The following is a 55,556-nucleotide window of genomic DNA, read 5'->3' on the forward strand; positions in this document are numbered from 1 at the left end:
ACGCCAGCCTCGGATACCTGCCCCCGATCAGCAGAGCGCCGCTTCCACTGAACAACGTGCTGGGTTTACACAGCTAGGCCTGCTAGGCCTGCTGCAGCGCGGCGTTAAGGGCATCTTCCAGTTCGCTCTTGTAGCGCAGGTAATGCACCGTTTGCGCCTGCTGCCCGGCCAGCACGGCGGACAGGTCGAGGTCGGTGATGTAGCAGGGATAGCGCTCGCCACCCGAGCGCTGGGCCAGGATGTGCTGCGCCACCGAGCGATAGAGGTCGCGACCGTACTCCAGCTCGGAAAATTCGCGGTGGTTGCAGTACAGGGTGACGTGACGCTGGCGGCCGTCACCCGGCTCGACGATGGCCTGCACGTCGTAGAACGGGTGGCTGATGGGCGCCTGCGGTGGCACCCGCCGCTCTACGCTCTGGGCGCGCAGCGGCGCATCGGGCAGCAGTTGGTAATAGAGCACCTCCAGCGGCATGTCGCTGCTGCTGAAATCGTCCAGCGGTAATTGAGCGTTGCGCCGGTACAGCAGTGATTGCAGGAAACGCTGCAGCGGGGTGAGCAGGCTCTGCTCGTCACGGTAGGGCAGGCGCCTACGCCAGAGCGCGTTGTGCTCGTCGAGGACGGTCAGCTCGGCCTCGCCGCTTTGCTCGTTCACGCGGTAGAACACCTGGATGGTCTGGGGCCGGCCCAGTGGCAGGATCAGCGCCAGATCCGTGCCTTCCAGCGCGTAGCGGTCGAGGTTCAGCGGGCTGTACAGCGCCTGTTCGGAACCGAGATGGTCGAGCAGTGCCGGCAGGTCGCCGAGGGCGGTGTGGCGCACCTGGCCGGGGGCCAGTTGCAGCACGTGATAATGCTGGCGCACCTGCACCAGATAGCGCGAGACCGTCCCGCCGGCATAGCTGTCGAGCAGGTCGCGCAGCAGTTCCTCGACTCGGCTGGCGATGGCCGGAGCGCGGTTGCGGCAATAGCAGCGCACCTGGATCTCCGGGCGCGGGCCGTCTGGCGGCAGGCTGTTGAGCAGGTCGCTGAGGCAGTCGAGCAGGGCGTCTTCACCGTCGTAGCGGGCCACCTGCAGCTCGTTCCAGCTGTTGAGGCTGATCTGGTCGAGGGTCAACACCAGGTTTTCCCGTACGCCCGAGTAACCCAGGGCATCGATGCGCCCGGTGGTCATGTGCACATTCATCTGGCTGTGCTGCTTGAGCGGGTCGACACCGACATTGACCAGCAACAGCACCCGGTTCGGCACGCTGGCGCGCAGCAGCTCGGCTTCCTCCACCATTGGCAGCGGTAGCGGGAAACCCTGCTGCAGGCTGCTGATCAGATTGGCCAGCTCGAAGTCGCTGAGGTCGCTGGTGCCAGGATGCAGCGACAGGCGCGTACTGGCGTCGATCACGCCGTTGCGGTGGCACCAGGCGAGCAGTTCGCTCAGTTCGCGGGCGCGCTTGATCGGGGCGAAGTCCGGCCATTCCTGTGCGCTCAAGCTGCCGCTGTAGAGCGCCCACTGGTAATCGGCGGGGGTTTCCGGGTTGGGCTGCTGCACCAGGGTCAGGGTGTCTTCGGCCAGGTCCGGGGCGATGCCCGGGTTGATGAACTCGACCTTGCCGGCCTTGCGTTCGAAGGCGGCGTACAGGCGTCGGCCAAGCACGTTGAGGTCGCGTGTGTTCAGCGAACTGCCGGCCTGGGCGTTGCGGGCGAACTGCGAGAGGAAGCGGTAGCTGTAGGTCAGCTCGTTGACCAGCACGCGGCGTTCGGCGGCCACCTGGCGCACCTTCCACTGGCTGCGGCTGTCGAGCACGGCGAGCTGGCGAGGATCCCAACCCCATTCGCCCGTCAGGCGTTCGAGCAGCAGGCGTTGCCAGCTCTTGCTGCGACCGCGAGCGGGCGGACGGCTGATGCGTTTGTTTACCTTCAGGTACAGGCAGCGCCGTACCAGTTCCAGGCGTTCGCGGTCGTTGCGCCCGAGCAGGTATTCCTCCAGGCGGCGGTAAACCACGATGTAGGGGTCGAGTTCGTCCAGGTCCAGGCGTCCCTGGAATACGGCCTGCTTGAAGCGCAGGGCCAGGCATTCGACCTTGGGATGTTCGCTGGCGTAGACCTCGGTCAGCAGCAGCTTGAGCGCCGATTTGTAGGGAGATTCGATGCCTTTGTACAACTGCCACATGCCGGCGCCGACAAACTCTTGCGCGGGAATCTGCGCCAGGTGGCCGAGGTCGAGGACGTCGTCTTCACGCACGAAGCGTTTGCTCAGCAGGGTGCGGCAGTAATCTTCGTAGCGCGTTTCCTCGTAGACCGGCACCAGCCACCAGATCGGCGTGCGCCCGCCGAGCCAGATGGCCGTGCGGTAGAACTCGTCGAGCAGCAGGTAGTGCTGGGTGGTGCCGCAGTCATCGGAGGTCAGTTGCGCTTCGCGGGCGCCCTGGGTGAAACGTTGCGGGTCGACCAGAAAGACGTGCACCTCGGCGCCCTGGGTGGCGGCCCAGCTTTCCAGCTGATCGCACTTTCTGCGCAGTTCCTGCAACTGCTGGGCATCCAGGTTCGAGGCATGGCACAGCCACAGATCCATGTCGCTCTGTTCGGCCTGTGCCACGGTGCCCAGGCTGCCCATCAGAAACAGGCCGTGCAGTGGGGCCGCGCCCTGGCCGCGACGCGGCTTGTAGGCGAAGGAGCGCGCCAGGCGCTGGACTTCGGCCAGGCTGGCGTCATCCGGCTCGAAGCCGCTGAGGCCGGCCGGAGTGCTGGCGGAGACGTAGCCGGGAAGCAATGGGTGGTTGACGTGCAACAGCAGCGGCAACAGCTTGAGCACCAGTTGCTGGCGCGTCGACAGGGCCTCAGTCGCCCGCTGCAGGCGGCCCTGGTTGATCTGCAGGAAGCGTGCGCGCAGTTGAGCGAGAACCTTGCGGTCGATGCCGTCGTCGATGTCCGGACGGATTTCGTGAATGCGCGTCATGCTCGAACTCTGCTGGGAATGAGGCAAGCCTATCAGCGGCGTGCTCGTCAGTGCAGTGCCTGTGACGCTATATCGCCCGCCGAACCTGCCTCTTGAGGGCGGCCGGCGGGCGCCAGGACTTAAGCCGCCGTGGTGCGCCGGCTGGCCAGAATGGTGAGCAGGGCTTGGGCGTGTTCGGCTGCATCGATGCCGAGGCTGGTCAGATAGCCGCCATCAGCCTGGCTGACCAGTCCTTTCTCGTAGAGGCGGGTGATGGCGCCCTGTGCCTTGAAGGACGCGTTGTTGTGCACCTTGAGCCCTTCCTGATGATTGTCCAGGTTGTACAGGGCGAGAATTTCCAGTTCATCGATCATTTCGGCGGTAAAGGACTTCATGGTGACTCCGTCTTGTTGTTGTGACGTTCCTGCAGTGTATAGCCCAGCGCGGAGGTCTGCCCGGTGCGCAACTGCCAATGTTCGAGAATGTGCTGGTAAGTGCCGTCGTGCCTGATCTTGCGCATGCCGGTATCGAACTGGTGCATGAGCGCCTCTGCCTGTGGATGCTGGCGGGAGAAGGTCAGGTACAGCTGTGGGCGATGCACGGTCGCCAGCGGTGAAAACTGGCCAGCCAGCTCGGGGTGTTCGCGCAGCAGAGCCTCGGTGGTGCCGCGAAAGGCGATCACATAATCCACGCGCTCGCGCTGCAGCATCAGAAAACCGTTGAGGTCGCGGCGTACGGGCACGCGCAGGATGTCCGGGTAGTTGTCGAAATACTCGCCGTAGGTGTAACCGATGGTCACGGCCACGCGCCTGCCGGCGATCTCGTCCAGATCATCCACCAGAGCGCTGCCTGCACGCCCCCAGAGCAGGATCTCGTCGCTGAACAGCATCTGCTCGGGCAGCAGGAACTGTGCACGAATGGAGTGATCGGGTGTGGTGTTGAAGCAGGCTGCCAGGCTGCCGATACGCGCCAGTTCCATGCAGCGCGAATAGGGATAGGGCGCCAGCTCGACGCTCGCCCCGCTGGCGTTGAACGCCGCACGCACGATATCCACCGACATGCCCTCTACACGGCCTTCGCGCAGGGCCGTGTAGGGGAACCAATCGTCTTCCGCGCCGACCCGCACCGAATCGGCCTTGGCACTGCCGACCAGCGCCAGGGAGAGCGCCAGCGCCTGCAGGAGTCGGTGGAGCATCGACTGGGAGTCCTTGTCGTCCGGATACGACGTTGACCCTAGCAATCTATCGGCCAGTACGGCCAGTGGCGTGGATCAATTACCCGTCAGTCTTCTGCTGGCAGTTCGGGCAGGGCGCGCAGGGCCTGCTCGTACCAGGCGCCGTCGAAGGGGCGGTCGTCACGCAGCATGGCATCGACCTCATGGGCCAGCACCAGGGCCATGAGTTCGAGAATTTCCTCGCGCTCGTAGCCCACCAGGGTCAGCTTGTTGTAGACCGCCGTGGCCGCAGCCGGCTCGCCGCTTTCCAGCTGATTTTCGATGGCCTGCACCAGGGTCGCTTCGGCGAAGGCTTCGTCGTCAGGGGTATTGTCTTGATCGCTCATGGTTCACTCCTCGCGTGGGCCGGCAGCGAAGTCGAGCAATGCCTGGCCAGTCAGTCGATAGGTCGTCCACTCGCTCTGCGGGCGGGCGCCGAAGGATTCGTAGAAGTCGATCGCTGGGGTGTTCCAGTCCAGTACCGACCATTCGAAGCGGCCACAGCCACGGGCCACTGCCAATTGTGCCAGGTGACGCAGCAACGCCTTGCCAGCGCCGATGCCACGCGCCTGCGGGCTGACGTAGAGGTCTTCCAGGTACAGGCCGTGTTTGCCCAGCCAGGTGGAGTAGTTGAAGAAGTACACCGCATAGCCGATGGGCTGGCCGTCGTTCTCGCAGATCAGGCCGTGGGCGGTGCTGCCCTCGGCGAACAGGCTGTCGCGGATGCCGGCGGCATCGGTTTTCACTTCATGCTCGGCCTTCTCGTAGATGGCCAACTCGGTGATGAAGCGCAGGATCAGCTCGGCGTCGTCAGGGGTGGCGGGACGGATGGTCAGGGACATTGGCGTATCTCGTAAATGGTCAGCCGTAGGTCAGGGTCAGCCACGTCAGTGGCAAACCCACCAGGCAGAAGAAACCGAACGCTGCGACCCAGGCCGTGCGCGAACCCATTGGGTCGTCCACGCGTAGCGGCAGGTTTGGGTAGCGGCCCAGCGTCATTAGCCGCAGGGCCAGCCAGCCGGTTCTGTACAGAATGTAGCCAACCACGACCTCGAGTACGAACTCGGCGAGTAACGCCAGGCCGTGCAGCAATAATTCGAGCATGGGAATTCCTTTTCCCTGATGGTGCCTGCCGGCGTTCAGCGAGTCGCCAGCAATTCGCGGCCACGCAGCACCGCAGCACGCACCTGATTCGGAGCGGTGCCACCGATATGGTCGCGGGCATTCACCGAGCCTTCCAGGGTCAGCACGGCGAACACGTCCTGCTCGATCTGGTCGCTGAACTGGCGCAGTTCGTCCAGGCTCATTTCGGCCAGATCCTTGCCGCTCTGCACGCCGTACTTCACCGCGTGGCCGACGATCTCGTGGCAGTCACGGAACGGCAGGCCCTTGCGTACCAGGTAGTCGGCCAGGTCGGTGGCGGTGGAGAAACCGCGCAGCGCCGCTTCACGCATGATCTCGCGCTTGGGCTTGATCGCCGGCACCATGTCGGCGAAGGCGCGCAGGCTGTCGCGCAGGGTGTCGGCGGCGTCGAACAGCGGTTCCTTGTCTTCCTGGTTGTCCTTGTTGTAGGCCAGTGGCTGGCCTTTCATCAGGGTCAGCAGGCCGGTCAGGGCGCCGAATACGCGGCCACTCTTGCCGCGTACCAACTCGGGCACGTCCGGGTTCTTCTTCTGCGGCATGATCGAGGAGCCGGTGCAGAAACGATCCGGCAGATCGATGAACTGGAACTGCGCGCTGGTCCACAGCACCAGCTCTTCGGAGAAGCGCGACAGGTGCATCATCGCCAGGGAGGCGGCGGCGCAGAATTCGATGGCGAAGTCGCGATCCGACACGCCGTCCAGCGAGTTGCCGCCCACGGCGTCGAAACCCAGCAGTTCGGCGGTGATTTCGCGAGCGATCGGGTAGGTGGTGCCGGCCAGCGCCGCCGAGCCCAGCGGCATGCGGTTGGTGCGCTTGCGGCAGTCGACCAGGCGCTCGTAATCACGCGACAGCATCTCGAACCAGGCCAGCAGGTGATGGCCGAAGGTCACCGGCTGCGCGGTCTGCAGGTGGGTGAAGCCGGGCATGATGGTGTCTGCTTCGGCTTCGGCCAGGCCCAGCAGGCCCTGCTGCAGGCGGGTGATTTCGGCCAGGATCAGGTCGATCTCGTCACGCAGCCACAGGCGGATGTCGGTGGCTACCTGGTCGTTGCGCGAGCGGCCGGTGTGCAGCTTCTTGCCGGTGACGCCGATGCGGTCGGTCAGGCGAGCTTCGATGTTCATGTGCACGTCTTCCAGGTCGACGCGCCAGTCGAACTGGCCGGCTTCGATCTCGCCCTGAATCTGCTTCAGGCCGTCGATGATGGCGTCACGCTCGGCATCGCTCAGCACGCCGACCTTGGCCAGCATGGTGGCATGGGCCATGGAGCCCATGATGTCGTGGCGGTACAGGCGCTTATCGAATTCGACCGAGGCGGTGAAGCGGGCTACGAAGGCGTCGACGGGCTCGCTGAAGCGGCCGCCCCAAGATTGGTTGGTTTTTTCGCTGCTCATGATTTGGGCTCTGGATCGGGCAAGCCGCATCGGCGGCCAGCATGGCGGACAAAGTGTGCCGATAATAACAGGGTCTGGCTCGCTGCCGATCAGAGAAGGCGTCATGAGGTTTGCTGGCGCGAGCAGATGCCGATAACGAGGGCGTCGATGAATTTGTCGTCTGGTCGGCATTTTGGTGCTTTATTTTGCTTGGCTGGCACCGTCTGGCTTGCTGCCGCCCGAAGCGACACGGAAACTGCTGTGATGCCTAGCCGAACTGCTGTGAACCCTGCGAAGACGACTGCGGTCGATGATTTCTTCGTGCCCGAACTGTGCCAGCCCGAAGCGCTGCTGAGCATGGTGCTGCTGGCCGAGCTGTTGGTGCTGGTACTGGTGCTCGCCGAGCCCATGTTGCCGACGTTCGATTGGGTGCGCCTGGCGCTGACGTCCCTGTTCGTGCAGTGGATCGTGCTCCTTTCCGCCGCGCTGTTGTGCCGGCTGCGGCCGCTGCTGGCGCGGCTGCGTCCGGCATTGGCCGGTGTGCTGTGTTGCCTGTTGGTGGTGCTGCTGACCCTGTGTTGCACGGCGGTGGCGGATTACTACGACCTTGGCGGGCCGTTGCCACGCAATGGCGAGACGCGGCTTTATCTGCGCCACGCGTTGATAAGCCTGATCATGTCTGCGCTGCTGCTACGCTATTTCTATCTGCAGAGCCAATGGCGTCGGCAGGAGCAGGCCGAACTGCGCGCACGCATCGAATCGTTGCAGGCGCGTATCCGTCCGCACTTCCTGTTCAATAGCCTGAACAGCATTGCCAGCCTGGTCGCGATCGATCCCGTCAAGGCGGAGCAGGCAGTGCTCGATCTGTCCGACCTGTTCCGGGCGAGCCTGGCCAGGCCCGGCTCGCTGGTCTCGTGGGGAGAGGAGATGGAGTTGGCAAAACGATATCTGTCCATCGAGCACTATCGGCTCGGTGAGCGACTACAGTTGCAGTGGGAGGTCGAAGGTGTGCCGGAGGATCTGCCGATTCCCCAGCTGACCCTGCAACCCTTGTTGGAAAACGCGTTGATCTACGGCATCCAGCCACGTATCGAAGGTGGCCTGGTGCGGATCGACGCGGATTACCAGGACGGTGTGTTCAGTTTGTGTGTAAGCAATCCGTATGAAGAGCGTGGCGAGCAGACGCCATCACGGGGTACGCACCAGGCACTGGGTAATATCGATGCGCGGTTGACGGCACTTTTCGGCCCGCGTGCGAGTCTCAGCGTGGAGCGCCGTGACGGCCGTCACTACAGCTGTCTACGCTATCCTTGTGCGAGACTCACGCAGGAAGCCAGAGCAATATGAATGTCCTGATCGTCGATGACGAACCCCTCGCCCGCGAGCGCCTCAGCCGCATGGTCGGCGAACTCGAGGGTTACCGAGTCCTGGAGCCTGCCGCCAGCAATGGCGAGGAGGCGCTGACCCTGATCGACAGCCTGAAACCGGATGTCGTCCTGCTGGATATCCGCATGCCCGGGCTGGACGGGCTGCAGGTCGCGGCCAAGCTCTGCGAGCGTGAAGCGCCGCCGGCGGTGATCTTCTGCACCGCGCATGACGAATTCGCCCTGGAGGCCTTCCAGGTCAGCGCCGTCGGCTATCTGGTCAAGCCGGTGCGCCCGGAAAACCTCAGCGAAGCACTTAAGAAGGCCGAGCGCCCCAATCGTGTGCAACTGGCGGCACTGACGCGCCCAGCGGCGGAAACCGGCAGTGGCCCGCGTACCCACATCAGTGCGCGCACCCGCAAAGGTATCGAGCTGATCCCGCTGGATCAGGTGATCTACTTCATCGCCGACCACAAATACGTGACCCTGCGCCACGAGGGCGGCGAAGTGCTGCTGGACGAGCCGCTCAAGGCCCTCGAGGATGAGTTCGGCGACCGCTTCGTGCGTATCCACCGCAACGCACTGGTCGCCCGCGAGCGCATCGAGCGCCTGCAGCGCACGCCGCTGGGGCATTTCCAGCTTTTCCTCAAGGGGCTCGGCGGCGACGCTCTGGTGGTGAGTCGGCGTCATGTCGCCGGTGTGCGCAAGCTGATGCAGAACCTCTGACGCGGCCTGCCAGGCCGAATGATCGCTGCCTGGCATGTCGCGCCCTGACATCCTGCGACCATCGCGCCGGGGCGCTCGATGTCCCGAGCTTGCTATGATGGCGGCAGTTCGTTCTCTGGAATTGCCCCATGTCCCGCGAAATCCGCATCGCCACCCGCAAGAGTGCACTGGCCCTTTGGCAGGCCGAATACGTCAAAGCCCGTCTGGAACAGGCGCATCCTGGCCTCAAGGTCAGCCTGGTGCCCATGGTCAGCCGTGGCGACAAGCTGCTCGACGCGCCGCTGGCGAAGATTGGCGGCAAGGGCTTGTTCGTCAAGGAACTGGAAACCGCGCTGCTGGAGAACGAAGCCGACATCGCCGTGCATTCGATGAAGGACGTGCCCATGGATTTCCCCGAGGGCCTGGGTCTGTACTGCATCTGCGAGCGTGAAGACCCGCGCGATGCCTTCGTCTCCAACACCTTCGACAGCCTTGACGCGCTGCCGTCTGGCAGCGTGGTCGGCACCTCCAGCCTGCGCCGTCAGGCCCAGTTGCTGGCGCGCCGGCCCGATCTGAAGATCCAGTTCCTGCGCGGCAACGTCAACACGCGCCTGGCCAAGCTCGATGCAGGCGAATATGACGCCATCATCCTCGCCGCTGCCGGGCTGATTCGCCTGGGCTTCGAGGCGCGCATTCGCAGTTCGATCAGCGCCGAGGACAGCCTGCCGGCCGGGGGGCAGGGCGCCGTGGGTATCGAGTGCCGCAGCGCCGACACTGACGTGCATGCCTTGCTGGCGCCGCTGCACCACCGCGAAACCGCCCTGCGTGTCACCGCCGAACGTGCTCTGAACAAACGCCTGAATGGCGGCTGCCAGGTACCCATTGCCTGCTACGCCCTGCTCGAAGATGACCAGCTGTGGCTGCGTGGCCTGGTCGGCCAACCGGACGGTGGCTTGCTGCTGCGCGCCGAGGAGCGTGCTGCCAGTGGCGATGCCGAGGCGCTGGGCGTGCGGGTCGCCGAGGCGCTGCTGGCGCAGGGCGCCGATGACATCCTCAAGGCGGTCTATGGTGAGGCCGGTCACCCGTGAACAGCTGGCGCCTGCTGCTGACCCGTCCTGCGGAGGATTGTGCGGCGCTGGCGCAGACACTGGCGGCGCAGGGTATCGCCAGCCACTGCATGCCGCTGCTGGCTATTGAGGCACTGGCCGAGACGGACGCACAGCGCAGCACCTTCGCCGACCTGCAGCGCTATTGCGCGGTGATCGTGGTCAGCAAACCAGCGGCGCGGATCGGCTTGCAGTTGCTCGCCCAGTTGCGGGCGTCGCTGCCCAGCATGCCCTGGTTCAGCGTCGGCGCCGCCACGGCTGCGGTGCTGGCCGAGCGTGGCCTGCAGGTGCACTACCCCGAGACCGGTGATGACAGCGAGGCGCTGCTGGCGTTGCCGGCCCTGCAGCAGGCCATCGCCGGGGCGTCGTCGCCGCGCGTGTTGATCCTGCGCGGTGAGGGTGGCCGAGAATTTCTGGCCGAGCGCTTGCGCGGCCAAGGCGTCACGGTCGACTATCTGCCACTTTACCGGCGCACGCTGCCTGCCTACCCGGCTGGGGAGTTGTCGCGCTGCGTGCGAGCGGAACGCTTGAACGGCCTGGTGGTCAGCAGTGGACAGGGGCTTGAGCACCTGCAGCAACTGGCAGGCGATGACTGGCCGGCGCTGGCTCGGCTACCCTTGTTCGTACCCAGCCCGCGTGTGGCGGATCAGGCGCGCCTTGCTGGCGCCGAAATCGTTGTGGACTGTCGCGGTGCGAGTGCCGCGGCCTTGCTGGCAGCCCTGGAGCAGTTTCCGGCTGCCGCCCTCTAAAAGGACGGATACGTGAGCGAAGCAGCCACCCCGAAAACACAAGAAGAAAACCCGACCCTCGAGGTGCCAACGCCTCCCACTCCGCCCGCCAAGGCGCCACGTTCAGCGGCTGGTGCGTTTGCTGCGCTCGCCTTGCTGGTCGGTCTGGGCGGCGCTGCTGCCGGCGGCTGGAGTCTCTGGCAATTGCAGCAGTTGCAGGGGCAGCAGCAACAACAGACGCAGGCCATGCAGCGCATGAACGACGCCAGTGCCACGAAAGTGGACGAGCTGGCTCAGCGCCTGGATTCACGTCTGGCCGCGCTGCCCAGTGCCGCCGAGCTGGACGAGCGTCGCCGTCTGTTGGCCAGCCTGCAAGGCGATCAGCAGCGTCTGAGCCAGCGTCTGGAGTCCGTACTCGACGGCTCGCGCCAGGACTGGCGCCTGGACGAAGCTGAGCACCTGCTGCGTCTGGCCACCCTGCGCCTGAATGCGCTGCAGGACGTCACCAGTGCCGAGGCTCTGGTGCAGGCAGCCGATGACATTCTTCGTCAGCAGGACGACCCTGCCGCCTACGCCGCCCGCGAACAATTGAGCCGCAGTCTGGAAGCCCTGCGTACCACGCAGCGCCCGGATCGTGTCGGGCTGTTCCTGCAGCTCGGCGCCCTGCGCGAGCAGGCTGCTAGCCTCAACCCGCTGGCGCCGACCTTCGAAGGCCAGGGCGACGTGCTCTCCGATCTGGCTGCGGAAGGTGATGGCAGTGCCTGGTGGAGCGACTGGCTGAAAACCCTGTCGCAGTATTTCCGCATCGAGTTCGACGCTGATCGCAACGTGCGCCCGCTGCTGTCCGGGCAGAGCCTGTCGCAAGTCCGTCTGAGCCTGTCGCTGGCGCTGGAGCAGGCCCAGTGGGCCGCGCTGCATGGGCAGGCTGGTGTGTACAAACAGTCGTTGAAACAGGCCGAGGAGATTCTCGATGCCCACTTCAATCTGGACAACCCGGACAGCCGTGCGCTGCGCCAACGCTTCGGCGAGTTGGCTGATGCGAGCGTCGAGGTCAAGGTGCCGGATCTGAGCGAATCGCTCGATGCGTTGCAGGCCTATCTGAAACGCAAGCATGACCAGCGTCGGCAGGGGGCCGCAGCGGCCGAGGAGGTGCAATGAAGCGCCTGCTCTGGCTGCTCGTATTGCTGGCCATCGGTGCCGGCATCTACCTGCTGAGTCTCGCCATCGAAGCCGATCATGGCTATGTCCTGTTCGCCTACAAGGGCTTCCGTTACCAGTCCGGGCTGTGGGCATTCCTCGCCCTGGTCATTGTGCTGGTGGCGCTCTATTACCTGACCAAGGCACTGTTGTGTCTGTTGCTCAGCTCTACCCGACTGGCCAACCCCTGGTCGCGCCTGCATCGCAATCGGCGCGCACGCCAGGCATCCGAGCAAGGGTTGCTGGATCTGGCCGAAGGGCGCTGGGCCCGCGCGCTGCGCCAGTTGTCACGCGCCGCTGAGGTCGATAGCCAGCCGCTGATGTATTACCTCGGCGCTGCCCGCGCCGCGAACAAGCTGGGGCAGCATGAGCAGAGCGATGCCTTGCTCGAGCGTGCGCTGCAGCAGCAACCCCAGGCTGAATTGGCCATTGCCCTGACTCACGCGCAATTGCAGGTCGAACGTGGCCAGAGCGATGCCGCACTGGACACCCTGCAGGCCATGCGTGAGCGTCATCCCAGCCATCACCAGGTATTGCGGCGTCTGCAGCAGCTTTACCAGCAGCGCCAGGACTGGTCTGCATTGCTGGGTCTGCTGCCCGAGCTGCGCAAGGAAAAGGCTCTACCGGCTGCCGAGCTGGATGAGCTGGAGCGACAAGTCTGGCGGGGACGTCTGGCTGATCTCGGTGAGCAAGGACTGAGCGAGGGTGAAACGGCTCTGCAGCCACTGACACAGGCCTGGAACCAGCTGTCTTCCGCCCTGCGCCAAGAGCCCGAGCTGATTGCCGCCTACGTCGAGCAATTGCGTCGGCTGGGCGCGCAGGAAGAGGCTGAGCAGGTATTGCGCACGGCACTCAAACGCAGCTATGACAGCCGTCTGGCACGTTTCTATGGGGTGTTGCGTGGTAGCGATCCGGCGCGCCAGCTGGACACTGCCGAGGGTTGGCTGAAGCAGCATCCCGATGACCCGGCGCTGCAGCTGACCCTGGGGCGGCTATGCCTGCAGAATCAGTTGTGGGGCAAGGCTCGCGATTACTTCGAGAGCAGCCTGCGCCTTGAGCGCCACCCGGAAACCTGTGCCGAGCTGGCACGTCTGCTGGCTCAGCTGGGCGAGCTGGAACGCAGCAATCAGTTGCTGTTGGAGAGCCACAATCTGCTTCATCAGCGCTTGCCGAACCTGCCGCAACCCCAGGCCGCAAGCGCCTGAATGGACAAAGGGGCGTTTCGTTTGGATGAACAGCCCCTGATCGAACGCGAGGCGCCTTGAAAGGCGCCCTCGCTTTCCTCTACCGTACTGCCCTCGATTCCCCTCCCGGAGCCATCATGCAATTGGCCAGCCCGCGTCCCCTGTTCTTCCTGGCATTCCTCGGCTGCGTTCTGCTCATGGCAGTGGCTCTGTATCTGGAGCATGTGGTGGGGCTCGAACCCTGCCCGCTGTGCATCGTCCAGCGTATCTGCGTGATCGGCTTCGGTCTGGTCTGCCTGGTGGCGGCCATTCATGGCCCGGCGCGTGGCGGTCAGCGCGTCTATGCGGTGCTGGCACTGCTGTTCGCCCTCGGTGGAGCAGCAACCGCTGGCCGGCAGATCTGGCTGCAAAGCGTGCCGCCTGAGCAACTGGAGGCTTGCCTGCCTGGTCTCGAATACATGATCGAGGCATTCCCGCTTCAGGAAATCGTCAGCAAGGTCTTCCGCGGCACGGCGGATTGCGCCGAGGTCAATTGGACCCTGTTCGGCATGAGCATTCCCGAGTGGAGTCTGCTGGGCTTCATCGGCATGCTGGGCTTCGCTTTCTATCAGTTGCTGCGTCGCCGTTGAGCCGCTTCGGCTGTGATTTGCCGATTAAACGCTCGTATGAACTTTTCTGTTCGGATACCTTGAAGGGTACTGTCCGTGGGCATAATCTGGCCCCCACGCGACGTCGGAAATACGCCGTATGCCTGTTGCTTCTTCGAGGTTTGGCTCTGTTCGACAGAAAAATGTCGCGAGCGGCTTGTCTGCCAGGCGCCAGATCCCGAGTGAGCGTATTGGCTGACGAAAAGCCACAAGAACGTCTCGGAATGGACAGATAACAGGCATTACCGAGAAGGGAAGTGAGGTTCATCATGCTCGAGAGTTGTCGCAACGCCCAAGAGCGCTGGGGAGGCGTGCACCAGTTGATCGATCGCTGGTTGCACGAGCGCCATGAACTGGTCACCGCCTACAAAGGGCTTGTCGATGTGCCGCAGGTGCCGAGCACCAGCAGTGAGGCCCTGCAGGGCTTCTGCCAATTGATGGTCGATTACGTATCGGCCGGGCATTTCGAGGTCTATGAACAGTTGACCAATGAAGCCAAGGCCTTCAACGATCAGCGCGGGCTGGAACTGGCCAAGCAGATCTATCCTCGCCTCGAAGCCATCACGGCGGTGGCGCTGGCCTTCAATGACCGCTGTGACAACGGTGATTGCCGCGATGACGTGTCGTTGTCGGAGCAACTGCATCACCTGGGGCAACTGCTGCATGAGCGCTTCGAGCTGGAAGACTGCCTGATCGAAGTGTTGCACAACGCCCATCAGGAGCAGGCTGCCGCGCTGGTTTGAGACGGGCGGGAGTGGCCTGCGCCACTCCCTTCGTCAGTTGCTCACATCCACCAGCTCCAGGTCGAAGATCAGGGGCGAGAAGGGTGGAATCAGGTCGCCCGCACCTTCCTCTCCGTATGCCTGCGCCGATGGCACGACCAGGCGCCAGTGCGCGCCTGTCGGCATCTGCAGCAGGGCGCTACGCCAGCCAGCGATCAGGCTGTCGAGCCTGAACCACTGCGGTGTTAGGCTCTCGTCGAACAAACTGCCGTCTGCCAACTGGCCGCTATAGCGAACCTGCACGCGACTGCGGGCGCTGGGTTTGGCGCCGTCGCCGGCGCGTAGTTCGGTAATCAATACGCCATTTTCAAGAGCCCGCACTCCCGGCTTGCGGCGTTCCTCGGCGAGAAAGCGTTCTTCATCCTGGCGAGCCTGGGCGTGATGCTGCGGGTTTTGCTCCATCCGCGCTTCGTGCTCTTCGAGCAACTGGTCGATGCGTGCTTCGTCCAGGCGCAGTGGCTGGCCGCTGTAGGCCTGGCGCAAGCCCTCGATCAGCACGGGCAGTGGCAGTTCCGGTACTTCACTGCGCAGGCGCTCCCCCAGGCGTGCACCGAGGCTGTAGGCGAGATCATCCTGCGCAGGCGCGGACCACAACGGGGTGGCGGCGAAGCTCAGGGTGAGGGCAAGGGCGCGGCGCATGACGAAGTCTCCAGGCGAGTTGCCGGCGATTATGCCAGCGCTTGGCGTGGGTTGCCGTGCGGCGTCATCCACGGGCCTATGGCGGGGCATGACGCGCGCGACTAGTATGGTACATCCACATCCGCCTGGAGGCGCGCCATGTCGGCCAAGAAGAAGTCCGTCAGTACCCCGTTGCATCTGTTGCATCAACTCGCCGGTAGCCTGCTCGAGCATCTCGAGAACGCCTGCTCGCAAGCGCTGGTCGATGCCGAAAAACTGCTCGCCAAGCTGGAAAAGCAGCGTGGCAAGGCTCAGGAAAAACTGCACAAGGCCCGCGGCAAGCTGCAGGATGCCGCCGTTGCCGGTAAGGCGAAGGCGCAAGCCAAGGCCAAGGACGCGGTCGCCGAGCTGGAAGAACTGCTCGATACTCTGAAAAATCGCCAGAGCGAGACCCGCACCTACATCGCCCAGCTCAAGCGTGATGCTCAGGAGAGCCTGAAGCTGGCCCAGGGTGTGGGCAAAGTAAAGGAAGCGACTTCCAAGGCGCTCGATGCACGTGAGGCCAAAGCGGCCGCCCCGGTCGCCAAGCCTGCGGTGGAGAAAAAGCCCGCCGCTAGCAAGGCTCCGGTGAAAAAGGCGCCAGCCAAACCTGCTGCCGCTAAACCGGTGAGCAAGCCGGCTGCCAAACCCGCTGCCAGCAAGGCCGTTGCCGCCAAGCCGGTTGCGCCAAAAGCTGCGGCCAAGCCTGCAGTTGCCAAAGCACCTGCCAAGCCAGCAGCGGTCAAACCGGTAGCAGCCAAGGCGCCGGCCAAGCCAGCGGCCAGCAAGCCCGTCGCCAAGCCTGCTGCAGCCAAAGCTGTTGCTGCCAAACCGGCGCCGAAGGCTGCTCCAGCCAAGCCCGCCGCAGCGAAGAAACCGGCTGCTGCCAAGGCGCCGGTGAAAAAGGCCGTTACCAAGCCTGCTGCCGCACCTGCGGCCCCGGCAGCGCCTGCCGCGGCCGAAGCTGCGTCTGCCTCTGTGACGCCCAGCGCCTCCTAAAGCCCTCGGATGGCGCCGCGCAGCACTTGCAGCGCGGCGCTGTCCTGGCCTGCCAAGGCCGACAGCCAGTCGTCTTCGGCCTCTCCATCCGGCCAGTTCTCGGCCAACGCCTGCAATTGTTCGAGCAGCACCCGCTCGGCCTGCAGCTCCAGTTTCTTCAGCTGTTCGCGCAAGGTTGCCCAGTCGGCATCCTGCTGGGCAGCGTTGCGCCAGTGCTGGCGCAACTGCCGCAGCGGCATCACCATCTCCTGTTGCCAGGGTTCGGCAAGATCGCGCAGTTCGCGCAGGCGGCTTTCCTTGCTGAGCACTCCCCGTCGTTGTAGCCAGGCGCCCGTCAGCAACAGGCAAACATCACCGCCTGCGTCCTGCAGCTGCAGGCAGGCCTGTTCCACACCGGGCCTGGCGTAGAGTTCGAGGGCGAAATTCCACAGATCCTGCACGCGGCCTCCGGGGCGATTTGGTAGACTCCGCGGCCATTATGATCCGACTCCAGAACCTCACTCTACAGCGCGGTCCGCAACGCCTTCTCGAAGGCGCGGAACTGACCCTGCACGCCGGTCACAAGGCCGGTCTGATCGGTGCCAACGGCGCCGGTAAATCCAGTTTGTTCGCCCTGTTGCGTGGTGAGCTGACCCCGGACGCCGGCGATTGCCTGCTGCCCGGCGACTGGCGTATCGCGCACATGCGCCAGGAGGTCGACAACCTCGAACGCCTGGCAGTGGATTACGTGCTCGACGGCGACCACAACCTGCGCCGCGTGCAGGTCGAACTGGCCGCTGCCGAGCAGGCGCATGACGGTGCTGCCATCGCCCGTCTGCACAGCGAGCTGGACAGCGCCGACGGTTATACCGCCGACGCCCGCGCGCGCAAGCTGCTGGCTGGTCTGGGCTTCGATAACGCGCAGATGGATCGCCGTGTCGGCGACTTCTCCGGTGGCTGGCGCATGCGCCTGAACCTGGCCCAGGCGCTGATGTGTCCGTCTGACCTACTGTTGCTCGACGAACCGACCAACCACCTGGATCTGGACGCCATTCTCTGGCTCGAGGGTTGGTTGCAGAGCTACCCCGGCACCTTGCTGCTGATTTCTCACGACCGTGATTTTCTCGATGCCGTGGTCGACCACGTTGCCCATGTCGAGCAGCGCAAGCTGAACCTGTACCGCGGTGGCTACACGGCCTTCGAGCGCACCCGTGCCGAGCGTCTGGCCCAGCAGCAACAGGCGTACGAGAAGCAGCAGGCGCAACGCGCGCACATGGAAAAGTACATCGCCCGCTTCAAGGCCCAGGCCACCAAGGCCCGTCAGGCGCAGAGCCGGATCAAGGCGTTGGAGCGCATGGAGGAACTGAGCGCAGCGCATGTCGACTCGCCGTTCGACTTCGTCTTCCGCGAGGCCGACAAGATCTCCACGCCGCTGCTCAGCCTCAGCGAAGGTCGCCTCGGCTATGGCGACAAGACCGTGCTGCAGCAGGTCAAACTGAGCCTGGTACCGGGCGCGCGTATCGGCCTGCTCGGCCCCAACGGTGCGGGCAAGTCGACGCTGATCAAGAACCTCTCCGCCGAGCTGCAGCCGCTGAGTGGCAGCCTGACCCGTGGCGAAAATCTGGTGATCGGCTATTTCGCCCAGCACCAGCTGGACGCCTTGGACGACAAGGCCAGCCCGTTGCTGCACCTGCAGCGTCTGGCGCCGAGCGAGCGTGAGCAGACCCTGCGCGACTTCCTTGGTGGTTTCGACTTCCGCGGCGCGCGTTGCGACGAGCCGGTGGTGAATTTCTCCGGTGGCGAGAAGGCGCGCCTGGCCTTGGCGCTGATCGCTTGGGGCAAGCCCAACCTGCTGCTGCTCGATGAACCGACCAACCACCTCGACCTGGAAATGCGCCTGGCGCTGACCATGGCCCTGCAGGAATTTGCCGGCGCCGTGGTGGTGGTTTCGCACGATCGCCATCTGCTCAAGAGCACCACCGACGAATTCCTCCTGGTTGCAGAGGGTCGTGTGGCGCCGTTCGATGGCGACCTCGACGACTACGCACGTTGGCTGGTCGATTACCGTCAGCGCCAGGCGCCACCGAGCGCGCCGGCCGAGGGTGCGGCGGACAAGACCGACAAGCGCGCTCAGCGTCAGGCTGCCGCGGCGCTGCGCCAGCAACTGGCACCGCACAAGAAGCAGGCCGACAAGCTCGAACAGGAGCTGGGCAAGGTGCAGGAAAAGCTCGCCGCCGTGGAAACCCAGCTGGGCGACAGCGCCCTGTACGAGTCCGCACGCAAGGACGAGTTGCGCCAGCGTCTGGCCGAGCAGGCGCAGCTCAAGACACGCGAAGCGGAGCTGGAAGAAGCCTGGCTGCTGGCGCTGGAAACCCTGGAGGCGCTGCAGCAACAGTTGGAGGAGGCCGAATGATCGAGCAAGCCGATCTGCTGCAACTGCTCGCTACCTGGCGCGACCCGCTGGTGCGTGCGGGCCAGGTGCTGCTGATCATCCTCCTGGCCTGGATGGCGCAGCGCATCCTCACCCGCGCCATCAGTCGCCTTGGCGAGCGCTACAGCCTGTTGCCGCAGGAAGTGCTGCTGCCGCTGCGTGGCCTGGTGCGCTGGCTGATCATGGGCAGCGCCCTGCTGATGGTGCTGGAGCGCCTCGGCGTTTCCGCGACCGTGCTGTGGACGGCGCTCACCGGCTTCACCGCCGTCGCCGCCGTGGCCTTCTTCGCCATCTGGAGCGTGCTGTCGAACATGTTCTGCGCGCTGCTGATCTTCACCATGGGCCCGTTTCGCATGGGCGATACCGTGGAGGTCATCGAGAGTGCGGACAAGCCCGGTGTAAAGGGGCGGGTGATCGCCATCAACCTGTTCTACACCACCTTGCAGGACGCGAGCGAAGAGGGCGCCGGCGCCCTGTTGCAGGTGCCCAACAGCCTGTTCTTTCAGAAGTCGGTGCGACGCTGGCGCTGAACGCCGGCGCAGGAGTAGGCTGTAGCGCTCATCTACTGCTTTCGCTCTCCGAGGTACCGCATCATGGCCATGGAAACCTGGCTCGCCTTCTTCGTCGCCTGTTGGGTGATCAGCCTGTCGCCGGGTGCCGGTGCCGTGGCGTCGATGTCCGCCGGCATGCAATACGGTTTCTGGCGTGGCTACTGGAACGCGCTGGGGCTGCAGCTCGGCCTGGCCCTGCAGATCGCCATCGTGGCCGCTGGCGTAGGCGCCATTCTGGCCACCTCGGCCCTGGCCTTCAGCGTGATCAAGTGGTTCGGCGTGGCTTATCTGGTATTCCTCGCCTACAAGCAGTGGGTCGCCCTGCCCAGCGACTTGGATGCCGGTGCGGCCGAGCGCCCCATTGGCCGGCCACTGACCCTGGTGTTGCGTGGTTTCCTGGTCAACTTCAGCAATCCCAAGGCGATCGTCTTCATGCTCGCGGTACTGCCGCAGTTCATCAATCCGCATGAACCGCTGGTGGCGCAGTATCTGGTGATGGGCGTGACGATGATCACGGTCGACCTGATCGTGATGGCCGGCTATACCGGCCTCGCCTCGCGTGTGCTGCGCCTGTTGCGTACGCCACGTCAGCAGCGGGTGATGAATCGCAGTTTCGCGACGCTCTTCGTCGCAGCGGCAGGCTTGCTGGCGACGGTCAAGCGCGCGGCTGTCTGAGTACGACGCAGGCTGCCATTCGGCGGCCTGTTACCAAATATTTCAGATTTTCCTTGTTTGCGCAGGGCAAGGCGGCAACAATTAATGCCATCCATTCGCGTTTCGGAATGCATTGATGAGTCGTTATCGTTCCCTGCTGTCCTGCCTGTTGCTCTCCGTCCTGGCATTGAGCAGCCTTTGCGCCCAGGCAGAGTCACTCGATGGGGCTGCGCAGGCCCTGCACATGCTTGGCTATATCGGCGCCGACTATCCGGCCACGGTAGCGGATGGCCAGGTGGTCGATGCCGGTGAGTACCGCGAGCAGCTGGAGTTTCTCGGCGTGCTGAAAGGCCTGGTGGCCGCCTTGCCGGCCAAGGCCGAGCGCAGCGGTCTGGAGCAGGGCATCGCTGCGTTGCAGCAAGCCGTCGAACAGCGCCAGCCCGGTGAGCAGGTCGCCCATCAGGCACGCCAGCTCAGCGCACAATTGGCCGAGCTGTATCAGGTGGCGCAGACGCCGGCCATCACTCCTGATCCAGAGCGTGGTGCGCCGCTTTATGCGCAGCATTGCTCGGTGTGCCACGGCGATGCCGGCGCGGGTGATGGCCCGGCGGGTATCGGTCTGGAGCCTCCGCCTTCGAATCTGCGCGACGCTGCGCGTCTCGACCGGCTGAGCCTCTACGATCTCTACAACACGCTTGGCCTGGGCATCGAAGGCACTGACATGCCGTCCTTCGCCGATCAGCTCGACGACCGCCAGCGTTGGGATCTGGCCACTTACATCGCCGGCTTTACCGCCACGACTCAGGCGCAGGGCGAGAAACATTTCGATATGGCCGAGTTGGCCGGCCGCACGCCGGCGGAAGTCGCCGCGGCTGGCGGCGACATCGCGGCCTTCCGGGCTCAGCGCGCACGGCCGACGGTGGAGCAGCGTGGCCCACAGCAACTGATCGGGCATACTCGCAGCACGCTTGAACGCAGCCTGCAGGCTTACCGTGACGGGCATGTCGAGCAGGCCTACGACCTCTCGGTAGGTGCTTACCTGGAAGGCTTCGAACTGGTCGAAGGGGCGCTGGACAACCTCGACGCGGTACAGCGCAAGACCACCGAAAAAGCCCTGATGGCCTACCGTCAGGCGATTCAGGATGGCGCCAGCGTCGCTCAGGCCGCTCAGGCGTTGGAGCTGGCCAAGGTCGAGCTGGCCAAGTCGGCCGAGCTGCTCGAAGGCGGCGCGATGAACGCCTCGCTGAGCTTCTTCTCTAGCTTGCTGATCCTGCTGCGTGAAGGCCTGGAAGCCATTCTGGTGCTGGCAGCGATCCTCGCCTTCCTCAACAATACCGGCCAGCAGCAGGCAGTGCGCAGCGTGCACATCGGCTGGGGCCTGGCGCTGCTCGCCGGGGTTGGCACCTGGGCCGTGGCGGCTTATCTGATCGATGTCAGCGGTGCCCAGCGTGAATTGCTCGAAGGCGCTACCGCGCTGTTCGCCAGCGTGGTGCTGCTGTGGGTGGGCGTGTGGATGCACGACCGCCGCCACGCCGCTGCCTGGCAGGATTACATCAAGAGCAGCCTGGTTGGTGGCGGTGGTCGCTTCGGCTTCGCCGTGCTGGCGTTCTTCTCGGTGTACCGTGAGCTGTTCGAGGTCATCCTGTTCTACGAAACCCTTTGGCTGCAGGCCGGCCCGGCTGGTCACGGTGCAGTACTGGCGGGCGCCGGTACCGCGCTGGTAGTGCTGCTTGGCCTGGCCTGGGTGATTCTGCGTGGCTCGCGCAAGCTGCCGCTGGCCACCTTCTTCGGTGCCAACGCGATCCTGTTGTGCGTGCTCTCGGTGGTCTTCGCCGGGCATGGCGTGGCGGCCCTGCAGGAAGCCGGCGTACTGGGCACGCGCCCCGTACCCTTCTTCGATTTCGATTGGCTGGGTATCCATGCCGACGCCTGGAGCCTCTCGGCGCAGGGCCTGGCACTGGCGGGCATCGCACTGCTGTATGGGCGCAGCCGCCTCAGCGAGCGTCGGCGTCTGGCGCAGCAGACAGCGGCGTAACCTGTCGCTGCATGCGTGAACGAGGGCGGCTTTGGCCGCCTTCGTTGCTTCATTGCGTGAACCGTCGCCACGACAACTGGTCTGACAGCGCCTAGGCTGGTTTCAATTCCTCTGCCGAGTGCGCGCATGTCCTCCACGATTCATTCGACCCATTACGCCGACAGCCCTGAGCTGACGGTCGCTCCCCTGCGTCACCCCGTTCTGGAGCAGGCGCTTGCCGATGTCTGTGCCCAGCTCGAGGTCTGTGAGGCCTACCTCGCAGCCTTGCGCGATCCCGCCATAGGCCCGCAGCCGCGTCTGCTGCTGGCGATTTCCGGGGCCGATCAGCGTGGCCAGCGGCGTCTGGCTGCGCTGGTGGCCGAACTGCTGCCGGACGAAGTCGAGCTGGATCTGATCGAACTGACCGACGACCACTTGTCGCGCACCGTGCGTTCGCGCTGCGAGCCCTTCCACCGTCGCTGAGGCTGCTCCCCGCAACTTGCTGGCATACTGCGCCTATTGATAGCGGAAGGTGCTGCATGCGCGTGTGGATCGATGCCGACGCCTGCCCTCGGGCGGCGCGCGACCAGGTAGTGAAATTCGCCCTCAAGCGGGGCTTCGAGGTGGTTCTGGTAGCGGGGCAGGCCGTCGCCCGGCCGAATTTCGCTTGCGTGAAGCTGGTGGTGGTGCCCAGCGGGCCGGATGCGGCGGACGATCATCTGGTCGAACATGCCGTGCCGGGCGAGCTGGTGATCTGCAGCGATGTGCCGTTGGCCGATCGCCTGGTGAAGAAAGGCGTGGCGGCGCTCGACCCGCATGGTCGAGAGTTCGACGAGCGCAATATGGGAGAGCGCCTGGCGGTGCGTAATCTGTTCACCGATCTACGCGAACAGGGTCAGGTTGGCGGTGGTCAGGCGCCCTATTCGGAAAAGGATCGGCAGGCCTTCGCCAATGCGCTGGATCGGATTCTCACGCGTTTGAGTCGTTAGGCTCCGGTGGACTCGGGCGTCACGACGAGTCGTAGGAGCGAGCTCTACTCGCGAATCTGTCGGTGATGAGCGTTTCGCGAGCAGAGCTCGCTCCTACACATCCATCTCAGCCGCACAGGTAGGTGCCGGTACCAACCGCCACCAGTACGCCTTCGTCGTTATGCAGTTCCATGCGGATCACCGCCACCTTGTTGCCGGCGCGCAGGGGCATGGCGGTGGCAATGAAGCGCTGGCCGCGGCCGGGGCGCAGGTAGTCGATGCGCAGGTCGATGGTGCCGAGCTTGGACAGTTTGCTCATGCGCTCGGCCGCCGGCAGATGCTGATGGTTGGCGAAGGCGCCGATCAGCGCCATGGCGCCGCCACAGACGTCGAGCAGCGAGGAGATGACCCCGCCATGCAGGATGCCGTGGACGAAGTTGCCGATCAGCTCGGGCTTCATTGGCAGGTGCATGACCACCTGTTCTTCGCTCAGCGTGTCGATCTCGATACCGAGCAACTGGTTGAAGGGGATGCGTTGGAAGAAGGTGGCCACCGCCTGCTGCAGGTCGGCGTCCAGGGTGAAGGCTTGAGGCATCGTTGTCGCTCCGCGAATCGCTCCCCGGCACGCTGCCGCAGGCGGGCCGGTTTGGCCAGCGGCGCGGCGGGAGTGTCGTGAGCATTGGCCGGATCGGCCTGGGCGCAGCCGGTAGGGTGGGGCGAGCGAGGCCGGTAAGGGCGAGCAGGGTGGGCTGAAGCGGATCGCCGCCCGGCCCACCCTACAGCCCGGCGTCGCGTCAGTGGTGGGCCAGTTCCAGCACGCGGTCGACCATCTTGTTGATGCCTGAGGCGGCTTCGGCGATGGATTGGGCGAGCATGTACGCCGGGGTGGTGACCAGCTTGCGCGCTTCGTCCTCGACGATTTCATCCACGGCGCACTCGTGGTGCTCGGCGCCCATCTGGGTCATGGCGGCGGCAGTGTCGTGGTCGCTGCCGATGGTGCAGACCACGCCGGCACCGAAGATTTTCGCCGCCAGCGCCGGGGCGATGCACATCAGACCAATCGGCTTGCCGGCGTCGACGAAGGCCTTGCAGGCGGCCAGTACGTCGGGTTGCACGGTGCAGCCGGCACCATTGGTGGCGAAGTCCGAGAGGTTCTTCGCCACGCCGAAGCCACCGGGCAGAATCAGCGCATCGAAGCCGGCGACGTGCAGTTCCCTGACGTCCTTGATCTGGCCGCGGGCGATGCGCGCCGATTCCACCAGGACGTTGCGCGTCTCGTTCATTTCCTCGCCGCGATAGTGGTCGACCACATGCAGTTGCGCCACGTTGGGAGCGAAGCATTGCACCTCGGCGCCGCGCTGGTCGAGGCGCAGCAGGGTGATCACGCTTTCGTGGATCTCGGCGCCATCGTAGACGCCGCAACCGGACAGAATCACTGCCACTTTCTTGTTCATGCTCGACTCCTGGTGAGTAAGGGCGCGCTCCGCAAACGGGCGCGAGGATTGACTATCGTGGGTGTCGCCAAATGCCGCTCGGACTGTCACCTGCCGCCGCGAAACCGCACTGCCGTGGGCATAGGATGAATAACAGCCCAATCCCGACACAAGTACAACAACGTGGCGCAGTCATGAATTACGTTCTCTATGCGGTGCCCTTCTTCTTCCTGCTGATCGGAGTGGAGCTTCTCGCCGACCGTTTGCGTGGTCGGCACAGCTATCGCCTGGCCGATGCGCTGAACAGTCTCAGTGCCGGCGTGCTGTCGCAGGCGACCGGGCTGCTGACCAAGGTCGTTGGCCTGTTGACCTACGCGTTCGCCTGGGAACACCTGGCGCTGTTCGAGCTCCCAGACAGCAGTCTCTGGGTATGGGGCTTCGCCTTCGTCCTATATGACTTCTGCTACTACTGGAACCACCGCCTGGGCCATGAGCGCAACGTGCTCTGGGCGGCCCATGCGGTGCATCACCAGAGCGAGGACTACAACCTCTCCACCGCGTTGCGGCAAACCAGCACGGGTTTCATCTTCGGCTGGATCTTCTACCTGCCGATGGCGCTGGTTGGTGTGCCGCCGCTGGTGTTTTTCAGCGTTGCCGCTCTGAATCTGCTCTATCAGTTCTGGGTACATACCCGGCATATCCCCAAGCTGGGCTGGTTCGAGTGGCTGTTCATCACGCCGTCCAACCACCGCGTGCACCATGCGCAGAATCCTATCTACATGGATCGTAATTACGGCGGTGTGTTCATTGTCTGGGATCGTTTGTTCGGCACCTTTCAGGAGGAGCTGGACGAGCATCCGGTGGTCTTCGGTGTAACCGTGCCGTTGGCCAGTTGGAATCCGCTGTGGGCCAACCTACAGGTCTATGCCGGGCTGTGGCATGACGCCTGGCGGGCGAGCGCCTGGTGGGACAGGCTGCGCATCTGGTTCATGCCCACCGGTTGGCGGCCGGCCGATGTGGCCGCGCGCTATCCGCTGGCCAAGCGCGAGCTGGATGACTTCTGCAAGTTCGAGGTGCCCTTGGCCCGTGGCGCGCAGGTCTATGCGCTGTTGCAGTTCGTTTGCTACCTGCTGGCCGGAACCTGGTTGCTCGCGCAGGGCGAGTCGCTGTCGCTGAGCGCGATGCTGTTGGGGTGTGGCTGGATCGCCATGGGGCTCTACAGCATCGGCGTCTGGCTGGAGAACCGTGGCTGGGCGCTGCGCCTGGAGTGGCTGCGGCTGGCGCTGAATCTGCCGGCGCTCTGGTTGGCCGGGCAGTTTGACCTCTTGGCTGTGGATGCGCGCGCCTGGCTATGGCTGGCCGGTTACAGTCTGGTCAGCCTGTTCGGGTCATGGCTTGCGCAGCGCGTAGGGCGGCCCGGAACGCCGGCCGCTTGTAGCGTAGCGAACAGTCCGCACGTGGGTGTATGAACTGATTTTTGTGTGAGACCTGAACCTGCAACGGCGTACTGTGCTCAGCCACGCCGACCCTTGCGCCAGCGGTATAGCCAGGCCAGAGCGAGCAGCACCACTACGGCGGCCAGCAGCAGGATCTGGTAATGGCGCAGATCCTCGAGCAGGCCGCCCATGGCGTTGCCCAGGCTATAGGCCAGCAGGCTGATACCACCGGCCCATACGCCGGCGCCGATGGCATCGAGCAGCAGGTAGCGGCGCCAGGAGTAGCCGGACAGGCCGATGGTCAGCGGCATCACCGTGCGCAGGCCGTAGAGGAAGCGAAAGCACAGTACCCACAGATCCGGGTAACGCTGGATCAGCGCGCTGGCGCGTTCGCCCAGCGGTTGCCAGCGTGGCTTGCGGGCGAGCAGGGCGCGGCCATGGCGGCGGCCCAGGTAGTACCACAGCTGATCGCTGGCGAAGGTGCCGAGGAAGGCGCACAGCGCCACCCATTCGATCTTCAGTACGTCGCGCACGGCCATGTAGGCCGCCAGCAGCAGCGAGACTTCGCCCTCGAGAAAGGTGCCTAGGATCAGGGCCGGGTAGCCGAACTGGCGAATCAGGTCATGCAGCATGCCGCGTGCTCGTGGTGGAGGGTGATGCAGACTACTCCGACCACGAAAGGCCCGGAAGGTGGCACGTCGTGCCACAATATGTGCCTTGCCGTGCGACGTGCCGTCGCACGAAGTCATGCGACCGTCATCATTTGGTCATAATGGCCGCTTATAACCGTCACACTGGCCCGTCCGTGCGGGCTCTGGAGTCTGCCGTGAGCGTTACCCCCGCCAACCGCCTGTTCCCTGCCACCCGTCTGCGTCGCAACCGTCGCGATGACTTCTCCCGCCGTCTGGTGCGCGAGAACCGCCTGAGCGTCGACGACCTGATCCTGCCGGTGTTCGTCCTCGACGGCGAGAATCGCCGCGAGAGCGTACCGTCGATGCCGGGTGTCGAGCGTCTGTCCATCGACCTGCTGCTGCAAGAGGCCGAGCACTGGGTGGCGCTGGGTATTCCGGCGCTGGCGCTGTTCCCGGTCACACCGCTGGAGAAGAAATCCCTCGACGGCGCCGAGGCGTGGAACCCGGACGGCATCGCTCAGCGCGCGATCCGCGCCCTGCGGGCGAAATTCCCCGAGCTGGGGGTGATCAGCGACGTGGCGCTCGACCCGTTCACCACTCACGGCCAGGACGGCATCCTCGACGCAGACGGCTACGTGCAGAACGACATCACCGTCGATGCGCTGGTCAAGCAGGCGCTGTCGCATGCCGAGGCCGGCGCCCAGGTGGTGGCACCGTCGGACATGATGGACGGGCGCATCCAGGCGATCCGCGAGGCGCTGGAACTGGCCGATCACGTCAACGTGCGCATCATGGCCTACTCGGCCAAGTACGCCAGCGCCTACTACGGCCCGTTCCGCGATGCGGTCGGCTCGGCCGCCAACCTCGGCAAGGGCAGCAAGAACACCTACCAGATGGATCCGGCCAACGGTGACGAGGCGCTGCACGAAGTGGCTGCCGACCTCGCCGAAGGCGCCGACATGGTCATGGTCAAGCCGGGCATGCCCTACCTGGACATCGTCTGGCGTGTGAAGGATGCCTACAAGGTGCCGACCTTCGCCTACCAGGTCAGTGGCGAGTACGCCATGCACATGGCGGCGATTCAGAACGGCTGGCTCAGTGAGGCAGTCGTACTGGAGTCACTCACCGCCTTCAAACGCGCCGGCGCCGATGGCATCCTCACCTATTTCGCCGTGCGTGCGGCAGAACTGTTAAAACAGGGGCACTGACGCCCCCAGGAACCCAGTGATGAACACCGAAGGACTCAACAGCGAAGCGCTCGAAAGCAGCAACCCGGCCCCCGTGGAGGTGATCGCCGAACCGCCAGTGGTGGAAGCTCCGCCGCCTGCGCCGGTTCCCGGTCTGGATGACAGCAGCCTGTACATCCATCGCGAGCTGTCGCAGCTGCAGTTCAACATCCGCGTGCTGGAGCAGGCGCTGGACGAGTCCTATCCATTGCTGGAGCGCCTGAAGTTCCTGCTGATCTTCTCCAGCAACCTCGACGAGTTCTTCGAGATTCGCGTCGCCGGCCTGAAGAAACAGATCAACTTCGCCCGTGAGCAGGCCGGTGCCGACGGCCTGCAGCCACACCAGGCGCTGGCGCGGATTTCCGAGCTGGTGCACGAGCAGGTCGATCGGCAGTACGCCATCCTCAACGACACCCTGTTCCCGGCGCTGGCCAAGCAGGGCATCACCTTCATCCGTCGGCGTTACTGGACGACCAAGCTCAAGGCCTGGGTACGTCGCTACTTCCGCGACGAGATCGCACCGATCATCACCCCCATCGGCCTCGACCCGACGCACCCCTTCCCGTTGCTGGTGAACAAGAGCCTGAACTTCATCGTCGAGCTGGAAGGCGTCGATGCCTTCGGTCGCGATTCCGGTCTGGCCATCATTCCGGCGCCGCGTCTGCTGCCGCGCATCATCCGTGTGCCCGAGGACGTCGGTGGTCCCGGCGACAACTACGTGTTCCTCTCGTCGATGATCCACGCCCATGCCGACGACCTGTTCCAGGGCATGAAGGTCAAGGGCTGCTACCAGTTCCGTCTGACCCGTAACGCCGACCTGTCGGTGGATACCGAGGACGTTGAAGACCTGGCCCGCGCCCTGCGTGGCGAGCTGTTCAGCCGCCGCTACGGCGATGCGGTGCGTCTGGAGGTGGTCGATACCTGCCCGAAACACCTGCGTGACCACCTGCTCAAGCAGTTCGGCCTGACCGAAGGCGAGCTGTATCAGGTCAACGGCCCGGTGAACCTGACCCGCCTGTTCAGCATCACCAGCCTGGATAACCACCCGGATCTGCAGTACGCCCCGTTCACGCCGGTAATCCCCAAGCTGCTGCAGAACGCCGAGAACATCTTCAACGTGGTCAGCAAACAGGACATCCTGCTGCTGCACCCCTTCGAGTCCTTTACGCCCGTGGTCGACCTGCTGCGCCAGGCGGCGAAAGACCCGCACGTGCTGGCGATCAAGCAGACCCTGTATCGCTCCGGGGCTAATTCGGAGATCGTCGACGCGCTGGTGGAAGCGGCGCGTAACGGCAAGGAAGTCACTGCGGTGATCGAACTGCGCGCGCGTTTCGACGAAGAGTCCAACCTGCAATTGGCCAGCCGCCTGCAGGCAGCCGGTGCGGTGGTGATCTACGGTGTGGTCGGCTTCAAGACCCACTCCAAGATGATGCTGATCCTGCGCCGTGAGAACGGCGAGATTCGTCGCTACGCGCACCTTGGCACCGGTAACTACCACGCCGGCAACGCCCGTCTGTACACCGACTACAGCCTGCTCACCGCCGACGTGGCTCTTGGCGAAGACGTCGGCAAGCTGTTCAGTCAGTTGATCGGCATGGGCAAGACCCTGCGCATGAAGAAGCTGCTGCATGCGCCCTTCACCCTGAAGAAGACGCTGCTCGACCTGATTGCCAAGGAGACCGCTGCGGCGGCCGAAGGCAAGCCGGCGCAGATCATCGCCAAGTTCAATGCCCTGACCGATCCGAAGATCATCCGCGCGCTGTACAAGGCCAGCCAGACCGGGGTGAAAATCGACCTGGTGGTGCGTGGCATGTGCTGCCTGCGCCCGGGTGTGCCGGGGGTGTCGCACAACATCCAGGTACGCTCGATCATCGGTCGCTTCCTCGAACACACGCGGGTGTACTACTTCCTCAATGGCGGCGACGAGCTGATTTATCTGTCCAGTGCTGACTGGATGGAGCGCAACCTCGACAAGCGCGTGGAGACCTGCTTCCCGGTGGAAGGCAAGAAGCTGATCACCCGCGTCAAGAAAGAGCTGGAAAGCTACCTGACCGACAACACCCAGGCCTGGGTGCTGCAGTCCGATGGTCGCTACCTGCGCCAGCAGCCCACCGGCAACCAGAACCCGCGCAATGCCCAGGCCGCGCTGCTGGAGAAGCTCACCGCACCGGTGATCGTGACGCGATAAAAAGACCGCTTGTGGCGATCTGATGACCCTCTCCCATGTATGGGAGAGGGCTTGGGTGGCCGCGTGCCGTGGCTCTTTGACGACGTGCGCTTTTTCGAAGCACTGCTTCCTGCGCCGGTGAGCGCCTGATCGCTGGCAATCAGGTCTGGAGAGAGGGCTTTGCGGTCTTGGCGGGTTTCACCCGCCCTACAGGCTGCCTGCACTAATACCTTATGGCTGCGGCCGCCTTGCGTGTCATCGCTGCTGATCACAGCTAACGGCGGGTTCCATCCGCCCTACGCTTATGCCAGGGCGTGGTGCCTTGATCAGCGCACGCTCAGGCTCAGATCGATGCGCTTGAGCCACTCGGCTTCGGCTTCGAAATCCGCCTGGGTCAGCGGGTTGGCCGTCAGCCAGCCTTCCGGAAAGACGATCTCCAGGCTGTTCTCGCCGGCCTTGAACTGCACCTGCGGCATGTCCTGCGTACCCCGGATGTGGTGGAACAGGATGGCGAAACGCAGCAGCACGCACAGGCGCATTAGCTTGACGCCTTCCTCGCCGAACTCGGCGAACTTGTCCTTGGGAATGTTGCGGCGGTGGCCGCGCACCAGCAGGGCGAGCATCTGCTGATCCTGGCGGGAGAAGCCGGCCAGATCCGAGTGCTCGATCAGGTAGGCACCGTGCTTGTGGTACTGATAGTGGGCGATATCCAGGCCCACTTCATGCACCTTGGCGCCCCAGCACAACAGCTCGCGATGCCAATCATCGGTCAGGCCCCAGTCGCTGGCGACCTTGTCCAGTGCCGACAACGCCTTGGCCTCGACCCGTGCAGCCTGGTCGACATCGACGTGATAGCGCTCCATGAAGGCTGCCAGGGTGCGCTCGCGCACGTCCTCGTGCTGGTGACGGCCGAGCAGGTCGTACAGCACACCCTCGCGCAGGGCGCCTTCTGAATGGCTCATGCGCTGGATGTCGCAGGCATCGAAGATCGCTTCGAGAATCGCCAGGCCAGCGGGGAAGATGCCGCGACGATCGGGCTTGATGCCGTCGAGGTCGATCTTCTCTACCTCGCCCAGTTTGAACAGCTTGCGCTTGAGCCAGGCCAGGCCCTCGACCGTGACCTCACCATTGCCCAGACCGGCGGCCTTGGTCGCCAGGCCGATGGCCTTGATGGTGCCCGAGGCGCCCACGGCATCTTCCCAGCCGAGGCGGCGCAAGGCCTGCTCGATGCCCATCAGTTCCAGACGGGCGGCGGTATAGGCCTGGGCGTAGCGTGCCGGGGTGATCTTGCCGTCCTTGAAGTAACGCTGGGTGAAGCTCACGCAGCCCATCTGCAGGCTTTCGCGCAGCAGCGGCTCGAAACGCTGGCCGATGATGAACTCGGTGCTGCCGCCGCCAATGTCGGCGACCAGGCGCTTGCCGGGGGTGTCGGCGATGCTGTGTGAAACACCGAGGTAGATCAGGCGCGCTTCTTCGCGACCGGAAATCACCTCGACCTGATGACCGAGAATTTCCTCGGCACGGCGGATGAACACGGCGCGGTTGCGCGCTTCGCGCAGGGCGTTGGTGCCGACGATACGCACCGCGCCTTCCGGCAGGCTGTTGGTGAACTGGGCGAAACGACGCAGGCAATCCAGGCCGCGCTGCATCGCCTCCTCGCTGAGCTGGCGCTCGTCATCCAGACCGGCCGCCAGTTGCACCTTGTCGCCGAGGCGCTCGAGGATGCGAATCTCATGATTGTCGGCCTTGGCCAGCACCATGTGAAAACTGTTCGAGCCCAGGTCGATGGCAGCGATCAGAGGAAAATTCTCGGCAGGGGCGTGGGGCATGATTGCGGCATCTCGTTCGATTTCCGCGCATCCTGCCACGACTGAGCGCATGAGCCAACGCATTCGGATGTCGCATGAAACTGGTCTAGACCTGTGGTTATCGCAGGTTCAGCACGCTCAGTGGCTGTTTCAGAAGCTGTTCGTCGCAGTTATGCCCCTCGCCGCCACGATCCACCACCAGGAAGCGTCCCGGGTGCTGCAGGCATAGCAACGGGTGGTGCCAGGTGCCCCGCGCGTAGTTCACTCCCTGATCCGGCGCGCTGATGAAGGCGCGGATTTTCGACTCGTCCAGTTCGCCAGACGGGGCGACGACGATCAACATGCGCCCGCCATCCACTGGGTAGAACGCCTGGCTGCCCAGCGGATGGCGTTCGAGCATGGTAAGGGTGATGGGTGCGTGCCAGGCCTTGCCCTCGAACAGGTTGACCAGGGTACGTGGCGCTTCACCGGCCAACTCCACCTGCACCAGGTCGTGGTAGCGGGTAGTGGTGCCGGCGTTGATCGGGAAAGCCTGGGCGCCGGCCGTTTCGATCACATCACCGAACGGCGCGAAGGCTTCGCGGGTCAGGGGCTCGATACGCAGCGGCAGTGGAGTCATGGCGTTCACAGGTTCACCGAACCGATGAAGTTGCGCAGCTCCTCGGTCTGCGGCGCGGCGAACAGCGCTTTCGGATCACCCATCTCGTGCACCTTGCCCTGGTGCATGAACACCAGCTTGTCGCCCACTTCGCGGGCGAAGCGCATCTCGTGGGTGACCATGATCAGGGTCATGCCTTCGCTGGCCAGTTGCTTGACCACCGCCAGCACCTCGTTGACCAACTCCGGGTCGAGCGCCGAGGTGATCTCGTCGCACAGCAGCACCTTGGGCGACATGGCCAGGGCGCGGGCGATGGCCACGCGCTGTTGCTGACCGCCGGACAGGCGTTCTGGATAGGCGTCGAATTTCTCGCTCAGGCCGACGCGTTCGAGCATCTGCCGGGCGATCTGCTCGGCTTCGGCGCGCGGGGTCTTCTTCACCACCTGCGGCGCCAGCATGACGTTTTCACCGACGGTGAGATGAGGGAACAGGTTGAACTGCTGGAACACCATGCCGACCTTCTGTCGCAGGCTGCGCAGGTCGGCGCGGGCGGCGTCGATGTACTCGCCGTCGACTTCGATCACGCCGTCGTTGATCGATTCCAGGCCGTTGAGGGTGCGCAGGAAGGTGCTCTTGCCCGAGCCGCTGCGGCCGATGATGGCGACCACTTCGCCTTCCTCGACCTTGAGGTCGATGCCCTTGAGCACGTGGTTGTCGCCGTAATACTTGTGCAGGGCGGTGACGTTAAGCAGTGACATTCAGCCTCCTTTCCAGGCGGTATGCAGCGAGCGAGAGCGGGTAGCAGAGCAGGAAGTAACCGAGGGCGACGAAGCCGTAGACCATGAATGGCTCGAAGGTGGCGTTGGCCAGCATGCTGCCGGTCTTGGTCAGCTCGGTGAAACCGATGATCGAGGTCACCGCGGTGCCCTTGACCACCTGCACGGAGAAGCCGACGGTGGGCGCTACGGCGATGCGCAGCGCCTGCGGCAGCACCACGTGGCGCAGGGTTTCCAGGCGACTCATGGCCAGGCTTTCAGAAGCTTCCCACTGGCCACGACTGATCGACTCGACGCAGCCGCGCCAGATTTCGGCGAGAAAGGCGCTGGTGAACAGCGTCAGTGCGGTGGCCGCAGCCAGCCAGGGCGACACGTCGAGGCCGAGCAGGGCGATGCCGAAGAACACCAGAAACAGCTGCATCAACAGCGGCGTGCCCTGGAACAGTTCGATATAGCCACGAGCGAGGATGCGCGGCGCCGATAACGGTGACAGCCGCGCCAGCAACACCAACAGGCCGGCGATGCCGCCGCAGATGAAGGCCACCAGCGACAGCAGCAGCGTCCACTGCAGACCGGTGAGCAGGTTGCGCAGGATGTCCCAGAGGGTGAAGTCCATCAGCGGGCTCCCATGATGAAGCGGCGGCCGACCCAGGCCAGCAACTGGCGAATCCCGATGGCCATGACCAGGTACAGCGCGGTGGTCAGCAGGTAGGTCTCGAAGGCGCGGAAGTTGCGCGACTGGATGAAGTTGGCGGCGAACGACAACTCCTCGGTGGAGATCTGCGAGCACACCGCCGAACCGAGCATGACGATGATGATCTGGCTCGACAGGGCCGGCCACACCTTGCCCAGCGCCGGGCGCAGCACCACATGGCGGAAGGTCTCGAAGCGGCTCATGGCCAGTGCGCTGGCCGCCTCTAGCTGGCCGTGCGGGATGGCCTGGATGCCGGCACGGATGATCTCCGTGGAGTAGGCGCCGAGGTTGATCACCATGGCCAGAATGGCGGCCTCCCATTCGCTCAGGCGTACGCCGAGCGAGGGCAAGCCGAAGAAGATGAAGAACAGCTGGACGATGAACGGCGTATTGCGGATCAGCTCCACGTAGACGCCGACAATCCGGTCGAACGGGCGGATGCGCCAGGCGCGCAGTATCGCCCCGACGATGCCGAGACCGACACCCAGCAGGGTGCCGATCGCCGTCAGGCCGAGGGTGAAGGCCGCGCCCTGCAGCAGCAGATCGCTGTGCTGCAGGACGGCGGCGAAGTCGAACTGGTACGCCATGGCTCAGTTCTCCGCGCGGCTCAGAGACCGGCCGGCAGCGGTTGCTTCAGCCACTTCTGGCTGATCGCGTCGAGGCTGCCGTCAGCCTTGGCGCCAGCGATGATGGTGTTGACCTTGTCCAGCAGGGCGACCTGATCCTTGTTCACACCCACGTACACCGGCGAGTCCTTGAGCTTGAGTTTCATGCTCGGCACGCGCTTGGGGTTTTTCTCGGAGATGGCCACCATCACCACGTTGCCGCTGGCGATCAGCTCGACCTGGCCGGACAGGTAGGCGGCGATGGTCGAGTTGTTGTCCTCGAAGCGCTTGATGGTCGCGCCTTGCGGGGCGACCTTGGTCAGCTCGATGTCTTCGATGGAGCCACGGGTGACGCTGATGGTCTTGCCGTCGAGGTCATCGAGGCTGGCGATGGCGGCGTCTTCCGGGCCGAATACGCCGAGGTAGAACGGGGCGTAGGGCGCGGAGAAATCGATCACCGCTTCACGCTCGGGGTTCTTGCCCAGGCTGGAGATCACCAGATCGACCTTGCCGGTGGTGAGGAAGGGGATACGGTTGGTGCTGTTGACTGGGGTCAGTTCCAGCTTCACCGCCAGCTTGTCGGCCAGCAGTTGCGCGGTGTCGATGTCCAGGCCACGCGGTTTCATGTCCGGGCCGACCGAGCCGAACGGTGGGAAATCCTGCGGCACGGCGACTTTCAGTACGCCAGCCTTGCTGATGTCTTCGAGTGCATCGGCGTGAACGGTGCTGGCGCCAAAGGCCAGGGCGGCGAACAGGGTACCCAGCAGGGTGCGGTGAAATTTGCGCATGTCGAACTCCCGATGAATGAACGAAAACTGAAGCGTTTTGCCTGGTTCGTGCAGTGCATCGGTTGTGCCAAGTTCAATGAAATAAGGGCTTTCATCGCTTCAGGCGCGCTGAAACAAGGTCTTACTGGTCTGAACAGTTGGCGTAGCTGATCAGGTGGTCAGCATTTTTTCTGGGCCATCTCGGTGCATCCCGGTGACGGGCTGTTCCACAACAGGGCGTCGCTTGCCTGAGGCAGTGTTATGGCCGTACAAAGGCGGCTTCACTGGACTGACCGGCCCGAACAGCGATGAATGCTTCCGCTCCCCGCGCGGTACCCGAATATGCTCTGCAGGCGATCCGTCGCCTGATCGAGGAGGAGGGCTATCGCCCTGGCGATGCGTTGCCTTCGCAGCGTGATCTGGCCGAGCGCCTGGGCGTCAGTCGGGCCTCGCTGCGTGAGGCGCTGTCCTCGCTCAGTGCGCTGGGGCTGGTCAGCGTGCAGGCCGGCAAGGGCGTGTTCGTTCAGCAGGCGCCCAAGGCCGAAGCCGCAGGTGGTTTCGTCTGGCCTTTCGCCGCGCAGGTGTCGGCTGCCGATACCTTCCAGCTGCGCTTCGCTCTGGAAGGTTTTGCCTGTGGTCTGGCGGCCGGGCGGATGACGGCCGAGGAGCTGGATTTTCTCGAGGACAACGTCGAGCAGATGCGCCGGGAACTGCGTGCGGAAAATTTCGAACAGGCGACGCGGCTGGACTTCGAGTTCCACCAGCGCATCCTCGCTGCCAGCGGTAACCAGGCGATGTTCGCCCTGGTCACCTCCAGCGCCGACATCTTTCTGGAGAGCCAGAAGCTGCCGTTCATTCGCCCTGAGCGCGCAATGGAAACCTGGCAGGAGCATCGCAAGATCCTCAAGGCCCTCGCTCGGCACGCCGCCAGCCCGGCGCAGAAGGCCATGCAGCAGCACATTCGTGCGGCGGCGTTGCGTACCGGTATCGCCTTCATCACCCTGGGTGATTGAAACTATCGAGTGGCTCAATCGCCGGTGCCTTTCGGTGTCAGGCAAGCCGGGCTATGATGTCGCCACTTTCGGTTGCCAGCCATCCTTGGTTGCAACCCTTCGGGCCGTCGCAAGCGACGTCAAAAATTTCTCCCGGCAATTTTTTGCTTCCGAATATACGGAGATTTCCAATGAGTGAATTCATCACTAACGTCAGCGATGCCAGCTTCGACCAGGACGTCATCCAGGCCGAAGGTCCGGTTCTGGTCGACTACTGGGCTGAATGGTGCGGCCCGTGCAAGATGATCGCACCGGTGCTCGACGAGATCGCCAAGGACTACCAAGGCAAACTGAAGATCTGCAAGCTGAACATCGACGAGAACCAGGAAACCCCGCCGAAGTACGGCGTGCGTGGTATCCCGACCCTGATGCTGTTCAAGAACGGCAACGTCGAAGCGACCAAGGTCGGCGCACTGTCCAAATCGCAGCTGGCAGCGTTCCTCGACAGCAACATCTAAGAAGTAGGGTGGGCTTTAGCCCACCCTAGCGCTCTGGAAGAAACCCCGACGTTTGCGGGGTTTTTTCGTTTTTCGGGCTAGACGCTGTTTTTTCACGGTGTTACATTCGGCCTCGCTGCCTCCTCCAGGCAGCCCTCTGCATGCCGTCGCCGATTCATTCCAATACGAATTCGTTCGCGATCCTGTCGCCTTCCTTGCGGCGCGGCCTCTCAAGCTAACAGCTTCTTTCTCTTCTTAAATGATCACGTCATTCCTATGAATCTGACCGAACTCAAGCAAAAACCGATTGCCGAACTGCTGGACATGGCCGAACAGATGGGCCTGGAAAACATGGCCCGTTCGCGTAAGCAGGACATCATCTTCGCCCTGCTGAAAAAGCACGCCAAAGGCGGCGAAGAGATTGGCGGCGACGGTGTGCTGGAGATTCTCCAGGACGGTTTCGGCTTCCTCCGTTCCGCCGACTCCTCCTACCTGGCCGGCCCTGACGACATCTACGTCTCGCCCAGCCAGATCCGCCGTTTCAACCTGCGTACCGGTGACACCATCGTCGGCAAGATTCGTCCGCCGAAGGAAGGCGAGCGTTACTTCGCCCTGCTCAAGGTCGATAGCATCAACTTCGACCGCCCGGAAAACGCCAAGAACAAGATCCTGTTCGAGAACCTCACGCCGCTGTTCCCGAATCAGCGTCTGACCATGGAAGCCGGTAACGGCTCCACCGAGGACATCACCGGCCGTGTGATCGACCTCTGCTCGCCGATTGGCAAGGGCCAGCGCGGCCTGATCGTCGCCCCGCCGAAAGCGGGTAAGACCATCATGCTGCAGAACATTGCCTCGAACATCACCCGCAACAACCCCGAGTGCCACCTGATCGTCCTGCTGATCGACGAGCGTCCGGAAGAAGTGACCGAGATGCAGCGCACCGTGCGCGGCGAAGTGGTCGCCTCCACCTTCGACGAGCCGCCGACCCGCCACGTGCAGGTCGCCGAGATGGTCATCGAGAAGGCCAAGCGCCTGGTCGAGCACAAGAAGGATGTGGTCATCCTGCTCGACTCCATCACCCGTCTGGCGCGTGCCTACAACACCGTGATCCCCAGCTCCGGCAAGGTGCTGACCGGTGGTGTCGACGCCCATGCCCTGGAGAAGCCCAAGCGCTTCTTCGGTGCCGCGCGCAACATCGAGGAAGGCGGTTCGCTGACCATCATCGCCACTGCGCTGGTGGAAACCGGCTCGAAGATGGACGAGGTGATCTACGAGGAATTCAAGGGCACCGGCAACATGGAGCTGATCCTCGATCGCCGTGTTTCCGAGAAGCGCGTGTTCCCGGCCATCAACATCAACAAGTCGGGCACCCGTCGCGAAGAGTTGCTGACCGGTGAGGAAGAGCTGTCGCGCATGTGGATTCTGCGCAAGCTGCTGCACCCGATGGACGAAATCGCCGCCATCGAGTTCCTGATCGACAAGCTCAAGGTCACCAAGACCAACGACGAGTTCTTCCTGTCGATGAAGCGCAAGTAAGACGTTGCGCTCTGCCACAAGGCCGGGGAAACCCGGCCTTGTCGTATCCGGAGGCTTTCAAGCCTTCTGAAAGCCCCACTTCGGCGCTAAACTTTGCGGTCACTCAAGCCTGTCCGACACGAGGCTCCTGCATGCAGTATCGCGACCTGCGCGACTTCATCCGTGAACTGGAAAAGCGCGGCGAACTCAAGCGTATCCAGACCCCGGTTTCGCCCATCCTGGAAATGACCGAAATCTGCGACCGCACCCTGCGCAAGGGCGGCCCGGCGCTGCTGTTCGAGAAACCCACCGGCTTCGACGTGCCGGTGCTTGGCAATCTGTTCGGCACGCCCAAGCGCGTGGCGCTGGGCATGGGCGCCGAAGACGTTTCCGAGCTGCGCGAGATCGGCAAGCTGCTGGCCTTCCTCAAGGAGCCGGAGCCGCCCAAGGGGCTCAAGGACGCCTGGAGCAAGCTGCCGATCTTCAAAAAGGTCATCTCCATGGCGCCCAAGGTGGTCAAGGACGCGCCCTGCCATGAGGTGATCGAGGAGGGCGACGACGTCGACCTCGGCAAGCTGCCGATCCAGCATTGCTGGCCTGGCGACGTGGCGCCGCTGATCACCTGGGGTCTGACCATCACCAAGGGCCCGAATAAAGAGCGGCAGAACCTCGGCATCTACCGTCAGCAGGTGATCGGCCGCAACAAGGTGATCATGCGCTGGCTCAGCCACCGTGGCGGCGCGCTGGACTTCCGCGACTGGTGCAAGACTTACCCGGATAAGCCCTATCCGGTCTGCGTGGCGCTCGGCGCCGACCCGGCGACCATTCTCGGCGCTGTCACGCCTGTGCCCGATACCCTCTCCGAATATGCCTTCGCCGGCTTGCTGCGCGGCCATCGCACCGAGCTGATCAAGGCCCGTGGCAGCGACCTGCAGGTGCCTGCCAGTGCCGAGATCGTCCTGGAAGGCGTGATCCATCCGGGCGAGACCGCGCCGGAAGGCCCGTACGGCGACCACACCGGCTACTACAACGAGGTCGACACCTTCCCGGTGTTTACCGTCGAGCGCATCACCCGTCGCCGCGATCCGATCTATCACAGCACCTACACCGGCCGGCCGCCAGATGAGCCGGCGATTCTTGGCGTGGCGCTGAACGAAGTGTTCGTGCCGATCCTGCAGAAGCAGTTCCCCGAGATCACCGACTTCTACCTGCCGCCTGAAGGCTGTTCCTACCGCATGGCGGTGGTGACCATGAAGAAGCAGTACCCCGGCCACGCCAAGCGCGTAATGCTGGGTGTGTGGTCGTTCCTGCGACAGTTCATGTACACCAAGTTCGTTATCGTCACCGATGACGACATCGACGCACGGGACTGGAATGACGTGATCTGGGCGATTACCACGCGCATGGACCCCAAGCGCGACACGGTGATGATCGACAACACGCCGATCGACTACCTCGACTTCGCTTCGCCGATCTCAGGCTTAGGCTCGAAGATGGGCCTGGATGCCACTCACAAGTGGCCAGGTGAGACCACGCGTGAGTGGGGCCGCGCCATCGAGAAGGATCCGGCCGTGGTGGCGCGTGTCGACGCGCTGTGGAGCGAGCTGGGAATCGATTGATGAACGTCACCCTGCAACCCTCTGGCATCACCCTGGCCCTGCAGCCTGGCGAATGTATCCTCGATGGCGCCCGCCGTCTGGGCTACGACTGCCCGCAGAGCTGCCGCAACGGCAATTGCCATATCTGCGCTGCCTTGCTGGTGGAAGGTCGCGTACGGCAGAACGGTGTCGAGCTGGATCATGGTGAGCTGTTCACCTGCCTCGCCGAGCCGCTGCAGGATTGCGTGCTGCACTGGGATGGCGTGCTCGCCCCCGGTGAGTTGCCGGTGCGCGAGCTGAGCTGTCAGGTGATCGAGTGCCAGGACGTGGGCGGCGATGTATGCCGTGTGCGCCTGCGTACCCCGGCCGGCAAGGCGCCGCGTTATCACGCTGGGCAGTATCTGCTGTTGCAGCGCCCGGATGGTGAGATGGCGGCTTTTTCCCTGGCCTCGGCGCCGCATGCCGGCCGCGAGCTGGAGCTGCATATCCTCGCCCGTGAGGACAGCAGCATCGCCTTGCTGCAGCACCTGCGTAGCACCGGCATGGCCCGCATACAGATGCCCTATGGCGACACCCACCTCGCCGAGCTGCCGGACGGCCCGCTGGTGCTGATCGCTGCAGGCACCGGCATGGGCCAGATGCACAGCCTGATCGAGCACTGCCGCGCCGCCGGTTTTGCCCACCCGGTGCACCTGTACTGGGGCGCGCGTCGGCCCGAGGACTTCTATGAGCTGCCGCACTGGGCCGAATGGCAGCAGTTGGACAATCTGCACCTGCATCAGGTGGTCAGTGATCAATGTGGCTGGCAGGGTCGTTGCGGCCTGCTGCATGAAGCGGTGCGCGAAGACTTCCCCGACCTCAAGGCCTTGCACGTCTACGCCAGCGGCTCGCCGGCGATGGTCTATGCCACGCTCGATGCGCTGGTCGAGGCCGGGATGGATGCGCACCAGATGCGCGCTGACGTGTTCGCCTACGCGCCGCGTTCATAGTGGTAGGCCGGGTGCAACCCGCCACTGATTGATTCGGCGGGTTGCACCCGCCCTACGCACTTCAGCGAACGGTCACCACCACCTTGCCCACGGCCTTGCGCTGGCCGAGGGCATCGATCGCTTCGCCGCCGCGCTCCAGTGGGAAGGTCTGCGACACCAGTGGCTTGAGCTTGCCTTCGGCATGCCAGGCGAACAGTTGCTGGAAGTTCGCGGCGTTGTCCTGCGGCTGGCGCTGGGCGAACGAACCCCAGAATACGCCGATCAGTGAGGCGCCCTTGAGCAGGGGCAGGTTGGCTGGCAGCGCCGGGATGCCGCCGCCAGCGGCGAAGCCCACCACCAGGAAGCGGCCGTTCCAGGCGATGCTGCGGAAGGCTTCCTCGAACAGCGGGCCGCCGACCGGGTCGTAGATCACATCGACGCCCTGGCCGCCGGTGAGGCGTTTCACTTCGTCCTTGAGACTTTGCTCGCTGTAGTTGATCAGCTCGTCGGCGCCGGCGTTGCGCGCCACTTCCAGCTTCTCGGCACTGCTCGCGGCGGCGATCACCTTGGCGCCCATGGCCTTGCCGATTTCCACCGCCGCCAGGCCGACGCCACCGGAGGCTCCGAGCACCAGCAGGGTTTCGCCTGCCTGCAGGTTGGCGCGCTGCTTGAGGGCGTGCATCGAGGTGCCATAGGTCATGCTGAAGGCGGCTGCGGTGGTCAGATCCATGCTCTTGGGCACCGGCAGCACGTTGTAGGCCGGCACGGCGACCTCTTCGGCGAAGCCGCCCCAGCCGGTCAGCGCCATCACCCGATCACCGGCGCGCAGGTGGCTGACCTTCTCGCCGACGGCCTTGACCAGGCCCGCTACCTCACCGCCCGGCGCGAAAGGGAAGGGTGGCTTGAACTGGTATTTGCCCTCGATGATCAGCGTATCGGGGAAGTTGACCCCGGCAGCCTGCACCTCGATCAGCACCTCGTTCTTCTTCGGTTCGGGGCTCGGCAGGTCTTCCAGTACCAGGGTGTCGGCGGGGCCGAAGGCTTTGCACAGCAGGGCTTTCATGAAGGTCATTCCTCTTGCAGGGTGCCTTGCAGTGTAGAAAGCACCTGCTGCGGGTCAACGACGATGCCCGAGCCTGATAGCCCGGCATAAGCGCCGGGCTTGGGTGCTAGCCTGTGGATGGCTATGCTAGGCAGATCCCAGATGGAGTGCCTGCCGTGAAACTGTTGACCGCCCTGTTGTTGAGCCTGTCGATCTGCCTACCTGCCCTGGCCAACTCGGAGAAGAAGGAAGAGGTACCCACCACGCTCTACTACAACCTGACCCCGGCGCTGATCGGCAACCTGGCTGATCAGGGAGCGCGGCTGAAGTTCTACAAGGCCGACGTGTCACTGCGCGTCACCGGCACCGAGGCCGAAGACAAGCTCAAGCTGCATGAGCCGCTGATCCGTCATCAGTTGGTGATGCTGTTCTCGGCGCAGACCAGCGACGTGATCAACGCCCCGGATGGCCGCGAGAACCTGCGCCAGGAAGCCCTGAAAAAAGTGCAGGACGCGATCAATGCCGAAGAAGGCAAGCCGGTCGTCGAAGATCTGCTGTTCAACAACCTGATCATTCAGTAGCCGTTAGTCCTGCAGGCTTCACGAAGGCCGCACGCAGTGGCCTTCGCGGCTGAAGCCGCTTACGCCATCTGCGCCAGGGTCTTGCGAAAGCGCGTCAGCGCGGCGAGGAAGAACAGCGTGCCGATTGCCACGATGGCCAGCAGCTGTGGCCAGACGATGGCCAGCCCCGCACCGCGATAGAGAATGGCCTGGGCCAGGTCGACGAAGTGGGTCGTCGGTGCGGCGAGCATGATGTGCTGCACCAGCTCGGGCATGCTCTCGCGTGGCGTGGTGCCGCCGGAGAGTATCTGCAGCGGCAGCAGTACCAAGATGATCAACAGCCCCAGCTGTGGCATCGAGCGTGCGACGGTGCCGAAGAAGATGCCCATCGAGGTGGTGGCGAACAGGTGCAGCGCCGCCCCCAGCAGGAACAGGGTGATGGAGCCTTCGATCGGCACCTGCAGCCAGCCCTGTACCACCAGCAGTAGCGAGAGCGCGGCGGCTGTCAGCACCACCAGCCCCATCGACCAGACCTTGGCCAGCATGATCTCCAGCGGCGTCACCGGCATCACCAGCAGGTGCTCGACCGTGCCGTGCTCGCGCTCGCGGATCAGCGCTGCGCCGGTGAGGATGATCGACAGCATGGTGATCTGGTTGATCACCTCCATCACCGAGCCGAACCAGGCGCGCGTCAGGTTCGGGTTGAAGGCCACGCGCATCGCCAGTTCGGCCTGCTGCGGCAGGCTGGCGCGGTAGCGACGGACGAATTCTGCGATCTCATCGGCCGCGATGTTCTGGATGTAGCCGGCGCCGGTGAAGGCCATGCTCACCTGAGTGGCGTCGACGTTCAATTGCACGGCTGGCGAGCGCCCGGCCAGCAGGTCGCGCTGGAAGTTCGGCGGGATGTTCAGGGTGAAGGTGTAGCGCCCGGCGTCCATGCCCCGATCCATTTCGCTCAGGTCGATGTGTTCCGGTGTGCGGAAGAACGGTGGCTGAAAGGCCTGCACCAGGCGTTGCGAAAGCTGCGAGCAATCCTCGTCGACCACCGCGATGGCCGCGTTGTGCAGGCTCTCCGGCATGCTGGTGGCTGAGGAATAGACGCCCATGCTGAAGGCCCAGACGATCAGGAGCAGCAAGGCGTAGTCATGCTGCAGGCTGCGAAACTCCTTGAACCCCAGGTGCAGGATATTGGCCAGTCGGCGCATCTCAGGCCTCCTGCTTCTTCAGTAGGCTGACGCACAGCGCCAGCAGCAGCGGAATGGTCAGCGCCAGCGGGATGAAGTAGCCGTACAGCTCGCCGAGGCCAAGGGCCTTGGAGAATACGCCGCGGCTGATCACCAGAAAGTGCGAGGTGGGGTAGAGCTGGCCGATCACGGCGCCGGCGCCTTCCAGCGACGACACCGGGTAGATCAGCCCGGAGAACTGGATGGCCGGCAGCAGGGTGACGATGGCGGTGCCGAATACGGCGGCGATCTGGCTGCGGGTAAAGGTGGACATCAGCAGCCCCAGCGCGGTGGCGCAGCCGATGTACAGCACGCCGCCGAGCAGCAGGGTCAGTGGGCTGCCCTTGAGCGGCACGTGGAACACCGTGACCGCCAACAGCACCAGCAGGACGAAGTTGAGCAGGCCCAGGCCGATATAGGGCAACTGCTTGCCGAGCAGGAACTCCAGGCGGGTCACCGGGGTGACATAGAGGTTGATGATCGAGCCCAGCTCCTTCTCGCGTACCACGCCGAGTGCGGTGAGCATGGCCGGAATCAGCATCAGCAGCATGGGGATCACCGCCGGCACCATGGCCTTGAGGCTCTCCACGTCCGGGTTGTAGCGGTAGCGCACTTCCAGCCTGGCCGGGCTGGCGGCCGCCGTTTGCGGTGAGCGCCGCGTCAGCTCTTCCAGGTAGGCGGCGTGAATGCCCTGCACGTAGCCCTTGATGGTTTCCGCGCGGGTGGGCATGGCGCCGTCGATCCAGATGCCGACTTGCGGTACGGCGCCACGCTTGAGGTCACGGCCGAAGTTCGGCGGCAACTCCACCGCCAGGCTGATCTCGCCGCTGCGCAGGCGTCGTTCGAGATCGGTGTAATCGCTCAGTGGCGGTTTCTCGATGAAGTAGCGCGAGCCGGAGAGGTTGAGCACGTAGTCCTGGCTGGTGGTGGTCTGGTCGCGGTCGAGCACGGCGAAGGTCAGATCCTCGACATCCAGGCTGATGCCGTAGCCGATGATGAACAGCAGCAGAACGGTACCGAGCAGCGCCATGCTGCCGCGAATCGGGTCGCGACGCAGCTCCAGCGATTCGCGGCGGGCATAGCTGAGCAGCCGGCGCAGGCTGAAGCGACGGCGCAGGGCGGCGCCAGCGCCGGCAGGAGGTTCGTTGACCTGCGTCGTGTCGTCGGCAGCGGTGGCGTTGCCTGCGGCTTCCTCCAGGTAGGCGATGAAGGTTGCTTCCAGGGTCGGCAGGCCGCGCTTTGCCATCAGGCCTTGCGGCGTATCGCTGTCGAGCACCTTGCCGGCATGCATCAGTGAGATGCGGTCGCAGCGCTGCGCCTCGTTCATGAAGTGGGTGGAGATGAAGATGGTCACGCCATCGCCACGCGACAGGTCGAGCATCAGTTGCCAGAAGCCGTCGCGCGCGATTGGGTCGACCCCCGAGGTGGGCTCGTCGAGGATGAGGATTTCCGGTTCGTGGATCACCGCCACGGCCAGCGACAGGCGCTGGCGAATGCCCAGCGGCAGGCGTTCGGGCAGCATGTCCATGACCTCGCCAAGATCGAAGCGCTGGGCCATGGCATCGACGCGCTCGCCGATGCGTTCACGCGGCACGTGGAACAGTTGCGCATGCAGCACCAGGTTCTGCCGCACCGTCAGCTCGCTGTACAGCGAGAAGGCCTGGGACATGTAGCCGACGCGCTGGCGTGTGGCCATGTCGCTGGGGTCGATGGCCTGGCCGAACAGCAGCGCCTCGCCCTCGCTGGCCGGCAGCAGGCCGGTGAGCATCTTCATGGTGGTGCTCTTGCCGCAGCCGTTGGAGCCGAGGAAGCCGAAGATTTCCCCGCGCTCGATACGGAAGTTCACTCGATCCACCGCGACGAAATCGCCGAAGCGGCAGGTCAGCCCGCGCGCCTCGATGGCGATGTCGCCATTGCCGGCATTGCTGCGGGGCGGAATCTGCAACTGCTGGTGGCCTTTGCGCTTGTCTTCCGGCAGCAGGGCGATAAAGGCGGCTTCCAGCTCGCTGCAGGCGGTGCGCTGTAGTAGCTCGGCGGGGCTGCCTTCGGCCAGCACACGTCCATCGTCCATTGCCACCAGATGGTCGAAGCGCGCCGCTTCCTCCATATAGGCGGTGGCCACCAGCACGCTCATTTGCGGGCGCTGCTGGCGGATACGACCGATCAGCTCCCAGAACTGGTTGCGCGACAGCGGGTCGACGCCGGTGGTGGGCTCGTCGAGGATCAGCAGATCCGGGTCATGGATCAGCGCGCAGCACAGCCCGAGCTTCTGCTTCATGCCACCGGAGAGCTTGCCCGCCGGGCGCTCGCGAAAGGGCGCCAGGCCGGTGCTGCGCAGCAGGTCGTCGATGCGCGCGGCGCGTTCGGCGGCGCCCTGGCCGAACAGGCGGCCGAAGAAGTCGAGGTTCTCCACCACTGACAGCGTGGGGTAGAGATTCTTGCCCAGACCCTGCGGCATGTAGGCGATCTGCGGGCAGACGTTGCGGCGATGCGCGCCGCTGGCCATATCGCCACCCAGCACTTCGACCTTGCCGTCCTGAATCTTCCGTGCGCCGGCGATCAGCGCCAGCAGGCTGGACTTGCCGACGCCGTCCGGGCCGATCAGGCCGACCATGCAGCGCGCCGGGATGCTCAGGTCGACGGCATCCACCGCGCAGGTGGCGCCATAGCGCAGCGACACCCCCTGCAGGCGGGCGACGGGCTCGGCCGTAGCGTTCATTGCGGAACCTTGATCGCCAGATTTTCGGGCCAGGCCACCTCAGGATCGAGGCGCAGGTAGGCCATGCCCGGCACGCCGGTTTTCACCTGGGCCAGGTGTTTCTGCAGCAGTTCAGGATCGATGCGTGCCTTGACGCGGAACATCAGCTTCTCGCGCTCGTTGGCAGTTTCCACCGTTTTGGGTGTGAACTGGGCGACGCTGGCGACGAAGCTGACCTTGGCCGGAATCACGTACTGCGGCACGGCGTCGATCACCAGACGCACTTCGCTGCCGAGGGCGACGCGACCGGCCAGGCGCTCGGGCAGGAAGAAGGTCATGTAGACGTCGGTGAGATCCACCAGATTGAGCACCTTGCCACCCGCGCCAAGCACTTCGCCTGGCTGTGCCACGCGGTACTGCACGCGACCTGCACGCGGCGCGCGCAACTGGCTGTCATCGATATCGGCCTGCAGGCGCTCGACGCTGGCGCGGGCCGCCTCCACTGCCGAACGGGCTTCCTCGACCTGAGCCTGGGCGGCACTGATACCGGCACTCGCCGAGGCGACCTGAGCATGGGCAGCGGCCAGGGCTGCCTGGCTGCTCTGCAGGCGCGCCAGGTCATCATCGAGCGTCTGCTGCGGCAGGGCGTTGCGTTTGACCAGGGTGGCGCTGCGCGCATGGCGCTTCTGCGCGGCGTCCAACTCGGCCTGACGCTGGCGCACCACGGCTTCGGCGCTGAGCTTCTCACTCTCGCGCAGGGTGACCTGGGCCACGGCGGTACGCTCGGCATTCTCGGCCTGGCGCACCTGGGCCTGGGCCTGCTGCAACTGGGCATCGAGCACCTGGGTGTCCATGCGCGCGACGACCTGGCCTGGCTCGACGAAGGCGCCTTCGTCCACCTCGATGCTGGCCACACGCCCGGCCAGCTTGGTGGCCACGTCCACTTCGGTGGCTTCGATGCGTCCGTTACCGCTGGCGAAGCCTTCGCCGAGGCCTGTGGGGCGCAGCTCGAACCAGAGCAGGGCGGCGAGGGCGGCGCAGGCACAGAGGATCAGGGCGCGGGTGACAAGGCGTTGATTGAGGCTCATGGCGCGACGGCTTCCTTGGCTGACTGCGGTCAGTATGGACAATGCGCCGCGCGGCCATGCTGATATGAGTCAAATCGTCGCTGCCTAGTCGGTTATTTCGTGCCAGGCCTCGGTGCGGTTACGGCCTTTGTGTTTGGCCTGGTACAGCGCCTGGTCGCAGTGCGCAAGCAGCTCGCCTGGGCGGTCGTCCTGCACCGGCTCGGCAGCCGCGATACCGATGCTCAGGGTCAGGTGCCCAAGTGGGCTGCCCGGATGGCCGATATGCAAGTCGGCGATGGCGGTATGCAGGCGCTCGGCGACCTGTCCGGCGCCGACGTGATCGGTGCCGGGCAGGATCACCACGAACTCTTCGCCGCCGTAACGGCAGGCGATATCGCCCTCACGTTGCAGGCTGCCTTGCAGTACCTCGCCGACCTGGCGCAATGCGTCATCGCCGGCCAGATGACCGAGGGCATCGTTGTAGGCCTTGAAGTAGTCGATATCCACCATCAGCAACGCCAGTGGCGCGGCGTTGCGCCATTGGCTGCGCCACAGTGCCAGCAGTTGCTGGTCGAAGTAGCGGCGGTTGTACAGACCGGTCAGGCCGTCCAGCTGCGACAGGCGTTGCAACTGACCCTCCAGCTGCAGGCGCTCGCTGTTGTCGCGTGACACGGCAATCAGGTACTCACGGTCGTGCAGGCGCACCAGCTGGGTGTTGATCTCGGCGGGCTGGCGGCTGCCATCACGGCGAATCAGTTCGCGCTGGAAGATCCGCGTCAGGTTGTCGCGTTGGGCCTGATGCGCTTGCTCCAGCCAGCGGTGAAAGCCGGGTATCAGCTTTTCCGGCGCGTCGCGCAGCAGCTCGGCGAACTGTTCGGCGCGATAGCCCAGGCTGGCGTACGTGGCCTGGTTCATGTGCAGCAATTCGCGGGTCGCGGTATCGAAGATGAACAGGCCGTCGTGGCTGAAGTCGGTGAGATCGAGCACCAGTTGCAGGCGCTCGCGGTTCTCGCGCAGACGCTGCTCGATTTCCTCGCGCCTGTGGGCTTCGATCTCCAGCAACTGGTTGGCGTGCTGCTGGGCTCGCGCGCGCAGGCCGTTTTGCAGGGCCAGCGCCAGGGCCGCGACCAGCAACAGGCTGATCACCAGACCGCTACCGAGCACCAACTGCGGCAGCGGGGTTTCGAGCTGGGCGAGCAGGGCGGGTGTCGGGCTCAAATAAAGGCTGAAGTTCTGGTTGTTGAGCAGATTGAGGGTGACCGCGCGCCCTGGTGCGTCCGCTCCGCTGGCCTGGGCGTGGCGATAGATCGGCTGGCCGTGCTCGAGCAGCTCGACGGTGAAGGTGCCCTGGTCTAGATGGGTAAGCAGCTGATCCATCAAAGGCTTGACGCGAAAGACCCCCTGCAGGAAGCCATCAAAGACTCGCTTGCCGTCCTGCGTGCGATACAGCGGTGTGTAGAGGATGAAACCACGGCCGCCCTGCACCAGTTCGAAACTGTTGGAAAAGCGCTGTTCACCGCTGTCGCGCGCCTGCATGGCCAGGGCGTAATTGGGGTGGCTGGGCTCGAGACGGAAATTGATCGCGGCTTCGTTGCCCTTCACCGGCAGCAGCCAGTGCATGCGCAGCTCCGGGCCCTGCCACTGGATCGACTGATAGGCGGGGAAGCCTGCCAGGGTGCGATTGACTTCCTCTTCCCAGCTGGCGCGCGGCAGACGATCGAAGGTGTTCCACAGGCGGGCGATGCGTTCCAGGCTGGCGACCTCCTGTTGCAGCGAGTTTTCCAGTTGGCGTGCCAGGCTGCGCGCCTGGTAGTCGATGCGCTCGTCGATACGCTGCTGCTGTTCGCGGGCGAGCTGGTACCAGAGCAGCGTGCTGGAGCCGCAGAGCAGAATCAGCAGCAGGGCCAGCGCCACACGCGCTGGCCAGGCGGAAGGGGCCGTCATGGCAGGGCTCCGGCAAGGGGGCGATATTGAGGGTTCACGGCTGCAGTCGAGTCAGCGCATGGCCAGGATCGCCTGCCACTGCGCTTCGCTGACCGGCATCACCGAGAGGCGGCTGGCACGTTGCACCAGCGGCATTTCCAGCAGCAGCGGGTTGTTCTTCAGCGCCGGCAACGGCAGCACGTCATCGAAAGCTTCGACGAAGGCAACGTCCAGCGCGCTCCAGGGATTCTTCTCTGCGCTGGCCTTGGCATCGTGGTAATGACTCTGAGGGTCGAGCGCCGTGGGGTCGGGGTAAACCTCGCCGACGATGCGGGCGATACCGGCGATGCCTGGGCGCGGGCAACTGGAGTGATAGAAGAAGAACAGGTCATCCGGTCGCATCGATCGCATGAAGTTGCGCGCCTGATAATTGCGCACGCCATCCCAACGCGTCGTGCCGAGGCGTTCGAGGTCATGGATGGACAGTTCGTCGGGTTCAGATTTCATCAGCCAATAAGGCATGAACTTTGCTCCTGCAGGCGTGTCCGTTGGCGGACATCAATTGAGGGTAGACCGTCCGACGACCGGTTGGCGTCAGAAATTGCGAAGCGTTGTCAGCTGGCGGAAAATGCCCGGCTAAACGCGGGGGACGTCGGACTAAATAGAACAATAATGCCGCGGTTCACGCGCAGAATTGCCTGGAAGGGGGAGGCAATCAATGAAACGCAAGCCAGATCTATTGTGGGTTCTCGTCATACTGTTCGGCCTGGGCATGGTTACCACGGGTTACACCCAGAGTCTCCTGGATCGTCAGAGCGACGTTCCAGCCAAGGTTTCGCAGCAGCCCTAGGCCGCTCCGAGTCTCAGCGCCGCAGGGAGTGCGGCACGCTTCTAGTCGCGATACCACGCCTTGTTCGTCACCGTTGCCTGCAAGGGCACATCCCAGCTGGCCATCGCCAGTGCATCCACTCGCTGACATTCGTGCGCCAGGCCCAGTAGTGTCGGCTTGTGCCAATTCTTGCGCTGGCGCAGATAGGCCAGGCTGCGGTCATAGAAGCCGCCACCCATGCCGAGGCGTCCGCCTCGGTCATCGAAGCCGACCAACGGCAACAGCACCAGATCCAGCGCCCAGATCTTGCGCTGGCGGGCCGGTTGCGGCCTGGGTTCGAGGATGCGGAAGCGATTACCCGCCAGTTTCTCGTGCCGAGTGATGCGCTGGAACACCATCTTGGTGCGTGGCCAGGCACTGAGCACCGGTAGGTAGGTGCGCTTGCCGCGCCGCTGGGCTTCGCGCAGCAAGGGGCGCGGGTCGATCTCGCCGTCGTTGGGCAAGTACAGAGCGATGTGTCGGGCTCGGCGAAATTGCGGCTGTTGTGCCAGTTGACGGTACAACCCCAGGGCGGCCTGGCGTTGGGCGCTGGTGGACAGCGCCCGGCGTTTTTGGCGCAGCAGGCGACGCAGCTGCGCACGGCTCAAACCGGCAGATTCGATCATGATTGGCTATCGCGCTGGTGAAGGCGCCGGCGCCGAGTGGCGCGGGCGAGAGAAGGAGTGACTCCCCGGCATGCCGCTGTCGGTTTAGCCCTTGAACCCGAAAGTTCAAGGTGGAGGTTGCAGGAGGCGTTAAGGCTTTCCGTCAGGCGGACATGCACACCGGCCCCAACTTGCAACCCCCGTGGTTGTGCGTATCGGCTCAGGGACATCACCGACTGGCGCACACTCCAGGGAGCGGTGGCCAGTATACCCGATGAGAGCGGCTTGCGGGCACCGCACGACGAATCGGCCTGCATGCCGGGTGATCAGGGCGCTTTGGGATCGTCGGTGAGGGCCTGATCGACGCGGTCGAGCAGATCACGCACCTGCTGGCGGGTCGAGCTGGCATCCATGTCCAGGCGCTGTTGCTTGTGCAGCAGATCATGGGTGATGTTCAAAGCGGCCATGACCGCGACGCGGTCGGCGCCGATCACCTTGCCGCTGGTGCGGATCTCCCGCATCTTGCCGTCCAGATAGCGGGCGGCGCTTTCCAGGTTGGCGCGTTCTTCCTGCGGGCAGGCGATGCAATATTCTTTGTCCAGGATATGGACGGTCACGGTTTTGGATTGGGTCATGTGTCCTGCTCCAGGGCTTTGAGGCGCGAAATCATCGATTCGACCTTGTGCCGGGCCAATTCGTTCTTCTCGATCAGATGGGCACGTTCCTCGCGCCAGGCCTGTTCATTCGCCAGCAGGAGTCGGTTGTGGGCCTTGAGCTGCTCGACCCGCTGGATCAGCAGCTCCAGTTTGGTGGTCAAAGCTTGCAGGTCGGCGTCTTCCATGGGCTCTCGCTACGGGAGGGAATGGCTGGACTATATAGGCGTGTCGCGCCAGCAGGTCAAACCAGCTGGCGAACAGGCCGCGTGCACCCAGGCGGCCGCAGATGGCCTTGGCTCGCCTGGCGGTGCTAGGATACGAGGCCTCCATTCTAGAGATTGCGCCGCCTGGCGCCTAGCTGCCCATGTCGACTTCCCGTTCTCCCTACGCCGCCTTCGCCGCTCTCTTGAGCAGCGCGGGGCACACTGTCTCACCCGCCGAATTGCACGGCCTGCTGCTCGGGCGCAGTTGCGCTGGCGCCGGCTTTGAGCCCGGCCCCTGGCTGGTCGATGCCGCCGAGTTGCTCGGTGGCGAGCCACAGGACAGCGTACGCCAGGCGCTGATCGGCCTGCAGGAGATGGTCAAGGGCGAGCTGTGCAGCGAAGACATCACCGTGGTGCTGTTGCTGCCGGACGACGAAACGCCGCTGGCCGAACGTGCCACCGCTCTCGGCCAATGGTGCCAGGGCTTTCTCGGTGGTTTCGGTCTGACCGCCCGTGACGGCGCGCTGAGCGCCGAAGCCATGGAAGTGCTGCAGGATCTGTCCGCCATCGCCCAGGTACAAAACGCACTGGACGAATCCGAGGACGGCGAGAGCGACTATATGGAGGTGATGGAATACCTGCGCGTCGCGCCGCTGCTGCTGTTCTCCGAGTGCGCCCAGCCGGCCGCCGCCGCACCGAAACCTTCCCTGCACTGACAGTCATTCGTTGGAGCCTGCCGTGATCAGCATTCCCAAGTCCGAATATGCCCGTCGGCGCAAGGCGCTGATGGCGCAGATGGAACCCAACAGCATCGCCATCCTGCCGGCTGCGCCCGTGTACATCCGCAATCGCGATGTCGAGCACACCTACCGTCAGGACAGTGATTTCCAGTACCTCACCGGCTTCCCCGAGCCGGAAGCGGTGATGGCGCTGATCCCTGGTCGCGAGCATGGCGAATACGTGTTGTTCTGCCGTGAGCGCGACCCCGAGCGCGAGCTGTGGGATGGCCTGCGTGCCGGCCAGGACGGTGCCGTGAGCACCTTCGGCGCCGACGATGCCTTCCCCATCGGCGATATCGACGACATCCTGCCGGGGCTGATCGAAGGCCGTGAGCGTGTCTACTACGCCATCGGCTTCAATCAGGAATTCGATCAGCGTCTGATGGAGTGGATCAACCACATCCGCGCCAAGGCGCGCCAGGGCGCCACGCCGCCGAACGAATTCGTCGCCCTCGACCACCTGCTGCACGACATGCGCCTGTACAAGTCGGCCGCTGAAGTGAAGGTGATGAAGGAGGCGGCCGAGATCAGCGCGCGCGCCCATATCCGTGCCATGCAGGCCAGCCGCGCCGGGCTCTACGAATACCACCTGGAAGCCGAGCTGGATTACGAGTTCCGCAAGGGCGGGGCGAAGATGCCGGCCTACGGCAGCATCGTCGCGGCCGGCAAGAACGCCTGCATCCTGCACTACCGCGAGAACGACGCCCTGCTCAAGGACGGCGACCTGGTGCTGATCGATGCCGGTTGCGAGATCGACTGCTACGCCAGCGACATCACCCGCACCTTCCCGGTCAGCGGCAAGTTCTCGCCCGAGCAGAAGGCCATCTACGAGCTGGTGCTGAAAGCCAACGAAGAGGCCTTCAAGCACATCGCTCCCGGCAAGCACTGGAACGAAGCTCACGAGGCCACCGTGCGGGTGATCACCGCCGGCCTGGTGGAACTGGGCCTGCTTAGCGGCGACGTCGACGAACTGATCGCCAGCGAAGCCTACAAGCCTTTCTACATGCACCGTGCCGGCCACTGGCTGGGCATGGACGTGCACGATGTCGGCGACTACAAGGTCGGCGGCGAGTGGCGTGTGCTCGAGCCGGGCATGGCCATGACCGTCGAGCCGGGCATCTATATCGCCACCGACAATGACAAGGTGGCGAAGAAGTGGCGCGGCATCGGCGTGCGCATCGAGGACGACGTGGTGGTGACCAAGAAGGGCTGCGAGATTCTCACCAATGGCGTGCCGAAGTCGGTCGCCGAGATCGAGGCGTTGATGGCTGCCGCGCGCAGCGAGGCGGCCTGAGCCCATGACCCAGGTAAATCTGGCGATCATCGGTGGCGGCCTGGTGGGCGCCAGCCTGGCGCTGGCCCTGCAGGAAACCGCGCGCCAGCGTGGCTGGCGCATCGCCCTGATCGAACCTTTCGCCCCCGGCAATGCCTACCAGCCCAGCTATGACGCGCGTTCCACCGCGCTGTCCTACGGCAGCCGGCTGATCTACGAACGACTCGACCTGTGGCAAGCCATTGCCCAGCGTGCCGAGCCGATCCTGCAGATTCACGTGTCCGACCGTGGTCGTTTCGGCGCCACCCGCCTGCAGGCCATCGAAGAAGGTGTGCCGGCTCTGGGCTACGTGGTGGAGAACGCCTGGATCGGCCATTGCCTGTGGCAGGCGCTCGACCCGCAAGTCGTGCAGTGGCATTGCCCGGCCGAAGTCACCGCCATGCGCCAGATCGAGGCCGGCTACCGCCTGCAGCTGAACGATGGCAGCAGCCTCGATTGCCAACTGGCGGTGCTCGCTGATGGCGGCCGCTCCGGCCTGCGTGAGCAGCTCGGCATCGCCGTCAACCAAACGCCCTACGGTCAGAGCGCCATCATCGCCAACGTCAGCCCACTGGAAGCTCATCGCGGCCAGGCGTTCGAGCGTTTTACCGATGACGGGCCGATGGCCATGCTGCCGCTGGACGGCAACCGCTGTGCCTTGGTCTGGACGCGCGACAGCCGCGATGCCGAGCGGTTGATGAGCTTGAGCGAACGCGCCTTCCTCGACGAGTTGCAGCAGGCCTTCGGCTATCGCCTCGGCGCGTTGCGCCAGGTCGGTACGCGGCACCTCTATCCGCTGGCGCTGGTGGAAGCGCAGGAGCAGGTGCGCCCGAATCTGGTGGTGCTGGGCAATGCCGCGCACAGCCTGCACCCCATCGCCGGCCAGGGCTACAACCTGTCGCTGCGCGATACCCAGGCCCTGGCCGAAGTGCTGAGCGACAGCCAGGCTGCGCTGGGCGATTACGCCACGCTGCAGCGCTATCTGCAGCGTCAGCAACTGGATCAACAGTTGACCGTCGGCTTTTCCGACCGGGTGACCCGCCTGTTCAGTACCGCTCAGCCGCTGTTGGCCACCGGGCGCAATCTCGGCCTGCTCGGCCTGGATCTGCTGCCGCCGGCCAAGCGCTGGTTCGCCCGCCAGGCGATGGGCATGGGTACGCGAAGCCTGTGATGACCAAGGAATGAATATGCGCGCGGATTTGATCATCGTCGGTGCCGGCATGGTCGGCAGTACCCTGGCTCTGGCGCTCGAGCACAGTGGCCTGGATATCCTCATCGTCGATGGCAGCCCGCTCAGCGTGGCGCCGTTCGCCGCCGATGCACCGTTCGAACCGCGAGTCAGCGCGCTGTCGGTGGCCAGCCAGCGCATCATCGAGCGCCTCGGCGCCTGGCAGGGCATTGCAAGCCGGCGAGCCTGCCCCTATGGCGAGATGCGTGTGTGGGACGGCTCCGGCACCGGCAGCATCCATTTCGCTGCGGCCAGTGTGCATGCCGACACCCTCGGTCATATCGTCGAGAACCGCGTGGTGCAGGATGCTCTGCTCGAACGCCTGCACGACAGCCAGATCGGTCTGCTACCCGGCGCCCGTCTGGAGCAACTGCGCCGTAGCGGCGACGACTGGCTGCTGACCCTTACCGATGGCCGCCAACTGCGCGCGCCGCTGCTGGTGGCCGCCGATGGTGCCAACTCGGCAGTGCGCCGCCTGGCCGGTTGTGCCACGCGTGAGTGGGATTACCTGCACCACGCCATCGTCACCAGCGTGCGCTGCGAGCGCCCGCACCAGGCGACGGCCTGGCAGCGCTTCACCGACGACGGCCCGCTGGCCTTCCTGCCACTGGCCGGGCCGCCTGGCGAGCACTGGTGCTCGATCGTCTGGTCGACCGTGCCTGCCGAAGCCGAACGCCTGATGGCAATGGGGGACGAGGATTTCTGCCGCGAGCTGAGTCGGGCGTTCGAGTTGCGTCTGGGCCGCGTGCTGCATGCCGATAGCCGTCTGTGTATCCCTTTGCGTCAGCGCCATGCCAAGCGTTACGTCGAGCCGGGGCTGGCGCTGATCGGAGATGCCGCGCACACCATCCACCCGCTGGCGGGGCAGGGCGTCAACCTGGGTTTCCTTGACGCGGCGGTGCTGGCCGAGGTGTTGCAACACGCCGCCGAGCGTGGCGAGAACCTGGCCGACGAGCGCGTGCTGAGTCGCTACGAACGCCGCCGTATGCCCTACAACCTGGCGATGATGGCGGCGATGGAGGGCTTCGAGCGGCTGTTCCAGGCCGACCCGCTGCCGCTGCGCCT

General features: G+C 64.4%; 55 protein-coding genes and 1 other RNA gene (1 of these 56 running past the window's edge). 28 read left to right on the forward strand and 28 right to left on the reverse strand.

The features are described from left to right. Nucleotides 1-82 precede the first annotated feature (82 nt). The 7 genes from VC352_RS22910 to argH all read right to left on the reverse strand — a co-directional run bounded on the left by VC352_RS22910 (nt 83) and on the right by argH (nt 6,670). Nucleotides 83-2,944 (reverse strand): class I adenylate cyclase, encoded by a 2,862-nt coding sequence (locus VC352_RS22910; RefSeq protein WP_322981808.1) that lies wholly within the window; start codon nt 2,942-2,944, stop codon nt 83-85. A 119-nt stretch (nt 2,945-3,063) separates the two neighbouring features. Continuing rightward, nucleotides 3,064-3,318 carry a TIGR02647 family protein gene (locus VC352_RS22915; RefSeq protein ID WP_322981809.1) on the reverse strand — a complete coding sequence of 85 codons (255 nt, stop codon included), beginning with the start codon at nt 3,316-3,318 and terminating at the stop codon, nt 3,064-3,066. After that, nucleotides 3,315-4,118, reverse strand: coding sequence for a substrate-binding periplasmic protein (locus VC352_RS22920; protein WP_322981810.1), 804 nt, complete (start codon nt 4,116-4,118; stop codon nt 3,315-3,317). Before VC352_RS22920 ends, VC352_RS22915 begins: the two co-directional genes overlap by 4 nt. Nucleotides 4,119-4,204: 86 nt before the next feature. Continuing rightward, nucleotides 4,205-4,483 carry a hypothetical protein gene (locus tag VC352_RS22925; RefSeq protein ID WP_322981811.1) on the reverse strand — a complete coding sequence of 93 codons (279 nt, stop codon included), beginning with the start codon at nt 4,481-4,483 and terminating at the stop codon, nt 4,205-4,207. Between the two features lie 3 nt (nt 4,484-4,486). After that, complete coding sequence (locus VC352_RS22930) at nt 4,487-4,978, reverse strand: GNAT family N-acetyltransferase (RefSeq protein WP_322981812.1); 492 nt, start codon at nt 4,976-4,978, stop codon at nt 4,487-4,489. Nucleotides 4,979-4,997: 19 nt separating this feature from the next. Further along, on the reverse strand, nt 4,998-5,240 hold the full coding sequence (locus tag VC352_RS22935) for a hypothetical protein (RefSeq protein WP_322981813.1): 243 nt from the start codon (nt 5,238-5,240) through the stop codon (nt 4,998-5,000). 35 nt (nt 5,241-5,275) lie between these two features. Further along, nucleotides 5,276-6,670, reverse strand: coding sequence for an argininosuccinate lyase (gene argH / locus VC352_RS22940; protein ID WP_322981814.1), 1,395 nt, complete (start codon nt 6,668-6,670; stop codon nt 5,276-5,278). Between the two features lie 243 nt (nt 6,671-6,913). Here argH and VC352_RS22945 point away from each other — a divergent pair, with 243 nt between their 5' ends. The 8 genes from VC352_RS22945 to rsd all read left to right on the forward strand — a co-directional run bounded on the left by VC352_RS22945 (nt 6,914) and on the right by rsd (nt 14,323). Then, nucleotides 6,914-7,996 (forward strand): sensor histidine kinase, encoded by a 1,083-nt coding sequence (locus tag VC352_RS22945; protein ID WP_322981879.1) that lies wholly within the window; start codon nt 6,914-6,916, stop codon nt 7,994-7,996. Beyond that, complete coding sequence (locus tag VC352_RS22950; RefSeq protein ID WP_322981815.1) at nt 7,993-8,739, forward strand: LytTR family DNA-binding domain-containing protein; 747 nt, start codon at nt 7,993-7,995, stop codon at nt 8,737-8,739. Before VC352_RS22945 ends, VC352_RS22950 begins: the two co-directional genes overlap by 4 nt. 128 nt (nt 8,740-8,867) lie before the next feature. Then, entirely contained in the window at nt 8,868-9,806 is a 939-nt protein-coding gene (gene hemC, locus VC352_RS22955; RefSeq protein ID WP_322981816.1) for a hydroxymethylbilane synthase, read from the forward strand. Further along, complete coding sequence (locus VC352_RS22960; RefSeq protein ID WP_322981817.1) at nt 9,803-10,573, forward strand: uroporphyrinogen-III synthase; 771 nt, start codon at nt 9,803-9,805, stop codon at nt 10,571-10,573. Before hemC ends, VC352_RS22960 begins: the two co-directional genes overlap by 4 nt. A 12-nt stretch (nt 10,574-10,585) precedes the next feature. Further along, a complete protein-coding gene (locus VC352_RS22965; protein ID WP_322981818.1) occupies nt 10,586-11,710 on the forward strand; it encodes a uroporphyrinogen-III C-methyltransferase in 1,125 nt (374 codons plus the stop codon). After that, entirely contained in the window at nt 11,707-12,954 is a 1,248-nt protein-coding gene (locus VC352_RS22970; RefSeq protein ID WP_322981819.1) for a heme biosynthesis HemY N-terminal domain-containing protein, read from the forward strand. Before VC352_RS22965 ends, VC352_RS22970 begins: the two co-directional genes overlap by 4 nt. A 116-nt stretch (nt 12,955-13,070) precedes the next feature. Continuing rightward, nucleotides 13,071-13,562: a disulfide bond formation protein B gene (locus VC352_RS22975; RefSeq protein WP_322981820.1), complete on the forward strand. Its 492-nt coding sequence runs from the start codon at nt 13,071-13,073 to the stop codon at nt 13,560-13,562. A gap of 287 nt (nt 13,563-13,849) precedes the next feature. Further along, the gene (gene rsd / locus VC352_RS22980; RefSeq protein WP_322981821.1) at nt 13,850-14,323 is read left to right on the forward strand and encodes a sigma D regulator; all 474 of its coding nucleotides are present in this window, start codon (nt 13,850-13,852) and stop codon (nt 14,321-14,323) included. 33 nt (nt 14,324-14,356) lie between these two features. Here rsd and VC352_RS22985 read toward each other — a convergent pair whose 3' ends face one another. Further along, the gene (locus tag VC352_RS22985; protein WP_322981822.1) at nt 14,357-15,001 is read right to left on the reverse strand and encodes an FKBP-type peptidyl-prolyl cis-trans isomerase; all 645 of its coding nucleotides are present in this window, start codon (nt 14,999-15,001) and stop codon (nt 14,357-14,359) included. Nucleotides 15,002-15,139: 138 nt separating this feature from the next. Between VC352_RS22985 and VC352_RS22990 the strand changes: the two genes are divergently transcribed. Beyond that, nucleotides 15,140-16,018, forward strand: a complete 879-nt coding sequence (locus VC352_RS22990) for an AlgP family protein (protein ID WP_322981823.1) — start codon at nt 15,140-15,142, stop codon at nt 16,016-16,018. Here VC352_RS22990 and VC352_RS22995 read toward each other — a convergent pair. Continuing rightward, nucleotides 16,015-16,458 (reverse strand): TIGR02444 family protein, encoded by a 444-nt coding sequence (locus VC352_RS22995; RefSeq protein ID WP_322981824.1) that lies wholly within the window; start codon nt 16,456-16,458, stop codon nt 16,015-16,017. The two genes, VC352_RS22990 and VC352_RS22995, sit on opposite strands and share 4 nt — an antisense overlap. Before the next feature lie 38 nt (nt 16,459-16,496). On the opposite strand from VC352_RS22995, the gene VC352_RS23000 reads away from it, so the two are divergent. The 6 genes from VC352_RS23000 (at nt 16,497) to VC352_RS23025 (ending at nt 22,636) form a co-directional block, all read left to right on the forward strand. Next, a complete protein-coding gene (locus VC352_RS23000; protein WP_322981825.1) occupies nt 16,497-18,410 on the forward strand; it encodes an ATP-binding cassette domain-containing protein in 1,914 nt (637 codons plus the stop codon). Further along, nucleotides 18,407-18,958 carry a mechanosensitive ion channel family protein gene (locus VC352_RS23005; RefSeq protein ID WP_322981826.1) on the forward strand — a complete coding sequence of 184 codons (552 nt, stop codon included), beginning with the start codon at nt 18,407-18,409 and terminating at the stop codon, nt 18,956-18,958. Before VC352_RS23000 ends, VC352_RS23005 begins: the two co-directional genes overlap by 4 nt. Before the next feature lie 63 nt (nt 18,959-19,021). Then, a complete protein-coding gene (locus VC352_RS23010) occupies nt 19,022-19,654 on the forward strand; it encodes a LysE family transporter (RefSeq protein ID WP_322981827.1) in 633 nt (210 codons plus the stop codon). 115 nt (nt 19,655-19,769) lie between these two features. Beyond that, on the forward strand, nt 19,770-21,668 hold the full coding sequence (locus tag VC352_RS23015; RefSeq protein ID WP_322981828.1) for a cytochrome c/FTR1 family iron permease: 1,899 nt from the start codon (nt 19,770-19,772) through the stop codon (nt 21,666-21,668). Nucleotides 21,669-21,794: 126 nt separating this feature from the next. Beyond that, nucleotides 21,795-22,130 (forward strand): enhanced serine sensitivity protein SseB C-terminal domain-containing protein, encoded by a 336-nt coding sequence (locus tag VC352_RS23020; RefSeq protein ID WP_322981829.1) that lies wholly within the window; start codon nt 21,795-21,797, stop codon nt 22,128-22,130. Between the two features lie 56 nt (nt 22,131-22,186). Then, a complete protein-coding gene (locus tag VC352_RS23025; protein WP_322981830.1) occupies nt 22,187-22,636 on the forward strand; it encodes a YaiI/YqxD family protein in 450 nt (149 codons plus the stop codon). Nucleotides 22,637-22,742: 106 nt separating this feature from the next. Here VC352_RS23025 and VC352_RS23030 read toward each other — a convergent pair whose 3' ends face one another. Both VC352_RS23030 and elbB read right to left on the reverse strand, forming a co-directional pair. Beyond that, the gene (locus tag VC352_RS23030; RefSeq protein ID WP_322981831.1) at nt 22,743-23,210 is read right to left on the reverse strand and encodes a thioesterase family protein; all 468 of its coding nucleotides are present in this window, start codon (nt 23,208-23,210) and stop codon (nt 22,743-22,745) included. A 199-nt stretch (nt 23,211-23,409) separates the two neighbouring features. Beyond that, the gene (gene elbB / locus VC352_RS23035) at nt 23,410-24,069 is read right to left on the reverse strand and encodes an isoprenoid biosynthesis glyoxalase ElbB (protein ID WP_322981832.1); all 660 of its coding nucleotides are present in this window, start codon (nt 24,067-24,069) and stop codon (nt 23,410-23,412) included. 173 nt (nt 24,070-24,242) lie between these two features. Here elbB and VC352_RS23040 point away from each other — a divergent pair, with 173 nt between their 5' ends. Further along, on the forward strand, nt 24,243-25,517 hold the full coding sequence (locus VC352_RS23040) for a sterol desaturase family protein (RefSeq protein WP_322981833.1): 1,275 nt from the start codon (nt 24,243-24,245) through the stop codon (nt 25,515-25,517). 44 nt (nt 25,518-25,561) lie between these two features. On the opposite strand, the gene VC352_RS23045 is transcribed toward VC352_RS23040, so the two are convergent. Further along, a complete protein-coding gene (locus VC352_RS23045; protein ID WP_322981834.1) occupies nt 25,562-26,116 on the reverse strand; it encodes a DedA family protein in 555 nt (184 codons plus the stop codon). 194 nt (nt 26,117-26,310) lie between these two features. Here VC352_RS23045 and hemB point away from each other — a divergent pair, with 194 nt between their 5' ends. Next, nucleotides 26,311-27,324, forward strand: a complete 1,014-nt coding sequence (hemB, locus tag VC352_RS23050; protein ID WP_322981835.1) for a porphobilinogen synthase — start codon at nt 26,311-26,313, stop codon at nt 27,322-27,324. A gap of 19 nt (nt 27,325-27,343) precedes the next feature. Beyond that, nucleotides 27,344-29,530, forward strand: coding sequence for a polyphosphate kinase 1 (gene ppk1 / locus VC352_RS23055; RefSeq protein ID WP_322981836.1), 2,187 nt, complete (start codon nt 27,344-27,346; stop codon nt 29,528-29,530). A gap of 305 nt (nt 29,531-29,835) precedes the next feature. Here ppk1 and ppx read toward each other — a convergent pair whose 3' ends face one another. From ppx to VC352_RS23085, 6 genes are all read right to left on the reverse strand, one after another. Beyond that, nucleotides 29,836-31,338: an exopolyphosphatase gene (gene ppx, locus VC352_RS23060; protein ID WP_322981837.1), complete on the reverse strand. Its 1,503-nt coding sequence runs from the start codon at nt 31,336-31,338 to the stop codon at nt 29,836-29,838. A gap of 97 nt (nt 31,339-31,435) precedes the next feature. Continuing rightward, on the reverse strand, nt 31,436-31,945 hold the full coding sequence (locus tag VC352_RS23065; RefSeq protein WP_322981838.1) for an ureidoglycolate lyase: 510 nt from the start codon (nt 31,943-31,945) through the stop codon (nt 31,436-31,438). Beyond that, a complete protein-coding gene (locus VC352_RS23070) occupies nt 31,942-32,673 on the reverse strand; it encodes an amino acid ABC transporter ATP-binding protein (protein ID WP_322981839.1) in 732 nt (243 codons plus the stop codon). The genes VC352_RS23065 and VC352_RS23070 overlap by 4 nt, the downstream gene beginning before the upstream one ends. Beyond that, complete coding sequence (locus tag VC352_RS23075; protein WP_322981880.1) at nt 32,660-33,310, reverse strand: amino acid ABC transporter permease; 651 nt, start codon at nt 33,308-33,310, stop codon at nt 32,660-32,662. The genes VC352_RS23070 and VC352_RS23075 overlap by 14 nt, the downstream gene beginning before the upstream one ends. Further along, nucleotides 33,307-33,972 carry an amino acid ABC transporter permease gene (locus tag VC352_RS23080; RefSeq protein WP_322981840.1) on the reverse strand — a complete coding sequence of 222 codons (666 nt, stop codon included), beginning with the start codon at nt 33,970-33,972 and terminating at the stop codon, nt 33,307-33,309. Before VC352_RS23080 ends, VC352_RS23075 begins: the two co-directional genes overlap by 4 nt. Before the next feature lie 20 nt (nt 33,973-33,992). Beyond that, complete coding sequence (locus VC352_RS23085; protein WP_322981841.1) at nt 33,993-34,778, reverse strand: transporter substrate-binding domain-containing protein; 786 nt, start codon at nt 34,776-34,778, stop codon at nt 33,993-33,995. 287 nt (nt 34,779-35,065) lie between these two features. Between VC352_RS23085 and VC352_RS23090 the strand changes: the two genes are divergently transcribed. The 5 genes from VC352_RS23090 to VC352_RS23110 all read left to right on the forward strand — a co-directional run bounded on the left by VC352_RS23090 (nt 35,066) and on the right by VC352_RS23110 (nt 40,348). Further along, the gene (locus VC352_RS23090; RefSeq protein ID WP_322981842.1) at nt 35,066-35,770 is read left to right on the forward strand and encodes a FadR/GntR family transcriptional regulator; all 705 of its coding nucleotides are present in this window, start codon (nt 35,066-35,068) and stop codon (nt 35,768-35,770) included. Between the two features lie 170 nt (nt 35,771-35,940). Further along, nucleotides 35,941-36,267 carry a thioredoxin TrxA gene (gene trxA, locus VC352_RS23095; RefSeq protein ID WP_004373332.1) on the forward strand — a complete coding sequence of 109 codons (327 nt, stop codon included), beginning with the start codon at nt 35,941-35,943 and terminating at the stop codon, nt 36,265-36,267. Nucleotides 36,268-36,522: 255 nt separating this feature from the next. Then, nucleotides 36,523-37,782, forward strand: a complete 1,260-nt coding sequence (rho, locus tag VC352_RS23100) for a transcription termination factor Rho (protein ID WP_159972376.1) — start codon at nt 36,523-36,525, stop codon at nt 37,780-37,782. 131 nt (nt 37,783-37,913) lie between these two features. After that, entirely contained in the window at nt 37,914-39,380 is a 1,467-nt protein-coding gene (gene ubiD / locus VC352_RS23105) for a 4-hydroxy-3-polyprenylbenzoate decarboxylase (protein WP_322981843.1), read from the forward strand. Next, nucleotides 39,380-40,348, forward strand: coding sequence for a CDP-6-deoxy-delta-3,4-glucoseen reductase (locus VC352_RS23110; protein WP_322981844.1), 969 nt, complete (start codon nt 39,380-39,382; stop codon nt 40,346-40,348). The genes ubiD and VC352_RS23110 overlap by 1 nt, the downstream gene beginning before the upstream one ends. A gap of 61 nt (nt 40,349-40,409) precedes the next feature. Here VC352_RS23110 and VC352_RS23115 read toward each other — a convergent pair whose 3' ends face one another. Beyond that, on the reverse strand, nt 40,410-41,390 hold the full coding sequence (locus VC352_RS23115) for an NADPH:quinone oxidoreductase family protein (protein WP_322981845.1): 981 nt from the start codon (nt 41,388-41,390) through the stop codon (nt 40,410-40,412). A gap of 155 nt (nt 41,391-41,545) precedes the next feature. Here VC352_RS23115 and VC352_RS23120 point away from each other — a divergent pair, with 155 nt between their 5' ends. Beyond that, nucleotides 41,546-41,950, forward strand: coding sequence for a flagellar basal body-associated FliL family protein (locus VC352_RS23120; RefSeq protein ID WP_322981846.1), 405 nt, complete (start codon nt 41,546-41,548; stop codon nt 41,948-41,950). Between the two features lie 59 nt (nt 41,951-42,009). Here VC352_RS23120 and VC352_RS23125 read toward each other — a convergent pair whose 3' ends face one another. The 9 genes from VC352_RS23125 to VC352_RS23165 form a co-directional block, all read right to left on the reverse strand. Continuing rightward, nucleotides 42,010-43,134 (reverse strand): ABC transporter permease, encoded by a 1,125-nt coding sequence (locus tag VC352_RS23125; protein ID WP_322981847.1) that lies wholly within the window; start codon nt 43,132-43,134, stop codon nt 42,010-42,012. 1 nt (nt 43,135) lies between these two features. Continuing rightward, nucleotides 43,136-45,871 carry a ribosome-associated ATPase/putative transporter RbbA gene (gene rbbA / locus VC352_RS23130; protein WP_322981848.1) on the reverse strand — a complete coding sequence of 912 codons (2,736 nt, stop codon included), beginning with the start codon at nt 45,869-45,871 and terminating at the stop codon, nt 43,136-43,138. After that, nucleotides 45,868-46,938: an HlyD family secretion protein gene (locus VC352_RS23135; RefSeq protein ID WP_322981849.1), complete on the reverse strand. Its 1,071-nt coding sequence runs from the start codon at nt 46,936-46,938 to the stop codon at nt 45,868-45,870. Before VC352_RS23135 ends, rbbA begins: the two co-directional genes overlap by 4 nt. A gap of 84 nt (nt 46,939-47,022) precedes the next feature. Beyond that, complete coding sequence (locus tag VC352_RS23140; RefSeq protein ID WP_322981850.1) at nt 47,023-48,861, reverse strand: diguanylate cyclase; 1,839 nt, start codon at nt 48,859-48,861, stop codon at nt 47,023-47,025. Between the two features lie 51 nt (nt 48,862-48,912). Next, a complete protein-coding gene (locus tag VC352_RS23145; protein ID WP_322981851.1) occupies nt 48,913-49,362 on the reverse strand; it encodes an EVE domain-containing protein in 450 nt (149 codons plus the stop codon). Nucleotides 49,363-49,731: 369 nt separating this feature from the next. Beyond that, complete coding sequence (locus tag VC352_RS23150; RefSeq protein ID WP_322981852.1) at nt 49,732-50,334, reverse strand: 5-formyltetrahydrofolate cyclo-ligase; 603 nt, start codon at nt 50,332-50,334, stop codon at nt 49,732-49,734. 58 nt (nt 50,335-50,392) lie between these two features. Next, nucleotides 50,393-50,571: non-coding RNA, 6S RNA (gene ssrS, locus VC352_RS23155), on the reverse strand. Between the two features lie 68 nt (nt 50,572-50,639). Then, nucleotides 50,640-50,948: a cell division protein ZapA gene (locus VC352_RS23160; protein ID WP_322981853.1), complete on the reverse strand. Its 309-nt coding sequence runs from the start codon at nt 50,946-50,948 to the stop codon at nt 50,640-50,642. Continuing rightward, on the reverse strand, nt 50,945-51,154 hold the full coding sequence (locus VC352_RS23165) for a TIGR02449 family protein (RefSeq protein WP_322981854.1): 210 nt from the start codon (nt 51,152-51,154) through the stop codon (nt 50,945-50,947). The genes VC352_RS23160 and VC352_RS23165 overlap by 4 nt, the downstream gene beginning before the upstream one ends. Nucleotides 51,155-51,333: 179 nt before the next feature. Here VC352_RS23165 and VC352_RS23170 point away from each other — a divergent pair, with 179 nt between their 5' ends. The 4 genes in view from VC352_RS23170 to VC352_RS23185 are tightly spaced (at most 22 nt apart) and all read left to right on the forward strand, a layout consistent with a single transcriptional unit that may run on beyond the window. Continuing rightward, the gene (locus VC352_RS23170; RefSeq protein WP_322981855.1) at nt 51,334-51,888 is read left to right on the forward strand and encodes a YecA family protein; all 555 of its coding nucleotides are present in this window, start codon (nt 51,334-51,336) and stop codon (nt 51,886-51,888) included. Nucleotides 51,889-51,910: 22 nt separating this feature from the next. Next, a complete protein-coding gene (gene pepP / locus VC352_RS23175) occupies nt 51,911-53,245 on the forward strand; it encodes a Xaa-Pro aminopeptidase (RefSeq protein ID WP_322981856.1) in 1,335 nt (444 codons plus the stop codon). A 4-nt stretch (nt 53,246-53,249) separates the two neighbouring features. Next, nucleotides 53,250-54,434, forward strand: coding sequence for a 2-octaprenyl-6-methoxyphenyl hydroxylase (gene ubiH, locus VC352_RS23180; RefSeq protein ID WP_322981857.1), 1,185 nt, complete (start codon nt 53,250-53,252; stop codon nt 54,432-54,434). A gap of 16 nt (nt 54,435-54,450) precedes the next feature. Further along, nucleotides 54,451-55,556: the 5' portion of a 2-octaprenyl-3-methyl-6-methoxy-1,4-benzoquinol hydroxylase gene (locus VC352_RS23185; protein ID WP_322981858.1), read on the forward strand. Its footprint extends 112 nt past the window's final position; the window shows 1,106 of its 1,218 coding nt (coding positions 1-1,106); its start codon is at nt 54,451-54,453; its stop codon lies off the right edge, out of view.

Source organism: Pseudomonas sp. C11 (genome assembly GCF_034683865.1).
GTDB lineage: Bacteria > Pseudomonadota > Gammaproteobacteria > Pseudomonadales > Pseudomonadaceae > Aquipseudomonas.

Coding starts and splice junctions, on each gene's coding strand:
- VC352_RS22910 (WP_322981808.1), bottom strand. CDS start 2,944: ATGACGCGCATTCACGAAATCCGTCCGGACATCGACGACGGCATCGAC.
- VC352_RS22915 (WP_322981809.1), bottom strand. CDS start 3,318: ATGAAGTCCTTTACCGCCGAAATGATCGATGAACTGGAAATTCTCGCC.
- VC352_RS22920 (WP_322981810.1), bottom strand. CDS start 4,118: ATGCTCCACCGACTCCTGCAGGCGCTGGCGCTCTCCCTGGCGCTGGTC.
- VC352_RS22925 (WP_322981811.1), bottom strand. CDS start 4,483: ATGAGCGATCAAGACAATACCCCTGACGACGAAGCCTTCGCCGAAGCG.
- VC352_RS22930 (WP_322981812.1), bottom strand. CDS start 4,978: ATGTCCCTGACCATCCGTCCCGCCACCCCTGACGACGCCGAGCTGATC.
- VC352_RS22935 (WP_322981813.1), bottom strand. CDS start 5,240: ATGCTCGAATTATTGCTGCACGGCCTGGCGTTACTCGCCGAGTTCGTA.
- argH (WP_322981814.1), bottom strand. CDS start 6,670: ATGAGCAGCGAAAAAACCAACCAATCTTGGGGCGGCCGCTTCAGCGAG.
- VC352_RS22945 (WP_322981879.1), top strand. CDS start 6,914: ATGCCTAGCCGAACTGCTGTGAACCCTGCGAAGACGACTGCGGTCGAT.
- VC352_RS22950 (WP_322981815.1), top strand. CDS start 7,993: ATGAATGTCCTGATCGTCGATGACGAACCCCTCGCCCGCGAGCGCCTC.
- hemC (WP_322981816.1), top strand. CDS start 8,868: ATGTCCCGCGAAATCCGCATCGCCACCCGCAAGAGTGCACTGGCCCTT.
- VC352_RS22970 (WP_322981819.1), top strand. CDS start 11,707: ATGAAGCGCCTGCTCTGGCTGCTCGTATTGCTGGCCATCGGTGCCGGC.
- VC352_RS22975 (WP_322981820.1), top strand. CDS start 13,071: ATGCAATTGGCCAGCCCGCGTCCCCTGTTCTTCCTGGCATTCCTCGGC.
- rsd (WP_322981821.1), top strand. CDS start 13,850: ATGCTCGAGAGTTGTCGCAACGCCCAAGAGCGCTGGGGAGGCGTGCAC.
- VC352_RS22985 (WP_322981822.1), bottom strand. CDS start 15,001: ATGCGCCGCGCCCTTGCCCTCACCCTGAGCTTCGCCGCCACCCCGTTG.
- VC352_RS22990 (WP_322981823.1), top strand. CDS start 15,140: ATGTCGGCCAAGAAGAAGTCCGTCAGTACCCCGTTGCATCTGTTGCAT.
- VC352_RS23000 (WP_322981825.1), top strand. CDS start 16,497: ATGATCCGACTCCAGAACCTCACTCTACAGCGCGGTCCGCAACGCCTT.
- VC352_RS23005 (WP_322981826.1), top strand. CDS start 18,407: ATGATCGAGCAAGCCGATCTGCTGCAACTGCTCGCTACCTGGCGCGAC.
- VC352_RS23010 (WP_322981827.1), top strand. CDS start 19,022: ATGGCCATGGAAACCTGGCTCGCCTTCTTCGTCGCCTGTTGGGTGATC.
- VC352_RS23015 (WP_322981828.1), top strand. CDS start 19,770: ATGAGTCGTTATCGTTCCCTGCTGTCCTGCCTGTTGCTCTCCGTCCTG.
- VC352_RS23020 (WP_322981829.1), top strand. CDS start 21,795: ATGTCCTCCACGATTCATTCGACCCATTACGCCGACAGCCCTGAGCTG.
- VC352_RS23025 (WP_322981830.1), top strand. CDS start 22,187: ATGCGCGTGTGGATCGATGCCGACGCCTGCCCTCGGGCGGCGCGCGAC.
- VC352_RS23030 (WP_322981831.1), bottom strand. CDS start 23,210: ATGCCTCAAGCCTTCACCCTGGACGCCGACCTGCAGCAGGCGGTGGCC.
- elbB (WP_322981832.1), bottom strand. CDS start 24,069: ATGAACAAGAAAGTGGCAGTGATTCTGTCCGGTTGCGGCGTCTACGAT.
- VC352_RS23040 (WP_322981833.1), top strand. CDS start 24,243: ATGAATTACGTTCTCTATGCGGTGCCCTTCTTCTTCCTGCTGATCGGA.
- VC352_RS23045 (WP_322981834.1), bottom strand. CDS start 26,116: ATGCTGCATGACCTGATTCGCCAGTTCGGCTACCCGGCCCTGATCCTA.
- ppk1 (WP_322981836.1), top strand. CDS start 27,344: ATGAACACCGAAGGACTCAACAGCGAAGCGCTCGAAAGCAGCAACCCG.
- ppx (WP_322981837.1), bottom strand. CDS start 31,338: ATGCCCCACGCCCCTGCCGAGAATTTTCCTCTGATCGCTGCCATCGAC.
- VC352_RS23070 (WP_322981839.1), bottom strand. CDS start 32,673: ATGTCACTGCTTAACGTCACCGCCCTGCACAAGTATTACGGCGACAAC.
- VC352_RS23080 (WP_322981840.1), bottom strand. CDS start 33,972: ATGGCGTACCAGTTCGACTTCGCCGCCGTCCTGCAGCACAGCGATCTG.
- VC352_RS23085 (WP_322981841.1), bottom strand. CDS start 34,778: ATGCGCAAATTTCACCGCACCCTGCTGGGTACCCTGTTCGCCGCCCTG.
- VC352_RS23090 (WP_322981842.1), top strand. CDS start 35,066: ATGAATGCTTCCGCTCCCCGCGCGGTACCCGAATATGCTCTGCAGGCG.
- trxA (WP_004373332.1), top strand. CDS start 35,941: ATGAGTGAATTCATCACTAACGTCAGCGATGCCAGCTTCGACCAGGAC.
- rho (WP_159972376.1), top strand. CDS start 36,523: ATGAATCTGACCGAACTCAAGCAAAAACCGATTGCCGAACTGCTGGAC.
- ubiD (WP_322981843.1), top strand. CDS start 37,914: ATGCAGTATCGCGACCTGCGCGACTTCATCCGTGAACTGGAAAAGCGC.
- VC352_RS23110 (WP_322981844.1), top strand. CDS start 39,380: ATGAACGTCACCCTGCAACCCTCTGGCATCACCCTGGCCCTGCAGCCT.
- VC352_RS23115 (WP_322981845.1), bottom strand. CDS start 41,390: ATGAAAGCCCTGCTGTGCAAAGCCTTCGGCCCCGCCGACACCCTGGTA.
- VC352_RS23125 (WP_322981847.1), bottom strand. CDS start 43,134: ATGCGCCGACTGGCCAATATCCTGCACCTGGGGTTCAAGGAGTTTCGC.
- rbbA (WP_322981848.1), bottom strand. CDS start 45,871: ATGAACGCTACGGCCGAGCCCGTCGCCCGCCTGCAGGGGGTGTCGCTG.
- VC352_RS23135 (WP_322981849.1), bottom strand. CDS start 46,938: ATGAGCCTCAATCAACGCCTTGTCACCCGCGCCCTGATCCTCTGTGCC.
- VC352_RS23140 (WP_322981850.1), bottom strand. CDS start 48,861: ATGACGGCCCCTTCCGCCTGGCCAGCGCGTGTGGCGCTGGCCCTGCTG.
- VC352_RS23145 (WP_322981851.1), bottom strand. CDS start 49,362: ATGCCTTATTGGCTGATGAAATCTGAACCCGACGAACTGTCCATCCAT.
- VC352_RS23150 (WP_322981852.1), bottom strand. CDS start 50,334: ATGATCGAATCTGCCGGTTTGAGCCGTGCGCAGCTGCGTCGCCTGCTG.
- VC352_RS23160 (WP_322981853.1), bottom strand. CDS start 50,948: ATGACCCAATCCAAAACCGTGACCGTCCATATCCTGGACAAAGAATAT.
- VC352_RS23165 (WP_322981854.1), bottom strand. CDS start 51,154: ATGGAAGACGCCGACCTGCAAGCTTTGACCACCAAACTGGAGCTGCTG.
- VC352_RS23170 (WP_322981855.1), top strand. CDS start 51,334: ATGTCGACTTCCCGTTCTCCCTACGCCGCCTTCGCCGCTCTCTTGAGC.
- ubiH (WP_322981857.1), top strand. CDS start 53,250: ATGACCCAGGTAAATCTGGCGATCATCGGTGGCGGCCTGGTGGGCGCC.